Raw genomic sequence first — 56,020 nt, forward strand, 5'->3', positions numbered from 1 at the left:
GGCCTGCTCCCAGCCCAGCCAGCCGATCAGCACGCCTGCCACGATCCAGCCGATGCTGCCCGCCACCCGCACCAGCGGGAACTGTTTCTCCGGTGACTGCATGTGCCGCATCGCCACGCTGTTGGCCAGTGCCAGCGTGGGCATGAACAGCAGCATGTAACCCATCACGTAGGCCGAGAACATGCTGAAGCTGGAAGCAGTGGACGCCAGCCACATCAGCACCGCGCCGGCCAGGTGCAGCACCGCTAGGATGCGCTGCGCGGCGAAGTAGCGATCGGCGATCAGGCCGACCAGGAACGGCGCCACGATCGCGCCGATCGACTGGCTGAGGAAGGCGGTGGCCACCTGGCTGGCGCTGGCCTGCAGCGGGCCCTGTACCAGGTACGTCCCGAGGGTCACGAACCACGCTCCCCAGATGAAGAACTGCAGAAACATCATCGCGCCCAAGCGCGACATGGCGTGCGACATGGCTTGCCCTCCCGGGGCGGTAATGGCTCAGATTCCCAGCATGTGGTGCAGTGATGCGGCGTCCGTGCCACTGTCGGCAAAGTCATCGAAGGCGCGCTCGGTCACCCGGATGATGTGGTCGCGGATGAAGGCGGCACCTTCGCGTGCGCCGTCTTCCGGGTGCTTCAGGCAGCACTCCCATTCCAGTACCGCCCATCCGGGGAAGTCGTACTGGGCGAACTTGGAGAAGATCGCCTTGAAGTCGATCTGGCCGTCACCGAGCGAACGGAACCGGCCCGGACGATCGATCCAGTCCTGGTAGCCGCCATACACGCCGCTGCTCGCGCTGGCGCGATACTCGGCGTCCTTGACGTGGAAGATGCCGATGCGATCGTGATAGCGGTCAATGAAACCCAGGTAGTCCATCTGCTGCAGCAGCAGGTGGCTGGGGTCGTACAGGATCTTCGCGCGGGGGTGATGGTCCACCACATCGAGGAAGCGTTCAAAGGTCGCGCCGTCGTGCAGGTCCTCACCCGGGTGGATCTCGAAGCACAGGTCCACGCCGCAGGCGTCGAACGCATCCAGGATCGGGCGCCAGCGGCGGCCGAGTTCGGCGAAGGCCTCTTCCACCAGTCCCGGTGGACGCTGCGGCCAGGGATAGAAATAGGGCCAGGCCAATGCGCCGGAGAACGTGGCATGCGCGGTCAGCCCCAGGCGCTGGCTGGCTTTGGCGGCCAGCAGAAGCTGCTCGACTGCCCAAGCCTGGCGGGCAGCCGGATCGCCGCGCTTGTCCGCCGGCGCGAATCCGTCGAACAGGCTGTCGTAGGCCGGATGCACCGCGACCAGCTGCCCCTGCAGATGGGTGGACAGCTCGGTGATCTGCACGCCATGACCGGCCAGCATGCCGGCGACGTCGTCGCAGTACGCCTGGCTGCGCGCGGCCTCGGCCAGATCGAACAGGTGGGGCGCGCCGGTGGGGACTTGTACGCCAGAATAGCCCAGACCCGCGGCCCATCCGGCCAGCGTGTCCAGCCGATCAAAAGGAGCCGTGTCGCCGATGAACTGCGCCAGGAACAGCGCTGGACCCTTGAGCGTCTTCAACGTGATTCGCCCTCGATGCAATCGATTGCATTATCCTAGCAGGGGCTCACGCAGGAACTGTTGTGCACTGCACAGCAGACAGGAGAACTAACGCCATGGCCACCATCTACGACATCGCGAAGCACGTCGGCGTCTCCGCAGGCACGGTGTCGCGGGCGCTTTCCCGGCCGGACAAAGTGCTGCCGGCTACCCGCGCGCGCATCGAGCTGGCCGCCGCCGCACTGGGCTATGTGCCCAACACAGTGGCCCGCACGCTCAAGACCCAGCGCAGCGGCAAGATCCTGGTCACCGTCCCGGACATCGCAAATCCGTTCTTCGCGCAGATCCTGCAGGGGGCGGAGGACGCCGCACAGGCGGTCGGCTATGCGGTTCTGCTCGGCGATACCCAGCATCAACCCGACCGCGAGGAGCGCTATGCGCAGATGCTCCGGCGCAACGAGGCCGACGGCATGATCGTGCTGGGGCACCGCCTGCCTCCCACGGCGCGCGAGATCGTCCAGCAGCGCGGTGCCGCCGCGCCGGTGATCAACGGCTGCGAGTTCGACCCCGCACTGGGCATTCCCAGCGTCCATATCGATAACGCCGCGGCCGCGCGCGTGGTGATGGAGCATCTGTATGGGCTGGGACACGAGCGGATCGCCGTGGTCGGCGGACCGCCGGACAATCCGCTGCACCAGCAACGGCTGGAAGGGGTGCGGGCGGCCAGCAAGGCGCGTGGACGCCTGCGCCAGCTGAACATCGTGCCGGGTGACTTTTCGGTGGAATCCGGCCATGCGGCTGCCATGGCGCTGCTGGACGGCATGTCTGCGCCAACGGCGATCTTCTGTTTCAGCGATCAGATGGCGCTGGGCACCCTGGCGGCCTGCCGCGATCTGGGCATCCGCGTGCCGGAGGACCTGTCCATCGTCGGCTTCGATGATCTGGCATCTTCCCGCTACCTCACGCCGCCGTTGACCACCATCCGGCAACCGATGCGGGAGATCGGTGAGCGCGCGGTCAACCTGCTGCTTGCCATCATCGAGCACATGGATGTGCCGCTGCAGCAGACGCTGGATTTCAGCCTGATGCTGCGGGGTTCAACGGCGCCACCCAGGCGTGGGTGAGGCAGGGTAACCGCCGTGAATCCTTGATCCCGAATTGACGCAGAGCTGTCAGACTCACCAGAGGCCGCCCGGCAAGGGCGTGCGATCGCGCAAGGGGGTCGGCAATGCCGTTCTTGACGGACTCGACGGAAGTCGCGGTCGAAGGCATCGGCGCGGCACGTCGCATCGGCTGGATGCGCTTCGTGGGCAATGGGCTGGGCGCGATTCCCATCGCCTCGATCATTCTTGAACGTCAGGACGGCCCGTGGGCCTGGGTGTTGCTGCTGCTCAACGCGCTGGCCTGGCCGGCGCTCGCGCTGGTGCTGACCCAGCGCTCACGGCAGCCTGCGGTGGTCCAGTTCCGTTGCATGGTGGTTGATTCCTTCTTTGGCGGTGGCTGGATCGCCTTCATGGGGCTCAGCGTGGCACCCAGTGCGTTGTTCGCCGCGCTGCTGGTCGCCGACAAGATCGCCGCCGGTGGGGTGAAGCTGGCGGTACGGGCCACACTGGCACTGGTAGCGGGATTCGCGCTCACCTGGTGGGGGCTCGGGTTTCCTTACCAGCCGGTGTCATCGCAGCGCACGATCGTGCTCGGCGTGCCGTTCCTGTTCGTCTACGGCATCGGCCTCAGCATCCTCAGCTGGCAGCTGGCGCGGCGGGTGAAATCGCAGAACCGCCAGTTGAAGCGGCTGAGCCGCATGGACCCGCTGGTGGAGCTGGCCAACCGCGGCTTCCTGATCGTCCGTGCGCAGCAGGCACTGGACAAGGCGCAGGGGCAGGGTGGTTTTGCCTGCCTGCTGATGCTTGATGTGGATGACTTCAAGCGCATCAATGACTCGCACGGTCATCGCGCCGGGGACGAAGTGCTGCGCCATATCGCCTCCACCTTGCGCGCCTTCGCCCGGCCTGGCGATACCCCTGCGCGGCTGGGAGGCGACGAGTTCGTCGTGCTGCTGCAGGACTGTGCGCCCGTCGATGCGATGCATGTGGCAGAGCGGGTTCGGCTGCAACTTCTGGAGGCAGCACGGCAGGCAACCCCGGGCATCGAGTTCAGCGTCAGCATCGGAATCGCGGCGACGCCGCGCGGCGGCAGCGTCGAGGACTGGCTGGCACTGGCCGACCGCGCGCTGTACCACGCCAAGCGCCAGGGCAAGAACAACGCCAGCTATGGCGAATGAGGTGTTGCCAGGTCTCTGGCGCAGGCCAGCAGCTGGGCGGCCGTTGCCGGAGGCTTGCAGCGCACCGCCAACTGCAGCGTGGTGGTCGGCATGCCCAGTTCCAGCGCAACAAAAGCCAGGCCGCTGCGGTGCATGCTCTGCATCGAGGCCGGCACGATGGCGATGCCCAGGCCGGCAGCGGCAAGGTTGATCGCCGAAGCCACCTGCGGCGCTTCCTGCTGGATGGTGGGCGCAAAGCCCTGGCTGCGGCAGGCAGCGACGACGTCTGCACTCAGGCCCTGGCCCGATTTCCGCGAGAACAGGATGAAGCGCTCGTCGCGCAGCTCGATCAGCGCGATGCTCGTCCGGCACGCCAACGGGTGATCGGCCGGCAGTACTGCCACCAGGGGTTCGGCACTGAGTTGCTGTGTCATCCGTTCACCGGTATTGGAAAACGGCGGGCGCACGATTACTGCATCGAGCTCGCCATCATCGAGGCGCCGGACCAGCGATTCACTGCCATCTTCTACCAGCCGCACCTGCACCGCCGGATGCGCCCGCTGGAAGCTGCGCATCAGCGCGGTGACCGCCTCGTTGTAGGTCGCCGATTCGGTCAGCCCCAATGTCAACGTGCCGACCTCGCCGCGTGCGGCGCGCAGCGCCTCCTCCTTGGCCTGGTCGACGCGCGCGAGGATGTCCTCCGCGGCTTTCCAGAATACCTGGCCAGCATCGCTGAGCACGATGCCGCGTCCCTGCCGGTGGAACAGCGGTGTGCCGATCTCTTCCTCCAGGGCGCGGATCTGCTGCCCGAGCGGCGGCTGGGCGATATGCAGGGCCTCGGCGGCCTTGGTGAAGCTCTGCAGCTGGGCAGTCATGACGAAGTAGCGCAGGTGCCGCAGTTCCATTGGAACCTCAAACGTTCTGGTGCTGTACGAACACGGTATTGGACGGTCGCCGCTGGCGGCAACATCATCGGTATCCCACGGCAGATGTCCAACGACAAGGGAGACCCCATGAAAAAGACACGTCAGTTGCGCGATCTGCTCCGCCAGGGCAGCGTGATTGCGCCAGGTGCATTCGATGGATTGTCGGCACGCCTGGTGGAGCTGGCCGGCTTCGATGCGGTCTATGCCAGCGGCGGCGCCATCGCACGTTCGGCCGGCGTGCCGGACATCGGCCTGCTCGGCCTCAGCGAAGTGCTTGCGCAGGTTGAACGGATCGTCGATGCCTGCGATCTGCCGGTGATCGCCGACGCTGACACCGGCTTCGGCGGCACCGCGAATGTTGAACGCACGGTGCGCGCGTTCGAAAGGGCAGGCGTTGCCGCCCTGCATATCGAGGACCAGGCCTTCCCCAAGCGCTGCGGACACCTGGATGACAAGACGCTGGTCGACGCGGGCGAGATGTGCACGAAGATCCGTGTCGCCTGCCAGTCGCGGATCGACCCGAAGTTGATGATCATCGCGCGTACCGACGCCATCGCCTGCGAAGGCCTGGATGCGGCGATCGAACGGGCGCAGGCCTATGTGGACGCGGGCGCGGACATGATCTTCGTCGAGGCACCGGAAACGCTGGAGCAGATCGAGGTGATTTCGCAGCAGGTTCCCGGGCCGAAGCTGATCAACATGTTCCACAGCGGCAAGACGCCGCTGGTGCCGGTGGCGCGGCTGGCCGAACTCGATTACCGGCTGGTGATCATTCCCTCGGACCTGCAGCGCGCTGCGATCCGGGCCATGCAGCGCACCCTGCAGGAGATCGCAGCGACTGGCGACAGCGGGCGTGTTGCCGGCGAGCTGGCCAGCTTCGGCGAGCGTGAGACGATCGTGCGCACGGCGCGGTATCTGGCACTGGACCGGGTGTGATCCGGGCGTGATTGCGGACGTGCCGATGGACGGAGAAGGGGCGGCGGAATCCGCGTGTGTTGCCTGTTCATCCTGCACCCGGAATCATCGCCGCCAATCCTCTACCATGGGCCACCCTGCCCGGACGTGCCGCCCATGCAAGACGCCCTCGTTGCCCAGCCCAAGCCCCCCGTCCCGAGGATCGCGGCCTGGCTGATGATGCTGCTGGGCATGTGGCTGGCGCTGAAGCTGGGCCTGGTGGTGACCCTGCTGTCGGGCCTGCTGGTGTTCCAGCTGACCCACCTGCTGGCCTCCACCGTGGAGGGCAAGCTGCCGCCAGGCCGGGCGCGGGCGATCGCGGTGATCGTGCTGTCAGCGGTGATCATCAGTGCGCTTGTACTGGCCGGGATCGGCGTGGCGTCATTTTTCCGCAACGAGACCGGTGGACCGGACGCATTGCTGGCGCGGCTGATGGAGATCCTCAATTCGTCGCGGCACCAGGTGCCGGCGCTGCTGCAGCCGTACATCCCCGAGGACATGCCGGCGCTGCGCACGGCACTGAACGACTGGGCCGCCGAGCATCAGCGCCAGCTGGGCGTGGCCGGTACCTCGGTGGTGCAGGTGGGCGTACGCGTACTGATCGGTATGGTGCTGGGCGCGATGATCGCGCTGTATGACGAACTGCCGCTGCCGAAGATGGGCCCGCTGGCGCAGGAGCTGATCGGCCGCACCAGCCGCCTGGCCACTGCGTTCCGCCAGGTGGTGTTCGCGCAGGTGAAGATCTCGCTGCTCAACACCGTGTTCACCGCCATCTTCCTGCTGGGCGTGCTGCCGTTGTTCGGCGTGCACCTGCCACTGTCCAAGACCCTGGTACTGATCACCTTCATCGCCGGCCTGCTGCCGGTGGTGGGCAACATCATTTCCAACACCATCATCACCATCGTCGCGCTGTCGGTCTCGTTCTACGTGGCCGTGGCGGCGCTGCTGTACCTGATCGTGATCCACAAGCTGGAGTACTTCCTCAATGCGCGCATCGTTGGCGGCGAAATCCAGGCCCGCGCCTGGGAGCTGCTGTTGGCGATGCTGGTGATGGAAGCGGCGTTCGGCCTGCCCGGCCTGGTGGCGGCGCCGGTGTTCTACGCCTACGTGAAGCGCGAACTGGTCGACCAGCGCTGGATCTAGTACGGCAGGGTGTGACGCATTCGCCCCAGCCCGGCGCGGGGTGAGACCTTGCCGGCGCGTTCGCGGTGGCTGCGGTATACCCATGGTCACGGTTCGCGCGGCACTGGCTTGGCGCTGCCGGGACCGGCGGCTACAGTGATCCGCACTTCAGGGGAAATTTGCATGGCCGGCAAGGCATCGCCCATCGGACTGCGGACCTGGGTCTGGATCCTGGCGGGGTCGTTCGTGGTCTGTACGCTGCCGTTGATGGCCATCGCGCTGGTCCAGGGCACGCTGCGCTACAGCGCTGCCGAGGACAACCTGGTCAGCCTGCGCCAGCTGCGCCAGACCTTCGACCTGGCCAACCTGGTCTCGGCCGAACGCGGCCCGGCCAACAGCCTGCTCGGTGCCGACCCGGCCGATGCCAGCGAGCATGCGCGGCTTACGCTGCAGCTGGCGGTGGTGCGCAGGCGTGTGGACACCGCGCTGCAGCAGCTGGATGCCGTGTTCACGGCTGATCCGGGCGTGGTGGATGAGCATGGGATGCTGGCGGACGCGCAACGTCGCCTGCAGTCGGCACGCGCGGGCGTGGACCGGGTGGCAGCGCAGCCGCGCGACGCACGACGCGTCGAAGACGTGGAGCGCGCGATCAGCGGCATGTTTGCCGTGGTCGACCGCCTGCACCTGCTGACCTCGGCACAGATCAACGTACTGGTCCGGGCCGACCGCGAAGCGGCGATTCCAGCCATGCAGGGCCAGGTGCTGATCGACCTGCGCGAGCACGGCGGGCGTCTGGCCTCCAACGTGATGGCGCCGGTGGCGGTACCCGGTGCCTGGCGCAACGAACAGGTGCGCGCGGCGCTGCAGACCGAGGGCCGCCTGCTGGAACTGTGGCGGCTGGCCGGCAGCCACGAATCGGTGTTCCGCAGTGATCCGACGCTGTCCTGGCATTGGGATATGGCGCGCCGGCAGTTCTTCGGCGAGTCACTGCCGATGATCGAACAGCTGATCGACGACGGACGGCGTGGCCTGCCGCCGCCGTGGACCGCTGCCGAGTTCACCACGCGCTACGTGCCGACCCTGCAGTCGCTTGAGGCGCTGCGTGACGGTTACCTGAGTGTGTCCATCGCCAGGTTCGAGCACACCCGCAACCGGGAGGCCACGCGGCTGGCGGTACTTCTGGCCACCGCGCTGGGAACCCTGGTGGTACTGGGTGTGGCGCTGCGTATCGCGCATCTGCAGATCCTGCGGCCTCTGCTGCAGGCACAACGGCAGGTGATCCAGATTGCCTCCGAAGCGCCGGGGCCCGAGCAGCATGTCACCCATCCGCTGGCCGAGATGCAGCGCCTGTTCGATGCGATTGAAGTGCTGCGCGAGAAGTCGCGCGAACGCTCGGCGCTGACCAGCGAGCTGCGCCAGCTGGCCGGCACCGATGAATTGACCGGACTGCTGAACCGTCGCGCGCTGGAGGAACTGGTGCAGCAGCGCCACGACGAGGGGCGGATGAGCGCAGTGGTGATACTGCTGGACGTTGATCGCTTCAAATCGATCAATGATGGTCATGGCCACGATGCGGGTGATGAAGTGCTGGTACAGGTGGCGCAACTGCTGCAGCGCCATCTTCGCCGCAGCGACAGCATTTCCCGCTATGGTGGCGAGGAGTTCCTGGTGCTGCTGGCCGACGGTGACCTGGCCGCTGGCCGACAGCTGGCCGAATCGCTGCGGCTTGCGCTGCAGCAGCTGGACATCGTGGTGGCCGGCGGTACCGTGCTGCGGGTGACCGCCAGCTTCGGCGTGGCCCGCGGTGCTACCGACGCCTTGGGCTGGCGGACCCTGCTGCGTGCCGCCGATGCGGCCATGTACCAGGCCAAGGCGCAGGGCCGCGACCGCGTGCGGGTCGCCGGTGGTGGGCGCATTCCACGCTGAAACATCATGTTCATCGCTGGCGCACGCATGGCTGCCTAGACTGGACCTTCGACCATCTGGCAGGAGCGCATCATGACCGTTCGCCCCGTCGTTGCTGCAGCGCTGCTGGCCGGGATGCTGGCCGGCTGTACCTCCACTTCGTCGCAGACCGCTGCGGATGCGCCACGCCACCCCTCGGTTGCCGCCGACCTGAGCCCGGTGCCGGCTTTCACCGGCGGCGGTGCGGGTTGGAGCATTGAGATCGCCTCCACCGGCCAGGGCAACCACGATGCCAGCCTCAGCGCTGACGGCCGTACCCACAAGGGCACGCTGCGCTATCCGGGGCAGCCGGCCGATGCACCGAGCTCGCTGATCGTGCTCAACGGCGAGCTTGGCCAGCAGCCCGCCATCGTCGAGATCAAGCGTGAGTCGTGTCGCACTGCCGAAGGTGTGGACACCCTGGCCAGCGTGCAGGTGACGATGGAAGGGCAGCCGCAGCGCCGCGGTTGTGGCCACTTGGCCGTGTACTGATCCTGTGCGCCGTCGTGCTTGAGATTCCAACCCTGCACACCGTGCGCCTGCGGCTGCGTCCACAGCAGTTGGATGACTTCGGCGTCTATGCCGCGTTCCTGGCCTCGCCGCGTGCGCGGGGCATGGGCGGGCCGTTCGGTGAGGTGGCGGCGTGGGGGCAGTTCTGCCATGACCTCGCCAGCTGGCATCTGTTCGGCCATGGCGCGTTGATGATCGAGCGTGCCGATACGGGAGCCTGCATCGGCCAGGTCGGGATCAATCATGGCCCGCTGTTCCCGGAAAAGGAACTGGGCTGGCTGCTGTATGACGGCCATGAAGGGAAGGGCTTCGCTACCGAAGCGGCCGGCGCGCTGCGCGACTGGGCCTTCGTGGTGGCGCAGCTGCCGACCCTGGTCAGCTACATGGCATCGGACAACCTGGCGTCGCAGGCCGTTGCACAGCGGCTGGGCGGCGTGCTGGACGATCACGCCGTGCGCAGTGATGCCGATGATCTGGTGTATCGCTACCCGCGCTGACGCCTAGCTGCCCGTGGCCGGGGCCTGTACCGTGCGGCCGAGCGCCTTGGCGACGCTTTCGCGCTTCTCGATCAGGAATTCCATCAGGGCGCGCACGCGCGGTGGCATCTGCTCGCGCGAAGGCACGTACAGGTAGAAGCCGGGGAACGGTGCCGACCACGCCGGCATCAGGCGGACCAGGCGCCCATCGGCCAGCATCGGCTGCAGTGACAGATCGATATGCTGCATCACGCCCAATCCCTGCAGCGCGGCGCGGATCATGCCCTCATCGTCGTTGGTGACATAGCGTCCGCGCGGTTCCACTTCAAAGTCATGACCGGGCTGGTCCGGCGTGCTGAATTCCCAGGCATAGACCCCGCCGCTGCCGGTCTGCCGGTAGCCCAGGCACTCGTGGGCGGCCAGTTCGGCGGGCGTGGTGGGCGTGCCATGGCGGGCCAGGTAGGCCGGCGAGGCGACCACCACCATTTCCAGCATCGGCGTGACCGGCACGGCGATCATGCCTTCGGCCAACCGCTCGCCAAGGCGGATGCCGGCGTCACAGCCGTCGGCAACGATGCTGGACAGGCCGTCGTCCATCACCAGCTCTATGCGCAGCTCGGGGTAGCGCGCGAAGAACTCCGGTAGATGCGGTTCGATCAGCGTCTTGGCAGTCAGGCGCGCGGTGTTGATGCGCAGCAGGCCGGACGGAGCGTCATGGCTGGCGCGCAGGTCGCGTACTGCGGTTTCGATGGTGCTCAGCGATGGCCGCAGTGCGTCGAACAGGCGCTGGCCTTCCTCGGTGAGCGACATGTCACGGGTGGTCCGGTGCAGCAGGCGTACCCCCAGCTGTTTCTCCAGGGTCTTCAGGCTCTGCGACAACGCCGGGCGCGAGACCCCCATCTCAACGGCCGCTTTGGTGAAGCTGCGGTGGTGGGCGATGTGGGCAAACCAGGCCAGCTGGGGCAGCAGGGCCGGGTTGATCGGGCTGGGGGCGCTCATGGGGCTCGGTAGGCAGGACGGCGGGAGAAGATGGCGGCACAGGTTGTCGCTATTTGGTAATTGCAGCTTACTACTTTGGTTGTGATTGGCCGCTTTTTCGGCCCCAATCCCGGGTCTATCGTGCTTGCAACGGCGACACCCGTCGCCTCCCGCCGCTATCGAGGAGCCGCAGCATGGAAACCATCAACATCCAGAATCCGGACATGGCCTGGCCGATCGCCGCCGACCTGCATTTCCCGCCGGACTTCGACCGCAACCGGGTCTATCCCGCGATCATCAGCATGCATCCGATCGGCAGCTGCAAGGAGCAGACCGCCGGCAACATCTACGGTGAGGCCCTGGCTCGCGAGGGCTACGTGGTGATCGCCTATGACGCCAGCTTCCAGGGCGCCAGCGGTGGCGAGCCGCGTCGGGTCGAAGACCCGACCCAGCGCGTGGAGGATGTACGCCGCGTGGTCGACCATCTGGTCACCCTGCCGTACGTGGATGCCGAACGCATCGGCGTACTGGGCATCTGTGGCGGTGGTGGCTACGCGATCAACGCCACCATGACCGAGCGCCGCATCAAGGCGGTCACCAGCATCACTGGTGTCAACTTTGGCCGGCTCAGTCGTGAGGGCTTTGGCGGATTCGATCCGATCGGCACGCTGGAGGCCATCGCTGCCCAGCGCACCGCCGAGATGCGCGGCGGCGAGGCCCGTGTGGACCTGTTCCTGCCGCCTTCGGTGGAACAGGGGCGCGCCGCCGGCATCACGGATATCGATGTGCTGGAGGCCACGGACTATTACCGCACGCGCGAGCCGCAGCCCAACGGCGTGGTCAGTGCGCTGTTCTCGCATCGCGGTGCAGCGGTGGGCTGGGATGCCTTCCACCTGGCCGAAGTCCTGCTGACCCAACCGTTGCTGGTGGTGATCGGTGACAAGCCGGGTGGCTTTGGTGCCTACCGCGATGGCCTGGAGATCCATGGCCGTGCGGCGTCGAAGCACAAGCAGTTGAAGGTGGTGGAAGGCTGGTCGCATTACGACCTGTATGACAAGCCGGAGCCGGTGCGCGAGGCCCTGTCAGCGGTCGTTCCCTTCTTCAAGCAGCACCTGTGAGCTGATGTGGCAGGTGGTGCCGGCCACGGGCCGGCATCATCTGTACGCGGAGTACTCCGCCCAGTCATCGAGATCGGCCAGTTCCGGCGCCAGCGCATGTTCGACCGCGCGGCGCAGCAGTGCCGGCGCGACGTAGTGCCGGTGCGCGGCATCGATCAGCGCCATGTACAGGCGGCCGAACGCATTGCGGGTCTGCACGCGCGAGCCGAGGCTGATCTCGACGTGGCCATCGGCACAGCGCTGCACCCGCACGCTGCTGCGGAAGCGCAGGTGGCGATCATCGGCACCGAGCAGCACTTCGGCGCAGGTGTCCCCGTCATCGATGTGCGCGTCCAGCACCGGGTAGCGACCGGCGAACAACCGGCTGCGGTCGGTCGACAGCAGTGACGATACAGGGCAGCCGAGCGGCGACGTACGCAGCCGCAACGGCGCCACGAGGCGGTTACGCAGTGCCATCAGGTGGCCCACGCCGGTGGGCGGATTGCGCAGGAAGCCTTCCAGTACATCGGCCAGCAGTACCGACGCGGAGTGATGCGCGACCTGCGCGCTGTCCAGGCACAGCGTGGTCTGGTCCTGGTAGTGGCTGTGCGGCAGCGCAGTGGCCAGCAGCCCGTCGCTGTGTGGTGCCTGCGACTGGACCGGGTAGGCCGGTGTGGCGCGTTCGACGAACCCGCGCAGCGGCCGCAGTGGAATCCGGCGCAGCGGACCGAGCAGGGCACGGGTACGCGCGCACAGCTGAGCACTCAGGCTGGGGGGTGCGGCCTGCAGCGACAGCTGCAGCAGTGGCGCTGCCGAGAGTGCAGTGGCCGATGGCCAGTGGGCATCGGGCAGTACCTCGGTCAGGCTGGGGATATCGGCCGCATTGCGTTGAACCTGTGCACGGGCCTGCTCATCCATCGCCCCGGCCAGCTCATTGCTGTGGCAGGACAACGCGAACAGCGCCGGATGTGTGCGATGGTTCGATGCGAACTGGTGCCACGTGCCGCCGCCGAAGCGCACGGTGAACAGGCAGTCCGGTGGAATGCGGATGCGCCGCAGCGTGCGTGCGAAGGCAGCGGGATCGCGCGCCAGCTGCGCGTCGGAGGCGGTGGCGAAGCGCAGCTCGGCGCCCGCGCTTCCGGCGATGGCGGTGAACGTGCGCGGGCCTGCATGGCGATGAAACGGGTGACCACCGGCACCGACGGTGAAGCTGTACAGCGAGGAGGCGTCGCCCTGCTGCAGATGCATGCCGCCCAGTCGCGCCGAAGGCTCGTCCAGCGCATCGATGAAGGCCGGGTGGTGGCGCTGGCGCTGGCTGGCGTCGGTCACCAGCGCATCACCGGCACCGATGCCGAGCTGCGCGATCAAGGTGACTTCGGTCGGGCTTCCGCCCTCCTGCCCCGGAAGCTGCACCCCTGGAAACGAACGGCGGTCGCGGGTCGAACCAGGCATGGTCATGCTCCTTGGCGGGGCGGTTCAGCGGGCTGGGGACTTGCGGCGCGCGCGTGCTTCGCGCTTCAGCGGGCCGCCGACCGGACACACTTCGGCTGCCCAGGAAAACAGCGTGTTGGCCAAGCGGTCGGGCACCTGCCGGAAGTAGACGAACTGGCCGCGCTTCTCGCGTTCGATCAGGCCGGCTTCCTCGAGGATGCGCAGGTGGCTGGACAGCGCCGGCTTGCTGAAGTCGAAGCGTTCGGCCAGCTCGCCCGCGCTCAGCTCACCGGCGCTGAGATAGGCCAGGATCTGGCGGCGGGCGGTGGAGGCGAGGGCTTCGAAGATACGGTCCATGGCGAGCTAATTAACTAATTCGTTAACTGATACTCCTCCCGCCAGCGGCGGCTGTCAAGCCATGACCCGTTGCGCGTGGCGCCCGGGCTTTGCCATCCTCCCTGCTGTTTTCCGTAGCGTGGAATCCCGATGCGTCCTGTGTTCTGGCTGGCTTTGGCCCTGCTGCCCACCCTGGCGGTGGCGCAACCTGCGCGTACTGCAAAGGCCAAGGCCCCTGCGCAGGATCCCTTCAGCGAGCTGTTCGATACTGCCTGCATGCAGCACATCGGTGCCCCGGCGCGGTTGCAGTCGCTGATGGAATCCAATGGGCTGTCGCCGTTGCAGCCCGCCGAAGCCGCGACGCTGTTGCAGGGGCAATCGGGCGTGGCCTGGATGGTGCCTCTGGCCAGTGGCCGCTATGCGGTGAGCTGGGCTGACGATGGCACGTGTACGGTCTACGCCGAAAAGGCCGACGCGGCGGTCGTGCAGAAGGGATTCGCCCGGTTGGTGCAGGCCGCACCGAAGCCGTTGCAGGTGCGGTCGCTGCCAGGGCGTGGGCCGCTGTCGGCCGATCAGGTGGCCATCCAGTACGGCTGGGCCACGCCGGGGCAGGGCAAGCTGCAGGTGCGATTCCGCCTGGTCACACGGCAGGCGGCCGAAGCCGGCGTGCAGGCGATGGCCTCGGCGGCCCCGGGCGAAGCGATGCTGGCGCAGGGCGCGCCTGGGCCCTGAAGGGCCCACGCTCGCGATTCAGCCTTTCACGCGGCAAGTGGTATATCGTTTATCGATAAATCCACCCGGGGCGGCGAGGCCACCCCAATGCCGGAGGCCGCTTGACCGCTCGTCCCGCCCGCGCCAGACCCGCGCGAGGCTTGTTCACCCTGGCCCAGGCCGCCGTACAGGCGGTGCGGGCGATGTGCTGGCTGGGCATCCTGGCCGCACTGCTGGCCGTGCCGCTGGTCGCCCACGACCGCAGCTGGCTGCTCGACAGCATCCACGACGCTGATGCCGCTGCCGTGCATGGCAGCGACCTGTTCCTGCATTTCTGCCTGGGCCTGGGCGCGATCGTCGCGCTGCTGGTGCTGTGCCTGATGTTCCTGCGCCACCTGCTGCGGCTGTTGAAGTCGGCGGCGCGCGAGCGGCCGTTCACCCACGCCAATGCACAGCGCCTGCAGCGCATGGCCTGGCTGATGCTGTCGATGGAGGTGCTGTCGATCCTGATCGGCGCCTACGCCGCCTGGATGGGCCCGGACTTCACCTGGATGGAGGTGGGCGGCGGCATGTCGATCACCGGTCTGGTCGCGGTGCTGATGCTGTTCGTGCTGGCACGCGTATTTGCCGTGGGTGCGGCAATGCGCGATGACCTCGACGGTGTCATCTGATGGCGATCGTCATCACCCTGGACCGCATGCTGCAGGAACGGGGCATGACCCTGTCCGAGCTGGCCGGGCGCATCGACATCACCCTGGCCAACCTGTCGATCCTGAAAACCGGCAAGGCGCGCGCCATCCGCTTTTCCACACTTGATGCGATCTGCCGTGAGCTGCAATGCACGCCCGGTGACCTGCTGGGGCATGACCCGACGCAGGCGCAGGACGCTGACTGAGTGTTTCCCCTTCTCCCTTACCTACTGACGAAACGGACCTGAAATGGAATGGTTGGCTGACCCCTCGATATGGATGGGCCTTGCAACCCTGGTCGTGCTGGAGATCGTTCTCGGCATCGACAACCTGGTGTTCATCGCGATCCTGGCCGACAAACTGCCGCCGCACCAGCGTGACCGCGCGCGGGTGATCGGCCTGGCGCTGGCCCTGCTGATGCGGCTGGTGCTGCTGGCCGCGCTGGCATGGATCATGAAGTTGACCGAACCGCTGCTCACGCTGTTCGACCACAGCTTCTCCGGGCGTGACCTGATCCTGCTGGGCGGTGGTCTGTTCCTGCTGTTCAAGGGCACGATGGAACTGCACGAGCGGCTGGAGGGCCGCGAGCATCACGAGGATGGCAAGAAGGTCTACGCCAGCTTCGCGATGGTGGTGGCTCAGATCGTGGTGCTCGACGCGGTGTTCTCGCTGGACTCGGTGATCACTGCGGTCGGCATGGTCGACAACCTGGGCGTGATGTATGCCGCGGTGACCATCGCGATGGTGCTGATGCTGGTGGCCAGCAAGCCGCTGACCCGTTTCGTCAACAAGCATCCTACGGTGGTCGTGCTGTGCCTGGGCTTCCTGTTGATGATCGGTTTCAGCCTGGTGGCCGAAGGCCTGGGCTACAAGATTCCGAAGGGTTATCTGTACGCGGCGATCGCCTTCTCGATCCTGGTTGAAGCCTTCAACCAGTGGGTGCGCTTCAATCGTGAGCGCAACGAGCGCCGCCAGCCCTTCCGCCAGCGTACCGCCGACGCCGTGCTGCGCATGCTGGGCGCGCGCCCGGCCAATGGCCACGACGACGAAAACGCTGACGAACACGTCGATGCCGAAGAGCGGTTGCAGCCGGCCGAGCACGAGATGATCCGCAGCGTGCTGGGCCTGGCTGATCGCCCGGTGTCGAGCGTGATGACCGTGCGTGCCGACGTGCAGTGGATCGACCTGGCACGTGGGCAGGAGGATGTGGTGGCACGCCTGGTGGCATCGCCGCACACCCGCCTGCTGGTGGGTGATGGCGACCTGGACAGCCTGCGCGGCGTGGTTCAGAGCCGCGACCTTCTGGCCGACCTGCTGCAGGGCAGGCCGCTGCAGCTGGAGGGCAACCTGCGCGAGCCGCAGTACGTGCTGTCCAGCGCCAGCGCACTGCAGGCGCTGGAACTGATCCGCCAGCACCCGGTGCCGTTGGCGGTAGCGGTGGACGAGTACGGCAGTGTGGAAGGCCTGGTGACCGCCAACGACCTGCTGGCGGCCATTGCCGGTGACCTGGTCGACACCCAGGACGAGCGCTATGGCGTGGAGGCGCAGGGCGAGAACCAGTGGGAGGCCGACGGTGCGCTGACCCTGGACGACCTGCAGCGCCTGGCCGGCGTCTCGCTGCCACGCAGTGCCGACTACATGACCATCTCCGGTCTGGTGCTGGAGCGTCTGGGGCGCCTGCCGGACATCGGTGACACGGTGGAGATTGCGGATGTACGCATCACCGTACTGGCAATGGAGAAGCGTCGCATCGCCCGCCTGCGGGTGGAACGCATCGGGCTTTCGTAGAGTCGAGCCTGCTCGACTGGCCCTCTGTAGAGTCGAGCCATGCCCGACTGGCCCTCTGTAGAGTCGAGCCATGCTCGACTGCTTCCTGAGCAGCCGGGTATGGGCTCGGCTCTACACAACACTGCCGGCAACCGTCACCATGGCGGGCCCGCTTTCTTTCCCGGATGGTTGCAGTGCTGAGTACGATCGGTTTGTTGATGGGCCTGTACGTGGCCTGGCGCCTGTTCTGGCCACTGCGCATGCCCATCTGGATGAAGGTCGTGCTGTCGCTGCTGCTGGTGGGCGTTGCCGTGCAGCTGCGCATCGTAGCCACCTTCTGGGGCACGATGGCCTCGCCGGAGATACCGAAGCTGGCCATCGCCACGCTGGCCACCGGCTCCACCGCCGTGTTGCTGCTGGCGCTGGTGATGCTGGTGCTGGACGCCGGCCTGCTGCTGTCGCACCTGCTGCGCTGGCCGCGTACTGTATCGGTCCTGCGCGCGCCGAAGCTGCGGCCGACGGCAGGTCTGCTGGCCCTGCTCGTGAGCGGTTATGGCGTCAGCCAGGGCATGGCGGTACCCAAGCCCCGGCAGATCGAGGTGAGCATTGCCGGCTTGCCTGCCGCGTTCGATGGCTATCGCGTGCTGCAGCTGACCGACATCCATGCCAGCCGCCTGCTGACTGGCGACTGGGTGCGCAAGGTGGTGGACGAGAGCAACGCACTGACGCCGGACCTGATCGTGATCACCGGCGATCTGATCGACGGCAGCGTCGAGGCGCGTCGCGAGGATGCCCGCCCGTTGGCTGATCTGCATGCACCGGACGGCGTCATCGCCATCACCGGCAACCACGAGTACTACGCGCAGTACCAGGCGTGGATGCAGGCGTTCCGCGCACTGCACATGCAGGTGCTGGAGAACAGCCACCTGCAGGTGCGGCGCGGCGATGCGGCGCTGACCATTGCCGGCGTCACCGACCCCGTGGCCGCACGCTACGGTCTGCCGCTACCGGACCTGGAGGCCGCGCTGGCTGGCGCCGATCCGGGCGCGCCGGTGATCCTGCTCGACCATCGCCCGCGCAACGCACGCGAGGCGGCCGCGCGTGGGGTGAAGCTGCAGCTGTCCGGGCATACACATGGCGGCCAGATCATCGGCATGGACCAGCTGGTGAAGCGCGCCAATGGCGATTATGTGTCCGGTCGCTACGAGGTGGATGGCATGACACTGTACGTGAGCAATGGTGCTGGCCTGTGGGCCGGTTTCCCGGCACGCATCGGCGTTCCTTCGGAGATCACCCTGATCACCCTGCGCCGCGCCCCGTGACCCCTGACAAACCACATGGAAGGAACCATTGCCCATCCCCGCGCACCCATGGAACGTCTGATCCGCGCCAATGCGGACGAGATCAATCGGCTGCGCCAAGCCATCCGCGAAGCCGCTGGCGCGCGCTGGCGTGGCCCGGAACAAATGCAGCAGCACGCGGCAGCCTGCGCGGAATACCGCCAGCGGTATGAACAGCTTGCGTTCCCGGGTGGCTACGCCAATGCGCTGAAGCAACTTGCCGAACGCGATCCAGATACGGTGGATGTCGTGCTGACCTTCCTTGAGGTGCGCCCGTACTTCTTCCGTTCCGGATACATGTGGAAGACGCTGCTGAAGCGCGTGCAGCGGGTGCCGATGGGCGCGAAGCAGCAGGCCCGGATGCAGAAGATCCTCGATGCCTACGCTGCCTACCGGGCGGGAAGCCAGCACACCGGGTAGCTCCACGCCATGCGTGGAGGTCGCGCAGCACCCAGCGTCCCAGCCGGCCCCGGATCGGCGATCATCTGCACTGGGTTCTGAAACCAGGAAACACGCAATGCAGGGAGCGCATCATTCAATCCGGCGTCCGCGCCACGTCGCGCTGCTGGTTGGTCTGCTCGCGCTGGCGGCATGCCAGCGCACAACGGATGCGCCGACCGGGGCACCCGCAGCGGGCACACCGCTTGCCGCCCCGGCCATGGCAGAAGACCTCTCTCCGCTGCTCGATGCCCTGCCGAGCTGTGCGCTGGACGGCTGGTACATCGACGTTCAGACCGATCGCCCGGCACATCCCTGGCTGGCCGCGAATGCGCCGAAACCCTGCAAGGTGGACGAAGAGAGCGAGATCGCCACGTTCTGCGTGCAGGGGCAGTGGAAGGGGCTGCCGGTGGAGGAGGTGATCCTGCCGACGATGACCTTCGTCTCGTTCCGTGGCGTGAAGATCGGCCTGCCGCTGGAGAAGGCACGTCCCATCGTCCGCCAGCGTTTCGGCCAGGACTTCCCGGGTGGTGCGGCTTACGAGGAGGGCCGAGAGCCGAAGCTGCTGGCCGACCCCGAGGATGCGCAGCGTTCGTGGCTGCTGTGCAGCACGCCGGAACCGGGAGACGACGTGGGCAGCCAGGCAGGCGTCAGCTACTCGGGCATGAACCTGCCCTACGACCACGACGGTTGCAGCTACCGCTACAGCCCGGTCGACTTCTGCGATGCGCGGCACCGCGCAGCCATCGACGATGCGCTCCAGCACCAGGAGCCCAATTTCAACCAGCACTACCTGCTGGTACAGGTCGATGATCGTCCAGAGTACTTCCAGCGCACGCTGATGCTGGTCGATACCCGCACGGGCAGGGCGACGCCACTGCCGTTCGATGCCTTCACCGGGCCGGCGGGGAAGGGCGGTGATGCAACCGGATACGGGACACTGGAAACGGGCGTGGACCAGCAGCAGTTCTGCCTCGATGGCACGTTGCTGGTGTACCGCGTGTTCGAGGAAGGGCGCTTCTGTTTCGGCTTTGACGGTGAGCGTTTCACCGGCCATGAAACCCAGTACATGCAGGCAGTGGATAGCTGATGACCGGCATTTCACCCCGTCCATGCCACGCTGCGCGGAACCTGTACATCCGGGATCGAGGCTGTTGAAGGCGAATACGCAATGACCGTGGCGCGGCAGCGCTCGATGTGGGTGGCGGGCCTGTCCACGGTGGTGGAGTGGTACGACTTCACCCTGTACCTGTACTTCGCGACGGTGTTGTCGCGGGTGTTCTTCGGCGGCGGCGAACAGGCGCTGCTGGTCACCCTGGCCGGCTTCGCGGTGTCCTACCTGATGCGTCCGCTGGGCGCACTGTGCTTCGGCCACCTGGGGGACCGGCTGGGCCGGCGTTGGATGCTGCTGGCATCGATGGCCTTGATGGCAGCGGCGATGCTGGCCACCGCGCTGCTGCCGACAGCGGCCACGGCGGGCACTACGGCGGGCGTGCTGCTGCTGGTACTGCGCTGCGTGATGGCATTTTCGGTGGGCGGTGAGTACACCGGCGTGGTGGCGTACCTGCTGGAAAGCGCACCAGCACGGCGACGCGGCCTGGTGACCTCGCTGGCATCGGCGGCCAGCGAGGTGGGCGCGCTGCTGGCGGTGGCGATCTCGGCGCTTACGGTTGCGCTGCTGCCCACGGCGCAGCTGGACAGCTGGGGCTGGCGCATTCCGTTCTTCTTCGGTGCCGCGCTGGCACTGGTGATCCTGGTTGCGCGCTCGGGCATGCACGAATCGCCGGAGTTCGAACGCCAGCGTCGCGAGGGCAGTATTCCGGCTACGCCGCTTCGCCACGTATTGCGTAACCACCCGCTGGCAGTAGCGCGCACGTTTGCGATCTCGGCGCTGGGATCGATCACTTATTACGTCGGCATCACCTATGTGCCGGCATTCCTGCATGCGCAGGGTCATGACGAAGGTGATGCACTGTGGCTGTCGACGATTGCGGCAGTGGCGGTCATTGCGATCACGCCGCTGTGCGGCGCATTGTCCGACCGCGTCGGGCGACGCCCGATGCTGCTGGGTCTGACTCTGCTGGCGGCGCTGCTGCCGTTGTCCCTGTTCGCGTGGATGGCGGAGGCGACGGCGCTGGGCATCGCGCTGGCGGCGGTGCTGCTGGCCTGCGTGGCCGGTGGCGTGAGCGCGGTCGCGGCCCCGGCTACGGCCGAGCAGTTCCCGGGCGAGGGCCGGGTCAGCGGGTTGGCACTGGGGGTGACCATGGCCACCGCCTTCTTCGGCGGGGCAACGCCATGGCTGGCGCAATGGTGGGTGGAGCGCAGCGGCTGGGCAGCGGCGCCGGGCGCGATGATCGCGCTGGTGGCGGTGCTGGTGCTGCCGGTGCTGTGGACCCTGCCCGAGACGGTCCCGGGCAGGGCCAGGCGCTAGCGGGTCAGACCTTCAGGGTCTGCTCGATGTCGGCCAGTACCGCGGCCGCATCCACGCCGATGGCAATCGACTGCACCACGTGGCCATCCCACGCGCTGGGACCGAACGCCAGGCCTTCCGGCTTGGGAATGGTCATGCCGCGGGCGACACCGTCGGTGGCCACGCGCACGCTGGCGCGCTCGAACTGGAACAGCTCCGGGCGGGTCAGCGCGATGCACGCGCAGCAGTCGTGCACGACCATGCCCTTGTGGCCGGCCTGCAGGTAGAAGTCCACATAATCCTGCGACAGCGCACGCACCAGCTCGGCGTCGGCACCGCCGATGGCAGCCAGCTTGTCCAGGCCGTCACGGTCCATTTCCACGCGGGTGGTCACGTCCAGACCGATCGCAGTAACCGGCCAGCTGGCGGTGAACACCACGTCGGCGGCTTCGGCATCGCCCCAGATGTTGGCCTCGGCGGCAGGGGTGATGTTGCCGTTGACGTGGAAAGCGCCACCCATGATCACCACGCCGCGCACCAGGCCGGCGATGTCCGGGGCCTGCTGCAGGGCCAGGGCCAGGTTGGTCATGCGGCCGACCGCGACCAGGGTCACCTCGCCCGGATGGGCGCGGACCAGGTCGATGATCAGCTGATGGGCCGGGCGCGCATCGGCGGCCACGTCCAGGCTGGCCGGCACCGGGTGGTTGCCCAGGCCGTTGTGGCCATGGATGTGCACCGGCCAGGCTTCCGGGGTGGCTTCCGGCTGCAGCGGGCCGCCGGCACCGCGCGCGACCGGAGCGGCAAAGCCCCAGGCCTGCTTCAGGTACAGCGCGTTGTGGGTGGTCGACTCCACCGAGGCGTTGCCGAAGGTGGTGGTGACGCCGATCAGGTCGATCTGGGCGTGCTTGTGCAGGTACAGCAGGGCCAGGGCGTCGTCGACGCCCGGGTCGGTATCGAAAATGACTTTCAGCATGTTGTTGTTCTTCTTCTTCCGTGTGGTGCGGGGGGCGCCGGCGGCCCGGAGGCAGGCCGGCGCGCCCTACATTGTCCCATCTTCATGACAGGCAGGGCCAACATCGGGGTGGAAGGCCATAATGCCTCCAGTCCAGGCACGGAGTCGCCGAATGCTGATCGTTGCCCTTCTGCTGGTCCTGCTGGTGCTGGGCCTGAACGTGGTGGCTACCGTGGTGATCGTCAGGCGTGATGGCCTGTCGGCGGGCGGCCGGACGGTGCAGCTGCTGCTGGTCTGGCTGCTGCCGCTGGTCGGTGCGATCCTGTGCATGGCAGTGGCCACGGCCGATGGCTCGGGAAGCCGGGGGGATGGCGGCGCAAGCTACGACAGCTCAGGTGGTTATTCCGGTGACAACCACAGCCATCACAGCCACAGCAGCTCCGACTGCAGCAGTGATGGTGGTGGGGGTGACGGCGGCAGCTGCGGTGGCGGCGATTGATGAGACGTCCCAGGGTGCCGGCCAAGGTCACGTCCTGGTAGTGCCGGCCGCTGGCCGGCAACCCCAACAGCTCAGCCGCCGCCTTCGGTCGGCAACGGCGCCGGCACGTTCAACAGCCCGCCCGCCGCCACATAGGCGGCCAGCGCCTGGCCCTGGCTCAGCAGGTGGCGTTCCATGGTGCGTTCGGCAGCCTGCGCGTCGCGGCGGCGGAAGCACTCCATCAACTCGCGGTGTTCGGCCAACGACTGCGCGGTGCGGCCCGGCGTCAACAGCTGGCGGCCACGGTGCATTTTCAGGATGCGGTGCAGGTCGTGGGTGATGCGGATCAGCCACGGGTTGCCCGCGTAGTGCTGCACGGTTTCGTGGATCAGGTAGTTGTTGCGGTAGTACTCGGCGATGTTGCCCTCGGCCGCCGCTGCTTCCATCGCTGCATGCAGGTCTTCCAGCTGCTGCACGCCGGCGTCGTCGATGTGCTTCACCGCCTCATGCGCGCAACGGCCTTCCAGCATCGCCATCACCGGGAACAGCTGGTTGAGGTCTTCCAGCGTCAACCGGGTGACCCGACTGCCACGACCCGCATCGATCTGCACCAGGCCTTCGGCGGCCAGCAGCTTCAGCGCCTCGCGCAGCGGCGTGCGGCTGATGCCCAGTTCCTCGCACAGCGCGGGCTCGTCGATCCATTCTCCCGGCGGCAGCCGGTAATCGTAGATGCGCTCGCGCACGTGTTCGGCCACCTCTTCGTACAGAGGTGCGCGCTTCTTCGGTGACCGCGGGGCAGGGGCAATGGCCATGGTGGAAGTGTACCGCCAGGTAGTGCCGGCCGCTGGCCGGCAACCCATGATCGCTGGATGGCTTCATGAGAGTGCCGGCCAGCGGTCGGCACTACCGCTGGGCGGTTACATCCAGCCCGGCACCACGAACACCAGCCAGGCCAGCAGCGGTCCGAGCGCAACCACCAGGCCGCTGTACACCAGGAAGCGGCGGAACAGAGTCTCGCGCTCTTCCTTCGCGGCCGAGGCCACCACCAGTGCGCCATTGGTCGAGAACGGGCTGACATCGACGATGGTGGATGACACCGCCAGCGCGCAGATCACGCCGGCGGCGCTGAGGTGGCCCTGCATCAGGAACGGCACCGCCAATGGGATCGTCGCGCCGAGTACCGCTGCCGACGAAGCGAATGCGGAGACGATGCCGCCGACATAGCAGACCAGCAGCGCTCCGAGCAGCGGGATGCCGATGTCGGACACACCGTTGCCGATGAAGTCCACCGCGCCGGCATGTTCCAGCACGCCGATGTAGGTCACCACGCCGCAGATCAGCAGCACGGTGGACCAGCTGATGCCATCGACCGCACCCTTCTGGCTCTGCGGGGACAACAGCGCCAGCGCCACCGCCACGGTGATCGAGACCAGGCCGACGTTGAGGTTGTAGATCAGCGCGGCCACGCCCAGGCCGAGCAGGCCGATCAGGGTGAACAACCGCTCGCGGGTCAGGTTCACCGCATCCAGTGCCACCGGATCATTGCTGAGCGTGCCGCCGCCTGCCGCGACCAGCGCGCCATGACCTTCGATCGCGAACTGGCGCGACGACGCCTGCGGGCCACCGGCCATCGCCAGCTCGGCATTGCCGAGTGTTCCTGCTGCGGTGATCGAGCCACGGCGCAGCAGGGCGATGCCACCAAAGGCGAAGAAGCAGATCGTCGCCATCATGAAGTTGAAGCCCAGACTGGTCAGGAACACCGCCATCTCGGTCACTTCCAGCCCGGCTTTCTGCACCACGCCGTTGGTGATGCTGCCGTATACGCTGATCGGCGAGAAGCCGCCCGCCTGTGCGCCATGGATCACCAGCAGGCCCATCATCAACGGGTTGATGTTGTACTGCTTGGCAAAGCGCAGCGCGACCGGACCGATGATCGCGACCGCCGCCGGGCCCAGTGCACCGAACGCAGTGAGGACCGCGGTGATCACGAACATCACCCACGGAATGGCCACGATATGGCCGCGCACGGCTTTCACTGCCCAGTGCACCAGCAGGTCGATGGTGCCGTTCTTCTGCGCGATGGCGAACAGATAGGTGATGCCGACCAGGGTCAGGAACAGATCGCCGGGGAAGCCGGCCAGCACCTCTTTGCCCCCCATGTCGACCCACAGTCCGCCGATGATGAAGGCCAGCGCGAAGGCGACGGCACCCATGTTGATCGGCATCGCGGTGGCGACGATGAACATGATCACCAGACCGATGATCGTTGCGATTTGTGGACTCATGCGCCCTCCCAGACACGTGACTCACGTACAGCGCGGATGGAGACCCGCCATCCCGGGGTAAGGCGACGTACTGCGTGTTGCGTGATACGTACTGCTCGAACCCGTTACTGCAGCCTCTCCAGCGCGCTGCGGACCCACGCCGCGGCGCCTTCAAGGCTCTGGAACTCTTCCACCGCGCGCACCTCGCAGCACGGATAGGCCGGCGCGACCATGCGCGCCAATGCGTTGCCCGGGCCCAGCTGCAGGAACACCCGCGCGCCACGCTCGAAGGCCTGGCGCATCACCTGCGCCCATTCGATGGTCTGCGCGAGCTGCGCCGACAGCGTGTGGACTGCCGTTGCGCGATCCCGCGCCGGTCGCGCATCGATGCCGGCCAGCAGCGGCAGGCGTGGGGCCTGCAGTGGCGAGGCGTCGAGTGCGGCAGCGAACGGTGCGACCGCCGCTGTCAGCAACGGTGTGTGTGCAGGCACGTGCACCGGCAGTGGACGGATGTCCGCACCCTGCGGCCGCGCGGCATCGGCCAGCCGCTGCAATGAGGCGTGCGTGCCGCCCACGATGAAATGGTCCTGCCCGTTGGCGATGGCCACGTGCGCTCCGTGCAGATCGCACAGCGGCTGCAGTACATGGCGTTCCAGGCCAAGCACTGCCTGCAGGCCTGCATCGGCGGGGCTGGCGCTGTCCATCAACAGCGCGCGCTGCGCAGCCAGGGCAAGGCAGGTGGCCGCATCGACGCCGCCGGCGATGGCATGTGCGGCCAGCTCGCCGATGCTGTAACCCGCGATCACCGTCGGCGTTGGCAATACCTCGCGCAGGCCCTGCCAATGCGCCAGGCTTGCTGCGCACAGCAGTGGTTGCGCCCGCACATTGTCGAAGCGGTCGTCGGCCGCCGCAGCGGCGAATACATCGCGGCCAAGCAGTTCGCTCGTGGCATCGAGCACCGGCCGCGCGGCAGCCAGATCGCGCACGCGATCGAACATCGCCGCGTGCTGCGCGCCTTGGCCGGGGCAGAGCAGGGCCAGGCTCATGCCTGCTCCTGCTGCAGCAGGAACACGCTGCAGGCCAACAGGTCTGCGCTGCCGCCCGGGCTCAGCCGGCGCATGACGAAGCCGTCACCGATGCGACGCAGATGTACCTGCCAGTCCGGCGCGAACGTGCCACCGGCGTCCAGGAAGGTGCGTGCCTGCCGCTGGGCCCAGCGCAGGCCGTCGGCGCCGCCGCGGTGCAGCAGGTTGAGGTCATCCACGCACGCGATCAGCTGCATCAGGGTCTGGCACATCGCGGCCTCGCGTGGCAGGCCGCTGGCCAGTGCGTGGCGCAGGGCAGGCAGTGCCACTTCGCGCAGCAGCGGGTAGCCGGCGGCCGCTTGTTCGCGCACACCTTGCACGCCGTGTCGTGCACGCGCGCGCTGGCCAGGGCTGTTCGCATCCAGAGGCGCGTCGGCGAGCTCGGGCGCCCAACGGCGCACTTCCTGGCAGACCTGCTCGGCTGCGGCGACACGGCCCGCGCGGCCCCAGCAGGCAGCGGACGCGGCCACCAGCAGGCCAAGGCTGAAGATCGCACCGCGATGGGTGTTGATGCCCGCAGTGGCGTTCAGCATCGATATCTCGGCGGCGATGCCATGCCGGCGCAGCGTCTGGAACGGCGCCGCGCCGGCACCGGCGTCGGCCACGGCGATGAAATAGTGGCGCAACGCGAACAGGCTGCGCAGGAAGGTGCCGGCATCCATGTCGTGGTGGCTGCCGCGATCGAACGGTGTAACCAGTCCCGGTTTGGGGGCAAGGGTCAGTTCGGCGTGCAGGCTGGCGATGGCAAGGCGCCCCAGGCGCGCGCTGTCCACCGCCGGAGTGGACCGGGCGACGCGCTTCACGACAGCGTTCATGCGACAACTCCAGTGGCGTTGAACAAGGCCTCGCGCAGTTCCAGAGCGGCACCATCAATGCGTTTGACCAGTACTTCGCGGCTGCGACCGGCGTATTCGCGCCAGTTCACCGCGCCACCATCCACCAGGCACAGTTCGCCATCCACGCGATGCCCGTAGGCGCTTTCCCAGTGCTGCAGGCGTTCGACCAGCAGGTCGGCCTGGCGCGCGTCATCCACCTGCCACAGCAGGTCGATGTCCGAGCGCGGGTGCACATAGGGTAGGCCGCTGAGGTGCCGCCAGGCGAAGGCGCCGAACACGCGGGCCGGTGCAAGCCGCAGCATTGCCTGCAGTGCCGCCTGCCAATCAGCCGGAACGCCGCCGGCGAGAATCTCATCCAGGGCAGGGGGAGGCTGCAGGTGCTGGATGTCCTGCAGGGCCACGCGCAGCGCCAGCCGTTGCTTGCCTTCGCTTGGCGGCAGCGGCACCCCCAGGCGCAGCCGCGGGTCGGGATCATCCGCCGCACTGCGTGCCACCATGCCTGGCAGGCCCTGTGCGAACCATGCTGCCAGGCGCGGTTCGTGTGCAGTTACGTCAGCCCGCCAGTCGGCATCGGCCGACAGCCAGGCCAGCGTGTGGCGGGCGGGCCGCTCAGGCATCGCCGTGGGCCACCGCAGTCGAAACCCCTGCCGCCAGGGCACGACCGCCGCGCTGTGCGCCGCGTGCGGCACGCAGGTCGCCTTCGGCGGGCGTGCGCAGCGCCTGCAGCAAGTGCTGGGCAAGATCCCCCTCCCACAGCGATTCCACCGCACCCATCGCCACGTAGTTCTCCACGCCCGGCGCGAACACCGGCGAGCTCTGGCTGAGTGCCTGCAGTTTCTCCAGCGGTTGCTTGGTCACCCGTGCCATCGCGCGCAGGTCCATCACCCGCACCTGTGCATCGGGCAGGGCGTGGATGTGGTCGGCCATCAGGCCGAATGATAGGAAGCCGCCACTGACGGATTCACCATAGACCAGCGTGACAAGCCGCGCGCCACGTCGACGCGCGAGATCCAGCGTCTGTGCCAGATGCGCGAAACAGCCGTTGATGCCAAGCAGTTCGTCGCGCCGCGCCAGGCGCTGGCCAGCGGTGTCCACCAGCATCACGATCGGTCGCTGTGGAAGCGCGGCGGTGCTGGCAAGCACGGTTTCGGCCAGTGCCAATGCGTGGTCCACGCCGACTTCGAGTTTGTCGGCGGTACCGATCACGGTCACCTCGCCATCCTCGGTGGTGGCGCTGCCGGTCAGCACCGAATCGTTCACGGCAATGGCATGCCCATGCGGGAACAGGGCATCGAGCAGGGTCTGCAGCGGCATGCTCATGGCAGGCTCCGGTCGGCGGTGGCGATGAGGAACGCATCGGTGTCGAGCAGCGGCAGTCGCTCGGGGGCAGTGATACCCAGCCGCGCCCAGATCTCCAGGCCATCGCGGCAATCGCCCCAGGCCTGCACGCGCGCCTTCAGTGCCGCATGGCGTTCCTGCAGCGCGGCCAGTGCAGTATCTGGATCGGTGCTGCTGGTATCAGGCTGCAGCGCGTTGCTGGCCGCCTGCGCGAAGGCCTCGATGGCATCGGGCACCAGCACCTGTGCCTGGTCGATCAGGTAGCGGTGCTTGCCTCCCGTTACGCGCCAGACCAGTGCGCGATCGCGGGAATCGAATTCCTCCACGCCGCGAACGGTTTCGATCACTTCCGGTCCGGACAGCGACAGCCTGCCTTCCTCGGACATGACCACGGTGCTGCAGCAGCGGGCGACGATGCCCATGCCACCGAACGCGCCGTTGCCGCTGCCGATCAGCGCCACCACCGGCACGCCTGCAGCGCGCGCATCCAGCGTGGCGCGCATGATCTCGGAAATGGCGATGAGCCCTGCATTGGCTTCGTGCAGGCGCACGCCACCGGTATCGAGCAGCAGCAGCACACCGTCAGGTCGGGTTTCCGCTGCACGGTGCAGCAGCCCGGTCAACTTGGCGCCGTGCACCTCGCCCACACCGCCGCCCATGAATTCACCCTGCTGTGCAGCCAGCAGCACGCGTCGGCCGCGCAGTGTGGCTTCGCCGACAACGATGCCGTCGTCGAACGCCGCGGGCTGGTCGAGCTGTGCCAGGTGCGGGCTCATCATCCGCCGCGCCGGGCCGAGGAATTCACGGAACGAGCCGGCGTCGGCCAGGCCGGCGATGCGCTCGCGTGCATCGGCTTCGTAGTAACTGTGGCGCTGCGTCCGGCTCATCGTGGATCTCCAGCAAGCAGGGTTTCCACTGCCTGGTCCAGGCGCAGGCTGACCACCGCCGGGGTCGCACCGGCATCGTTGATCGAGACGCGTACATCGCGCAGTGGATGGCGCTGTGCGAAATCACCGATCACCGCCTCCCAGACGCGGCCAAAGCCCTGCGCGGCGGTGATGATGCGCACCGTCATCGCGCCGTCCAGTGCGGCCGGTTCCAGCAGGATTTCCAGGTTGCCCGAGGCCAGTACGCCGACCAGCACTGCATCGCGCGGAAACTGCACCGCCGTGTGTCCTTCGAATCGATAGTCGAGGGTTTCCATGCTCAGCCCCTTACCAGTTGCGGAAGCGCTTGGGCGGGTCGTACAGTCCGCCGGACCAGCGCACCAGGTCCTTCACCGAACGCGCCGCAAGCAGGTCACGGCTGGCATCGCGCACGGAGATGCCGAGGTCATCGGGACGGCGGATCACGCCGCGGTCGCGCAGGTTCTCCACCATCGCGCGGTCGCGCCCCATGCCCACGGCGGTATAGCCGGACACGCCGCGGATCGCCTGTTCGCGCTCTTCAGGGGTGCGGCACAGCAGCAGGTTGGCGATGCCTTCTTCGGTCAGTACATGGCTGACGTCGTCGCCATAGATCATCACCGGTGGCAGCGGCATGTCCGCGCGCTCGGCCAGCTCCCAGGCGTCCAGCCGATCGACGAAGGCCGGTGCCATGTGTTCGCGGAAGGTTTCCACCATCTGCACCACCAGCTTGCGGCCACGCGGCATCTCACCGGGGCGTGCGGCCTGCTGGCCGGCCTTGATCCAGGCCTCGCTGGCATGGCGGCGGCCACGTGCATCGGAGCCCATGTTCGGTGCGCCACCGAAGCCGGCGATGCGGTCGCGGGTGGCAGTGGAGCTGTTGCCCTGCAGGTCGATCTGCAGGGTGGAACCGATGAACATGTCACACGCATACAGGCCCGCGGTCTGCGAGAACGCGCGGTTGGAGCGCATCGAGCCGTCGGCACCGGTGAAGAACACATCGCTGCGTGCGGCGATGTACTTCTCCATGCCCAGTTCGGAACCGAACGAATGCACCGATTTGACGAAGCCCGATTCGATCGCCGGAATCAGTGCGGGGTGTGGATTGAGCGCCCAGTGCTGGCAGATCTTTCCCTTCAGCCCGAGCGATTCGGCGTAGGTCGGCAGCAGCAGCTCGATGGCCGCGGTGTCGAAGCCGATGCCATGGTTGAGGCGGTTCACGCCGTACTCGGCGTAGATGCCCTTGATCGCCATCATCGCCATCAGCACCTGGATCTCGGAGATCTGCGCCGGGTCGCGGGTGAACAGCGGCTCGATGTGGTTCGGCTTCGGGGCCTGCACTACGAAGTTGACCCAGTCAGCAGGGATATCGACGCGGGGCAGGGTGTCGACGATCTCGTTGACCTGGGCGATGACGATGCCGCCACCGAACGCGGTGGCCTCGACGATGACCGGGGTGTCTTCGGTGTTCGGGCCGGTGTAGAGATTGCCGTGGCGATCGGCGGCCTGCGCGGCGACCAGCGCTACGCGGGGCGTGAGGTCGATGAAGTAGCGGCCGAACAGTTCCAGGTAGGTGTGGATGGCACCGATCTGGATGCGCCCTTCGGCCACCAGGTTGGCCAGCCGCACCGATTGCGGGCCGGAGAACGAGAAGTCCAGTTTCGACGCGATGCCACGCTCGAATACATCCAGGTGCGACGGCAGAGACAGCACCGACTGCACCATGTGCAGGTCGTGCACCCGGGCCGGGTCAAGGTCGGCCAGGGCCTGGGCGAGGAAATCGGCCTGTTTCTGGTTGTTGCCCTCCAGGCAGACCTTGTCGCCTGGCTCCAGCAGTGCGTGCAGCAGCTCGCCCACGTCGGTGGCGGCGACCTCACGTCCCCGGGCCCACGGCGCGGCACGTTCCAGGCGGGCCTGGCGGCTGCGTTCCAACGTATCCCAGCTCGGGTTCATCGACCGGCTTCCGATTGGTGTCGATGTAATTACGGCATAATTACAGTCGGGCATGCAACCCGCACTGCAGCAAAAAGAAGGGCCCGCGCGAAGGCGGGCCCATTCAGATTGAAATGGAGGATGACCCGCATCGATCGGGGTAGTGCCGGCCGCTGGCCGGCTCCGCGTCATCGATGCATCGCTTGGAGCCGGCCAGCGGCCGGCACTACCGTTTCTGGTGGCTCAGAACTTCCAGCGCAGGCTGGCCGACACGAAGCGCGGTTCGCCGTAGTTGTTGTAGTCCAGATTCGCCCAGTAGGTCTTGTCCAGCGCGTTGCGCACGCTCAGCGTTGCCGTCCAGTTGTCGCTGATGCGGTAGTTGGCGTTGAACTGGACCAGCATGTAGGCCGGCTGGTTCACCGTCACCGTGCCGCCCAGCGGGTAGGCGATGTTGTAGCCCTGCACCTTGCTCTGCCACTGCACGCCACCGCCGATGCTCAGGCGCTCCAGCGCGCCGCGCAGCTGCAGCTGGGTGTTGAGCTGCAGCAGGTCCTTCGGCGGGTTGGCGTACAGCAGATCGGTGGCGGCGCGGGTGACCTTGACGTGGGTATAGCCGGCGTTGACCGTCCAGCCCGGCAGGATCTCGCCGTTGACGTCCATCTCCCAACCGCGCGCCTTGGTGCCGTTGACGCCGACGTAGGCGGAGGTGCCATCGCTCAGCGAACCCTCCGGCACGCCCATGTCACGCACCGCGTAGTTGTCCTGCTTGGCTTCGAACACGGCGGCATTGGCGGTCAGGCGGCCATCGAACCACTGCGTCTTGATGCCCGCTTCCAGGTTCGAGCCCTGTACTGGCGCCAGCAGGTTCTCGTTGCGGTCCTTGAAGTTCTGCGGGTTGAAGATCTCGGTGTAGCTGGCGTACGCCGAGACGTTCGGGGTGATGTCGTAGACCAGGCCCACGTAGGGAGTGACTTCATCGCTCACCTTGTACGCGCCGCTGGTGCCGGTGTAGGCGCCTGCGGCGTTGTAGGAGCGGCTGAGGGTTTCCCAGCGGCTCAGGCGTGCGCCGGCAATCAGCGACAGCGGATCGGCCAGGCGCAGGCGGGTGGCCAGATAGACGCCACTCTGCGTGGTCTTGGCCACGCGGCGCGCGCCGGTACGGCGGTAGGTGACCTCGGAGATGTCGCCGTTCCAGCTGTACACGTTGGGAATGTAGTAGCAGCGTTCGCCGCCGCAGCGTGCCCAATCGTTCGGGAAGTTCAGCGCCAGGGTGTTGGTGGTGCCTTCCAGGTCCGACCACTGTGCGCCGAGGGTCACATCGTGGTCGCGGCCGAACAGATCGAAGCTTCCGGTCAGGTAAGCATCGACGTTGCGCCGGGTGTCCCTCGAATCACCGGCGGCCGCGCGCAGGAAGATGCCCGAGCCGGTCACCGGGTCCGGGTTGCCGGTGCCGTACAGGCGCACGTTCTGCACATTGCCACGGGTGTAGGCGGTGTTGATCTTCAGCAGCCAGTTGTCGCCGAAGCGCTGTTCCAGGTTGGCGAAGGCAGTGTTGCTCTCGCGCTTCCAGTAGCTCCACTTCGGCGACAGGTTGGTCGAGCGCGGCAGGTGCGCGAAATTGCCCTGGTTGTCGAAGAACGGCACGGTGCCCCAGGTCGAGCCGGTCGGATTGTTGTCCTGGCTCTGGTAACCGAGGGTGATCGTGGTGCTGTCGGTGACGTCGCCTTCCAGCACCGCCATGCCGGCCATCTTGTTCTCGTCGTAGCGGTCGTAATACAGGCCACGATCGGTATAGGCGGCGACCACGCGGCTGCGGAAACGGCCGTCATCGGTCAGCGGCGCGGTCACGTCCGCCTCCATGCGTCGATAGTCCCAGCTGCCGGCGCTGATCGCGAACGAGGCATCGAACTCCTTGCCCGGCCGCTTGCGCAGCAGGTTGACGGTGGCCGACGGCACGCCGGCGCCGCTGAGCAGGCCGTTGGCACCGCGGATCACTTCGATGCGGTCGTAGAAAGCGGTGTCGTATTCCTGGTTGGTGGAACCGCTGTAGGTGGGAATGCCATCGACCTGGAAGTCGGTGATGGCGAAGCCGCGTGCGTAGTACAGCGGGCGCTGGGTGTCATAGAAGGACACGCTGACGCCGGTGACGTTGCGCATCACGTCGTTGATGCTGAACAGCGACTCGTCCTGCAGGCGCTTCAGGCTGATCGCAGTGGCCGACTGCGGGGTTTCCTGCAGTGTGATCGGCAGGCGGGTGGTGCTGGATGGCGGAGCGGACTGCTCGGCACGGACGCTGACCCGGTCCAGGGTCTTGGCATCGGATGCATCGGCGGCGGCCTCGGCGAACGCCGGAGACGCGACCAGCGCGAGCGAAGAGAGCAGGGCAGCCGGCAGCAGCGCACGGCGGGGCAGGCGGTTACGGAACGTCAGGGACATGGTGGGTTCGAAGCTCGGAGACGGGAAGGGGGCGGCAACAGTCGTCCAGCACCCGGGGCGGCGGCTTCGGGCACATCAGGTCCATCTGGGAGGGGCGCGGTCACTGCGTAGGACGCAAATGTAAATAATTCTTAACAACATTACAATTCGCGTCATTGTGCATAGGATTCCCGGCGCCGGGCATCGCTTTCTGCAGCAGGGAGCGGCCCAAACGCGAACGGCCACCCGAAGGTGGCCGTCCGTGTCTGCTACAGGGAATCTGCCAGGCTTACAGCGCCTGCAGTTCCTCATTGGCGTTGCGCTTTTCCTTGGCCGGTGCCGGAGCCGCTGCAGGAACCGCTGCCGGCACCGGCGCCGCCGCGTTCGCATCCACCGGCACCTCCAGATACGGCAGATGCAGGGTCTGGCTGGTCAGCGTACGGATCTCGTTGACCAGCGCGGCGCTGTCGTTGAGCTTGCGCCCGTACGACGGCACGATCTCGCGCAGGCGGGCTTCCCAGCCGGCCTTCATCTGGTCCGGGAAGGCCTTGGCCATCAGGTCCAGCATGATCGGCGGCGAGGTCGACGCACCCGGCGAAGCGCCGAGCAGGGCGGCGAGGGTGTGGTCCTTGTCGGTCACGATCTCGGTACCGAACTGCAGCACCGGGCCCTTCAGCGGATCACGCTTGATGATCTGCACGCGCTGGCCGGCGGTGACCAGCTTCCAGTCACCCGGCTTGGCAGTGGGGAAGTACTTGACCAGCTCGGCCTGGCGGTCGGCATCGTTCAGGCGCGCCTGGCCCATCAGGTACTGCACCAGGTCCAGGTTGTCCTTGCCCACTTCCAGCATCGGGCCGACGTTGTTGTGGTTCACCGACGAGTACAGGTCCCACCACGAGCCGTGCTTGAGGAACTTGGTGCTGTACAGCGCGAACGGCCCGAACAGGACCACCGGCTTGCCGTCCAGCTTGCGCGCATCCAGGTGCGGCACCGACATCGGCGGCGAACCGGTCTCGGCCATGCCGTAGGCCTTCACGCCGTGGCGCGAGGTCACGTCCTGGCCCTGGAAGGCGAGGAACTGGCCACCGACCGGGAAGCCGGCGTAGTCCTTCGATTCCGGAATGCCGGACATCTGCAGCAGCTTCAGTGCAGCGCCACCGGCACCGATGAACACGAAGCGGGCGTGGGTGGTGGACTCGGTGCCGGCCTTGAGGTCCTTCACCGTCACGTTCCAGCTCTTGTCGGCGTTCTGCCGCAGCGCGCTCACTTCGTGGTTGAGGTGCAGGCTGAAGTTCGGGCTGCGCTGCAGGCCGGCGGTCAGCTGGCGGGTGATCACGCCGAAGTTGACGTCGGTGCCCAGCGGCATCCAGGTTGCGGCAACCTTCTGCTTCGGGTCACGGCCTTCCATCAGCAGCGGGGCCCACTGCTTGATCTGGGCCGGATCCTCGGAGTACTGCATGCCGTAGAACAGCGGATTCTTCACCAGGGCCTGCTGGCGCTTGTGCAGGTAGGCGATGTTGTCATCGCCCCAGACGAAGCTCATGTGCGGGGTCGGGTTGATGAAGTCGCTGGGCTGGCTCAGCCGGCCTTCCTTCACCTGGTGCGACCAGAACTGGCGCGAGACCTCGAACGATTCGGCGATGCCGACCGCGCGCTTGGTCTCGATGCTGCCGTCGGGCAGTTCGGGGGTGTAGTTCAGTTCGGCGAAGGCCGAGTGGCCCGTGCCGGCGTTGTTCCAGCCGTCGGAGCTTTCACCGGCGACGCCGTCGAGGCGTTCGTAGACCTGGATGTTCCAGTCCGGCTGCAGTTCCTGCAGGTAGGTGGCCAGGGTGATGCTCATGATGCCGGCGCCGACCAGCACAACGTCGACGGGCTTGTCGTTGCTGGCGGCGGGCACCGAGCGCTGGGTCAGCGGCCAGTACAGGAACAGCGCGGCGGCCAGCAACAGCAGCACGAGCAGGGCGAGCAGGGCCTTGCCAAATTTCTTCATGGGGGCGGGATCGTTGGCGGAGGGGAAGGGGTCAGGATGCGCGTGGGGCAGGGAAAGGGCGTGAAGAAACAACGCCTTGCGCCATCCATCCGCGATTCTAACCGGATCCGGTCCGTTTTTGATGCAACGCAGCATCCGACGTTTCGCGGCCCCGTCACGTGAGCGGCGGGCCCAAGCCTGGCGATCGTAGCCCCAGTAGCGCCAGGCCATGCCTGGCGACGCCTTCAATCAGACCAGCTCCAGAATCTCGTCACCGGCCTCATCGATCTCCCCGGTCGGGCGCCAGCCCAGGCGCCGGTAGAAGCCATGCGAGCGCGAACGCGGGTCGGCCGAGCACGCCAGGAACAGCCGGGTATGGCCCGCATCGCGGGTCAGGCTGACCACTTCCTGCAGCAGCTGCCGACCGACGCCACGGCCTTCGTAGTCCGGCAGCAGGGCCAGCACCAGCACTTCGCCGGTGTCGCGGTCGGCGAAGCAGTAACCGGCCATGCGCTCGCCCTCCCAGGCGACGCGGCCGATCGAATCGCCCTGGGCGATGCCGGCCGCCCAGCTGTCCTCGGTGATGCCCAGCTCTGCCAACTGCGCGGCGCTGAAGGCGTTCTCGCGGGTGCGCCCGCGCAGGTCGATGCAGGCGGCGGCATCTTCGGGGCGCGCATCGCGGACGAATACAGGCATGCAGGGCATCCTTGCGGTGATCGGCCGACCAGTATCCGCATCGCGCATGGACCTGGTGTGGAGACTTCGTGGAGATTGGATGGAGCAAAAAGGGGACGGAGGGGATTAAGTCGTCTTTGCCCAGAATGTCGTATGGGCCTTAAACGACTTAATCCCCTCCGTCCCCTTTTTTGCAGGGCTGCCTCAGCGCTTGCGCCGCACCAGCGCTGATGAGGCGTCCAGCACGGCGCGGGTCAGCAGGGCCATGGTCTGGACGTCACCCTTCCAGTGCTGCCAGTACAGCGGCACGTCTTCCCACGCGCGCTGGCGTACGTAGACCAGGCGGCCGGCGTCCAGGTGCCGCTTGACCAGCGGCAGCGGGTTCATGGTCCAGCCCATGCCGCCCAGGTTGGCCTGCACAAAGGCGCGGGTGGAGGGAATCCACCAGGTCGGTGCGGTGCTGGGCAGGTCGTCGCCGGCCATGCGCCGGGCAAAGCGCGACTGCATTTCGTCCTTGCGGTTGAACACCAGCACCGGCGCCTGCGCCAGCGCCTGCGCGGTCACGCCCTTGGCAAAATGGCGTTCGCGGAATTCGGGGGTACAGGTGGCGGCGTAACGGATGCTGCCCAGCGCGTGGATCTGGCAGCCCTGCACCGGCTCGTCCAGCGTGGTCACCGCACCCAGCACTGTGCCCTGGCGCAGCAGTTCGACGGTGTGGTCCTGGTCCTCCACGCGCAGGTCCAGGGTGGTGCCGGTGCTCTGTGCGAACTGCGAGGCGGCCTGCGGGAACCAGGTTTCCAGGCTGTCGTGGTTCACCGCCACCGGGATGCTGGCCTGCGGCAGGTCTTCGTCAGCCAGGCCCATCCGGTGCAGGGCGTCGTGCTCGAGCAGGGCGGTCTGCTCGGCCAGCTGCACCAGCACCTGGCCCTCGGCGGTGGCGGTGGCCGGGGTGCCGCGCTTGACCAGCAGGCGACCGACCCGATCCTCCAGTGCCTTGACCCGCTGCGAGATGGCCGAGGGCGTGACATTCAGCGACTGCGCGGCGCGGTCGAAGCTGCCTTCGCGGATCACTGCGGCCAGGGCGCGCAGCTGGGCATGGTCGATACGCATCGAATTAAGTTCCGCTAATGTTGGTTTAGGAAGTTTAGCTCGTCTTTTTCATGTTGCGGCGCGACAATGGCGCCCGTTCCGGTGCTGTCCGCCTTCGCGAGGCACCGTCCCCCCCAAGCAAGTAAAGGCAGTGAATCCCATGTTCTCGGTCATCTCCGCCAGCACCGGCCTCGGTGCCTGGTTCTCTGGTGCAGCTACCGGCATCGGCCTGTTCGCCGTGGTCGGGGCCCAGAGCGCCTTCATTCTGCGCCAGGGCATCCTGCGCAAGCACATCGTGCCGGTGGTTGCCACCTGTGCGGCCATCGATGCGATCTTCATCTTTGCCAGCGTGGCTGGCCTGCGTACGCTCACTTCGGCGCTGCCGTGGCTGACCACCGCCGTGCTGTGGACGGGCGTGGCGTTCCTGGCCTGGTACGCCATGAAGTCGGCACGCCGTGCGATTGCCGGTGGCGGCGGCATGGGCGAGGCTGACAGCGACGACGGCAGCCGCCGCGCGGTGCTGATGGCTGCGGTCGGCTTCTCGCTGATCAACCCGCACTTCTGGCTGGACATGATGGTGATCGGCTCGATCGCCGAGAACTTCGGCAACGCCCGCATGGCCTTCGCCGCCGGTGTGGTGACTGCCAGCTGCCTGTGGCTGACCGCGCAGGGCCTGGGCGCACGCCTGCTGGCGCCGCTGTTCACCAAGCCCAGTACCTGGCGCGTGCTCGACGGCACCATCGCCGTGATCCTCAGCATCCTGGCCCTTACGTTGGCGGTGCGCGGGGTCCACTGACCCGGCGCACGCCCCCCGAACCCACGTCCTGACTCTCTCTCCAAGGTAGTGGTAACGACGGCACCGGCAACGGTGCCGTCGTTTTTTCTGCCGATGTGGCGCGGCAAACGGTCACGTGCCTAGAATCGTACATCCGGACAGGGTGTCCGGTTTTCCATGGGGGAAGGATGCGCAGGATTGTGCTGGCTGTACTGTTGAGCGCGGTTGTGGGTGGGGCATCGGCCGCAACGCTGGACCTGGATCGCTATCTGCGGCAGGAGTCGTTTACCGACATCAAGATTTCACCAGGGGGCGAGTACATCGCCGCGACGGTTCCGCTGGAGGCGGGAACCGCATTGGCGATCTACCGCATTGCCGACATGAAAATGGTCGGCAGCTTCCGCCCGCCCCGCAACGATCACGCCCACACCTTCGACTGGGTCAGCAACGAGCGGCTGCTGGTGGGCATGGCACAGAAGTTCGGCGTGCTGGACCGGCCGACGCCGACCGGCGAACTGTTCGGTATCAATGCCAACGGCAAGGGTGGCGAGCTGCTGGTGGGGTACCGGGTTGCCGACCAGAGCCTGGGCACCAACATCAAGGTCAAGCCGGCAGGCCTGGTGGCCGCCTACCTCAGTGATGAGCTCAAGGACGATGACCGCAACGCGCTGGTGACGGTGATCCCGCTGGTCGGCAGTTCGCATGCGCAGGTCGAGCGCATGGACGTGATCACCGGTCGCCGCAACGCCGTGGCGCGCGCTCCCATTCCCGATGCGGACTTCACGACCGATGAGCAGGGCGAGGTGCGTTTCGCACGCGCTGTCGTTACCGATGGCACGCAGAAGCTCTACTACCGCACGGGCAGCAACAGCGACTGGGTCCTGCTCAATGATGAATCCCTGAGCAAGCGCATCGAGGCGCCGCTCGGCTTCTCGGCCGATGGTCGCCTGGCGTACCTGCAGGTCGAGCAGGCAGATGGACCTGATGCCATTGTCAGCTGGGACCCCCAGAGCAATGAACGACGCACCGTGCTGCGCGATGGGAGTGCCGACCCGGCGCGCATCATCCGGCGCCCCGGCAGCCGCGTGCCGGTCGGGGCCCTGTTCCTTGGCAGTGCGCCGCGAACGGCATTCTTCGATGACGCCTCGGACGACGCTCGCCTGTACCGCAGCCTCGAAGCCGGCCTTGGCGGAGCGGTCTACATCACCTCCAGCACGCGCGATGGCAAGACGGTGCTGGTGGAAACCTGGTCAGGCAGCAATCCGGGCGATTTCTATCTCTATGACACGGTTGGCAAGAGTGCACGGCACCTGATCAGCCGCAGCGACTGGATCGACCCCGCGCTGGCGGCGGAGGTGCGTCCGATCAGCCTGACGGCGCGTGATGGGCGTTCGCTGCATGGCTTCCTTACCGTCCCGCATGGCCGCGAGGCCCGTGCGCTGCCGATGGTGGTGGTGCCGCACGGAGGTCCGATCGGTGTTGCCGACCAGGGCGCCTATGACACCGAGACACAGATGCTGGCGGCGGCAGGTTACGCGGTACTGCAGGTGAATTTCCGCGGCTCTTCCGGCTATGGCCGGGCCCACATGCAGGCCGCGCGAAAGCAATGGGGGCTGTCGATGCAGGATGACGTCACCGATGCCACGCGTTGGGCGATCGAACAGGGCGTGGCCGACAAGAACCGCATCTGCATCTATGGGGCCAGTTACGGTGCCTATGCGGCGATGATGGGGGCGGTGCGCGAACCGGGCCTGTACCAGTGCGCGGCCGGCTACGTCGGCATCTACGACCTGCCGTTGATGTACGCCCGCGGAGACATCCAGAGCGACGAGTCAGGCCTGGCCTACCTGCGGAACTGGCTGGGATCGCCCAAGGATCTTGCAGAGCGTTCCCCGGTGAATCTGGCCGCGCAGGTGCGGGTGCCGGTATTCCTGGCCGCGGGTGGTCAGGATCAACGTGCGCCGATCGTGCACAGCGAACGCATGGAAGCTGCGTTGAAGAAGGCCGGCACGCCGGTGGAAACCCTGTACGTCAAGAATGAAGGGCATGGTTTCTATTCCCCTGCCAACCAACGTGCGTACTACAGCAGGTTGCTGGCCTTCCTCTCGCGCAGCCTGGGGGGCCAGGTGGCCGGGCAGGCCGCACCTGCGGAGAAGAGCAGCGCGCCCTGAACAAGCCGGGGGCGGCGGATGATCGATCCGCCGCCGCCCCGGAGTTCGCCTGCATCGGGCTTACTTGACCCCGTGCATCATCTTCTTCAGCAGCGGCGCGGCGATGAAGGCGGCCAGCGCACAGCCCAGGCCGATCCACATCAGCAGCCAGAACAGGTGCGCATAGGCACCGGCCGCGGCCACCATGTCCAGCGATTCGCCTTCCGGTACCTCGATCGCGGCCAGCTTGCCGAACAGCGCGGCCAGCGTTTCCGAGAACGCGGTTGCCAGGAACCAGGTGCCCATCATCAGGCTCATCACCCGCGGCACGGCCAGCTGGGTCACCGCCGACAGGCCGACCGGCGACAGGCACATCTCACCGCTGGCCAGCAGGAAGTAGGCCAGCACCAGCCACCACACGCTGGCCATCTCGCCGGTGGCGCCGACCTGCTGTGCGGCCAATGCCAGCGGCACGAACGACAGCGCGCCGATCACCAGACCCCAGGCCGATTTGACCGGCTTGCCCGGTTCCCAGCCGCGGCGGTCCATCCACGTCCACAGTGCGGCGAAGGCCGGCGCCAGCAGCACCAGGAACAGGCCGCCGAGGTAGGTCAGCGAGCCGGCGGTCTGCGGAATCACCAGGCAGTCGCGCACCAGCAGCACCAGCATCAGCACGACGATGGCGGCGAAGAACGTTCGCGGCGCAGATGAGCCCGGACGGCGCTCGGACAGCCGCGCGCTGACCACGAAGCCCAGCGGCGCCAGCAGCAGCGAGATGATCGACCAGGGCAGCGGGGTACCGCCGGTGATCACCAGCGAGGGCACGATGTCCTTGGTCAGCAGCCGGTCGGTGAAGGTCACCCACGAGCCGTAGGACTGCTCGTACATGGTGAAGAACGCCAGCGCCATGAAGATCAGCACCATCAGCGCGATCATCTGCTGGCGCTGTACCGGCGTGCACTTGCTGCCGGTGAACCAGGCGAACCAGACCAGCACGCCGCCCAGCACCGCCACCATCAACATCAGTGCCAGGCTGATTTCACCGCCCAGCGCGAACGCGCCGTTGCCGGCCGCCCACATCAGCCACGCCACCGGCAACACACCGAGCACCGCGCACAGATAGATGAGCCATTCGCGCGGCAGGCCCAGCACCTTCTGCTTCAACGCCGCCGGTTGCGGCGGCTCGGCGTGGCCCTGCAGGTACTTCTGGCCCCACAGGAACATGGCCAGGCCGGCCAGCATGCCGATGCCGGCCGCACCGAAACCGTACTTCCAGCCGTAGGCCTCGCCGAGGAAGCCGCACACCAGCGATGAGAACAGCGCGCCCAGGTTGATGCCGGCGTAGAACAGCGAGAAACCCGAATCGCGGCGCGGATCGTCCTTGGCGTACAGCTTGCCGACAATGGTGGAGATGTTCGGTTTCAGGAAACCGACGCCCATGATGATCAGCGCCAGCGACAGGTAGGTCACCGCCAGTGCCGAGGTGTCGCGCACCACGTCGCCGTTCACCCGGTACGCAGCGTGGCCTTCGAAGGCCATGCCGAGGTGGCCGAGTACCAGCAGGATGCCGCCGAACAGCACGGCCCGGCGCATGCCCAGCCAGCGGTCGGCCAGCATGCCGCCGAATACAGGGATGCAGTACACCAGGCCACCGTAGGCGCCGAGCAGGTCCAGGCCGGCTTTGTCGCCGAACAGGTGGTACTTGGTGAGGTACAGCAGCAACAGCGCCTTCATGCCGTAGAAGGAGAAGCGCTCCCACATTTCGGTGAAGAAGCAGACGTAGACGCCTTTGGGGTGGCCCAGGAAGTCGTCGGAAGCGATAGCGGTGGAATTCATCGCGGAATTATAGGCCTGTGGCCCGATCCGCTTTCAGTAGATCCACGCCATGCGTGGATTGCCGGACTGGCCTGGGCGATCACAGGTACCGCAACCACGCCAGGTCACGCCTTCGCGCCTTGAACCGCGCGAATGCCCGGGTCGGCGGGTACAGCACCACCGCCAGCGCGCAGGCCACCAGCAGCAGGCCGCTGACCGAGTCCAGGGCATACAACTCGCCATGGGTCGGCCCCCAGGCCGCCAGCGCGCCCAGGTACAGCGCCTTCAGCACATACAGGTGCAGCAGGTAGAAGAACATCGGCGCGGCGCCGATATCGGCCAGCGGGCGCAGCGCACGCGCCAGTGGCGGCCATTCGTACAGGCGCAGCAGCAACAGCCCTACGCCCAGAGTCAACAGCAGGAACTGCAGCGACGGCGGGTACTTGGTGATGTTGAGCACGCTCATCCAGGTGCGCAGCGCGCTGGTCTGGTACTGCCACGGTGCATCTCCATATTGGTTGGCGAACCGCAGCAGCGCGAACATGGCCAGCGCACCGACGCCTGCCCACAGCAGCCAGTGCTGGCGCTGCGTCGGGTCGCGCTCGCGGGCGAACCACGGTCCCAACAGATAACCCAGAGCGATCACCCCGATCCACGGCAGCACCGGATAGGAGGTGCGCAGGCGCAGCGCGCCGGCCTCGATCCAGTCGCGCTGGTGCAGCACTTTCCACAGCACCGCCAGCAGGCCATTGCCTTGCACCCGTAAGCCGTCGAACAGGTTGTGCCCGGCCACCACCGCGATTGCCAGCACCAGCAGGGCCGGGCGTGGCAGCCACAGCAGCCCGGCCAGCGCGATCATGCTCAGCCCGATGGCCCAGATCACCTGCAGGTACAGGGTTTCCGGCGGCAGCTGGAAGGTCCAGGCGAAATTCACCAGGGTCAGTTCCAGCACGACCAGGAACAGCCCGCGCTTGAGCAGGAACGCGGCCGTGGCCCGGCGCGGATCCGCCTGGCGCTGGCCGTACAGCCAGGCCGACAGGCCGGTCAACAGGACGAACACGGGTGCGCACAGATGCGCCAGCAGACGGCAGGCGAACAGCGCAGGGGAGACCGTCGCTGCGTCCATCGGGTCGCTTACCTGATGCTGCAGGAAGAAGGTCTCGCGCACGTGGTCGAGCAACATCAACAGCATCACGGTGCCGCGCAGCTGGTCGATGGAGGCCAGGCGGGTAGTGGGGGAAGGGGCCACGTACGAGGTTCGGTCGGCGTGACAGGATATAACATTACAATTACGTCTTTCCAGCGTGTGCTGGGCGGTTCCGACGAGCGCGCGCGTCGGCTCAGGGCAGGCAAACCGAGGGGCTCCAGCCCAGTGCCTCGTCGTAGTGGACCTGGATCGCTCGCAGGCTCCCGTCGGGGTTGGCCTTCAAGCAGAATCGGGCGCTGTGGTGTTGCGTGGCGCCGGTCCTGGTGGCCGACAGCGAAACGTCGTACAGGCGTCCGGGCTGCAGCGGCATCGCCGTCTGCCTTGAAATGGCGTTGGCTGGCACTTCTCCGTAGACCACGCAGGCTCCGGGTGGAAGTGCGATTGATGCGGGATGGGCAAAGTAGAACGACCATTGCCGCCGCAGCGGTGGAGTAATTGCGTCATGCACCTCCACACCAAACACCTCCGGAGTTTTACCGATACGCTTGCGCTCCTTCCTGGGTAGTCCGAAACAAGGTTTGCCGGCGTGGTCGGTGATCTCGACTGCGCCAATGCGGCTCCAGGCAGATGCGTAATCGCAAAGCGGCATCAGGCAGGTCAGGGTCACGACAGCCACGACCGGTAATTTGATCAGGCGGATCTGCAGTGGGTTGTTCATCGGGCGGCTCAGCGTCATCGGTTCAGATCATGAACACGATGCACGGGGCGTTGAGGCACTTCAAACGATGATGGCTGGAATGCTGCAGTACTGGTTGGCCTGGCCCCTGCAGGACATGAGACCGCGAGGCGCGGCAGCCCTCCGGCATGTGCCCCATGCGCTTGATGCGTTGGCCGAGTTTGGCCAGAAGCGACTATCTCACTGCCGACCTGGCCGCAACCCTCCCGAACCGCACTGGACTTGCTGCCTCCTGAACGCTAGCGTGCAAGGGATTTTTTGCCAGCAGGGGCTTCCATGAACCACGACGCTGCGCCCAAGCAGCTCACCTTCCGCGCTGTGGCCCTGGCCATCGTGCTGGCGGTGGTGCTGTCGGCCGCAAACGCCTACCTCGGTCTGTTCGCAGGCCTGACCATCGCCACCGCCATTCCCGCCGCGGTGATTTCCATGGGCGTGCTGCGCCTGCTGGGCGGTGGCTCCATCCTTGAAAACAACATCGTGCAGACCGGCGCTTCGGCCGGTTCGTCGATCGCCGCCGGTGTGATCTTCACCATCCCGGCGCTGGTGATCATGGGCTACTGGCCGGACTTCAAGTACTGGTGGGTGCTGGGCATCGCCGGCCTCGGCGGCCTGCTGGGCGTGTTGTTCTCGGTGCCGCTGCGTCGTTCGATGATCGTCGAAGACCCGCTTCCGTTCCCGGAAGGCAAGGCTGCGGCCGAAGTGCTCAAGGCCGGTGAGAACCCGGGCCCGGGCCTGAAGATCCTCGGCCTGTCGGCGGTGATCGGTGCGTTCGTGAAGCTGGCCGCGGAAAGCGGCATGCGCCTGATCCCGGATGCCTGGGCCACCTCGGCCTACGTCGGCAGCTCCAAGGTCACCGCCTTCATCGGTACCAACCTGTCGCCGGCACTGCTGGGCGTGGGCTACATCGTCGGCCTCAACGTCGGCATCGTGGTGGTGTCCGGTTCGATCCTGACCTGGCACATCGCCATTCCGATCTACCAGGCGTTCTTCATGAACACCGATCCGGGCCTGGCCGCCTCGGTGGCTACCGCATCCTCCACCGAGGCGGCGTTCGCCATCTGGGGCGCGAAGATGCGCTACCTGGGTGTGGGCGCGATGCTGATTGGCGGCATCTGGACCCTGATCTCGCTGCGCAAGTCGCTGCTCAACGGCGTCAAGAGCGGCTTTGCCGCTGCCCGCAAGAGCGGTGGCCCGGTGCTGGCGCACACCGAGCGCGACCTGCCGATGAAGTGGATGCTGGTGGCCCTGGTGGTCTTCGTGCTGCCGCTGCTGGCCCTGTACCAGGCCATCGTCGGCCAGTGGCACGTGTCGATCCCGATGACCCTCATCATGATCGTCGCCGGTTTCCTGTTCGTGTCGGTGTCGGCCTACCTGGCCGGCTTGATCGGTTCGTCCAACAACCCGGTGTCGGGCATCACCATCTCCACCATCCTGTTCGCCTCGGCCGTGCTGGTGGTGCTGCTGGGCGCCGATGGCCTCAAGCCGGTCGGTGCCGGCGGTGCGCCGCTGGGCGCGGTGGCGGCGATCATGATCGGCGCGGTGGTGTGCTGCGCCGCAGCGGTCGGCGGTGACAACCTGCAGGACCTCAAGGCCGGCTACATCGTCGGCGCCACCCCGTGGAAGCAGCAGCTGATGCTGGGCATCGGTGCCTTCTCGTGTGCGCTGATCATGGCCCCGGTGCTGAACCTGCTGGCCACCGCCTACGGCATCGGCGTGAAGTCCGAGCTGCACCCGAACGCGCTGGCTGCGCCGCAGGCCAACCTGATGGCCTCGGTGGCCAAGGGCCTGTTCGGTGGCGAACTGCCGTGGACCTTCATCGGCATCGGTGCCGTGGTCGGTGCCGCCATCATTGCCTTCGACAGCTGGCTGAAGTCGCGCAACGCACGCTTCCGCGTGCCGGTGCTGGCCGCCGCCATCGGCATCTACCTGCCGCTGGAGCTGATGGTGCCGATCTTCCTCGGCGGCCTGATCGCCCACCTGGTCGAGCGCTTCCACAAGGTGCGTGCCGATGACGAAGAAGGCCGCGACCGCGTGCACAAGCCGGGCGTGCTGTTCGCCGCGGGCCTGATCACCGGCGAAGCGCTGATGGGCATCGCCATCGCGATTCCGATCGTGGTCAGCAGCCGCGCCGATGTGCTGGCCGTGCCGTTCCACCTGCCGGGCGCGCAGTGGATCGGCCTGGCCGTGCTGTTCCTGGTGGGCTGGCTGATCTACCGCACCGGCAAGTACACCAAGGCGTAAGGGACGGGTAGTGCCGGCCGCTGGCCGGCAATCCCGGAATCCCGTGATACCCCTGGTTGCCGGCCAGCGGCCGGCACTACCGCAAACCGCGCTACGGCGCGGTTTGCTTTTTCTGGCGGCGGGGCCAACCCCGCGCGCAGCCATGACCGATGGCCTTGGCAGCCCCGGCCGCACGGGCCTACCATCGGTTTTTTGCCGTCCTGCGGAGACCCCGATGAAACTGCGTCATGCCCTGCTGCCACTGAGCCTGCTGGCTGCCCTGCCCAGCGTTGCCGCTGCCCGTGGCCTGGAAGTCCGCGACATGGTGGCCATGGACCGCGTCTCCGCGCCGGTACTGACCACGGACGGTGGCACTGTGGTGTTCGCCAAGCGCAGCGTGGACGCCAACCTGAAGGCCTCCACCGCGCTGTTCGCGCGCAACCTGCGCACGCGTGACGCGGCCCCGCCGAAGCAGATCACCCCGGCCGGCTGGAGCGTCAATTCCGCGTCGCTGTCGGCCGATGGCCAGACCGTGTATTTCCTCAGTGCCAAGAACGGCAGCCAGCAGCTGTACGCGCAGCCGATCAACGGCGGCACCCCGCGCCAGCTGACCGACTTCCCGGTGGACGTGGACAGCTACCACGTGTCACCGCAGGACGACCGCGTGCTGTTCAGCGCCGGCGTGTTCCAGGCCTGTGCCTCGGACCTGGCATGCACCGAGAAGAAGCTGAAGGAAAAGAAGGACGCCAAGGCCAGCGGCCAGGTGTGGGATTCGCTGTTCGTGCGCCACTGGGATACCTGGAACGACGGCCGCCGCAACACCCTGTTCGTGGCACCGCTGCCGGCAGCCAAGGCCGGCGCGGTCAAGGGCGCCTCGGCGCTGAGCGCGACCATCGACGGCGATGCACCGTCCAAGCCGTTCGGTGGCAATGACGATTTCGCGTGGTCGCCGGATGGCGCCAGCGTGGTGGCCAGCATCCGCGTGGCCGGCAAGCAGGAGCCGTGGTCGACCAACTTCGACCTGTACCGCTTCGACGCTGCGGGCAAGCAGGCGCCAGTCAACCTGACCGCCTCCAATCCGGCCTGGGATGCCGGCCCGGTGTTCAGTGCCGACGGCAAGACCCTGTTCTACCGCGCGATGAAGCGCCCGGGCTTCGAGGCCGACCGCTTCGGCCTGATGGCGATGGACCTGGCCAGCGGCAAGACCCGCGAGATCGCGCCGCAGTGGGATCGCTCGGCCGGCGGCATCACCCTGTCCGCCGACGGCGCCAGCATCTACACCACTGCCGATGATCTCGGCGAGCACCCGCTGTTCCAGATCGACGTGGCCAGTGGCAAGGCCACCAAGCTGATCGGCGACGGCAGCGTGACCTCGGTCGACGTGGCCGGCAACAGCGTGGCGATCACCCGCAACAGCCTGAAGAGCAACGACCAGGTGCTGGTCGGCCTGCTGCCGGCCGCAGGCGAAGCCATCGGCGAGCTGCGCGCACTGACCCCGGCCGCAGGCGACGTGCTCAAGGACGTCAGCTTCGGTGAGTACGAACAGTTCGAGTTCAAGGGCTGGAACAACGACACCGTGCACGGCTATGTGGTCAAGCCGCACAACTACCAGGAAGGCAAGTCGTACCCGGTCGCGTTCCTGATCCACGGCGGCCCGCAGGGCAGCTTCGGCAATGGCTGGAGCTACCGCTGGAATCCGCAGACCTATGCGGGCCAGGGCTACGCCGTGGTGATGATCGACTTCCACGGCTCCACCGGCTATGGCCAGGCCTTCACCGATGCGATCAGCCAGCACTGGGGCGACCGCCCGCTGGAAGACCTGCAGAAGGGCTGGGATGCGGCGCTGAAGAAGTATTCCTTCCTCAACGGTGACAAGGCCTGTGCGCTGGGCGCCAGCTACGGCGGCTTCATGGTCAACTGGATCGCCGGCAACTGGAACGGCCCGTTCAAGTGCCTGGTCAACCATGACGGCGTGTTCGACCAGCGCATGATGGGCTACGCCACCGAAGAACTGTGGTTCACCGAGTGGGAGCAGGGCGGTACCCCGTACCAGAAGGCCGCGAACTACGAGAAGTTCAACCCGGTCAACCACGTGGCGGACTGGAAGAAGCCGATCCTGGTCATCCATGGCCAGCAGGACTTCCGCATCCCGGTCGAGCAGGGCCTGGCCGCGTTTACCGCCGCCCAGCGCCAGGGCATCGAATCGAAGTTCCTGTACTTCCCGGATGAAAACCACTGGGTGCTGAAGCCGAACAACAGCATCCTGTGGCATGACACCGTCAATGCCTGGCTGAAGCAGCACATCGGCAACTGATGACTGCAGCGCCGCCCTTCGGGGCGGCGCTTTTGTTTCGCCATCTGCTGTACCGGTGGGTGCCGACCGTTGGTCGGCACACCTTCCTGATCTGCCGCCAACAGCAGCCGGCCAGCGGCCGGCTCTACCCAGAGCGCCTGCATGCCCTCGACTGCCCTGATCCAGAACGACATCGTCGTCTTCGGTTTGATCGCCGCCACCCTGGGCGCCGTGTTCTGGACCGCCTCGCGCGAGCAGGGCCTGTGGAAACGCTTCTACACCTTCGTGCCGGCACTGTTGCTGTGCTACCTGATTCCCGGCATCTACAACACCGTCGGCCTGATCGACGGCCAGAACACCAAGCTCTACAACCCGATCGCACGCGACATCCTGCTGCCGGCAGCGCTGATCCTGCTGACCCTGGCGGTGGACATCAAGGGCATCCTGCGGCTCGGCCCGAAGCTGGTGCTGATGTACCTGGGTGCGTCCGCCAGCATCATGCTGGGTGCGGTGGTGGCTTTCCTGGTGATGCGCGCGCTGCATCCGGAAACGGTGGCCGGTGACACCTGGGCCGGCATGGCCGCACTGGCCGGCAGCTGGATCGGTGGCGGGGCCAACATGCTGGCGATGCGCGAAGTGTTCGACGTCAACGCCACCACGTTCGGCCAGTTCGCGGTGGTCGATGTCGGTGTCGGTTACGTGTGGATGGCCGCGCTGATCTTCCTGGCCGGGCGCGCAGCGAAGATCGACGCGCGCAGCGGTGCCGACACGTCGGCCATCGATGAGCTGAAGGAGCGCATCGCGCGCTTCCAGGCCGAGCATGAGCGCGTTCCCAGCCTCACCGACCTGATGCTGATCGTGGCAGTGGCCTTCGGCGGCGTGGGTCTGTCACACGCGATCGGTGCGCCGCTGGCAGCATGGTTCAAGGCCAATGTCAGCTGGGCCTCGCAGTTCAGCCTGGATGCGCCGTTCGTGTGGGTGGTGGTGCTGTCGACCACGCTGGGCCTGAGCCTGAGCTTCACCCGTGCACGCACGCTGGAAGGTGCGGGCGCCTCGCGGCTGGGTTCGCTGCTGCTGTACTTCCTGATTGCCTGCATCGGCATGCAGATGGATCTGCTGGCGCTGCTGGACCGCCCGTGGCTGTTCCTGCTCGGCCTGATCTGGATTGCCGTGCACATCGCGCTGCTGTGGTGCCTGGGCAAGCTGCTGAAGGTGCCGTTCTTCTATTTCGCGATCGGTTCGCAGTCGAACATCGGTGGCCCGGCTTCGGCGCCGGTGGTGGCTGCAGCGTTCCATCCGGCCCTGGCGCCGGTGGGCGTGTTGCTGGGCACGATGGGCTACGCCACCGGCACCTACCTGGCCTACATCGTCGGCATTACCCTGCGCGCGCTGGCAGGGCAGGGCTGATGGGGTAGCGCCGGCCGCTGGCCGGCAACCAGGTAATGCTGCACGGGTTCATGAGGTTGCCGGCCAACGGCCGGCACTACCGATGCGTTACGCCACCGGCAATCCGCGTTCGATCAACCACGCCTTCGCGTCTTCGGCGTCCTGCTCGAACCACGCCTGTGTCGACCCCAGCCGATACGTATACCCCCAGGCATCCATGTCGGCCATCAACCGCGCACTGCCAACGCCAGGCAGCTGCCCGGCCAGCACGATCTGCAGGTAGCAGGTGGCATCTTCCTCGGCCACCGAGTCGGTGGCGTCGGTATGCACCTGCGCACGCCGCTCCGGCGGCAGCACGATCAGGTGGCAGGCTTCGTGCAGCATCGAGTGCACGGGCGTGTCATCGCGCACGTACACGTTGCTGGCGATGATGCCGGCCTCGGGCTCGCCCCAGTAGCTGCCGGGAATCGGTTCACCGGCCGCGACGTGGTGCAGCTGCAGGCCATGCGCGGCGAGCAGGCACTGCGCATCAGCGAAGGCGATGTCGCCCACGCAGGTGATGTCCACGGCGGTTGTTGTATCGGTCATGCGGGTCAGGCAGCCCCGCCCGTGCAGGCACGGGCGGGGCAGAGCTTCAGGGTTTGTCCGGGCCTTCAGGCAGCGCCACGGAGATGTCCAGCACATCGTGCTGGCCATCCTTCACCAGGTCGACCTTCACTGCATCGACGTCGATGTTCACGTACTTCTTGATCACTTCCAGCAGCTCGCGCTGCAGCAGCGGCAGGTAATCGGGGCCGCCGCGGTTGCTGCGCTCCTGCGCGATGATGATCTGCAGGCGGTTCTTGGCGGTTTCGGCGGTGGTCTTCTTCGCTTTGAGGAAATCAAACAGGCCCATGCTTACCCTCCGAACAGCTTGCTGAAGAAGCCCTTCTTCTCGACGTTGGTGAAGCGCATCGGGCGTTCTTCGCCGAGGATGCGCGCGACGGCGTCGTCGTAGGCCTGGCCGGCTGCGGACTCGACATCCAGGATGACCGGCTCGCCCTTGTTGGAGGCGTTGAGCACGTCACCCGACTCGGGGATCACGCCGATCGCCTTCAGGCCGAGCACTTCCTCGACGTCGGCGATGCTGAGCATCTCGCCGCTTTCCACGCGCAGCGGGGTGTAGCGGGTCAGCAGCAGGAAGGCCGGCACGTCCTGGCCGGACTCGGCCTTGTGGGTCTTCGAGTCGAGCAGGCCGATGATGCGGTCCGAGTCGCGCACCGACGACACTTCCGGGTTCACCACCACCACCGCACGGTCGGCGAAGTACATCGCCAGGAAGGCGCCCTTCTCGATGCCGGCCGGGGAGTCGCAGATGATGTAGTCGAAGCCGTCGGCGGCCAGGTCCTTCAGGACCTTGCCCACGCCTTCCTGGGTCAGTGCGTCCTTGTCGCGGGTCTGCGAGGCGGCCAGCACGTACAGGTTCTCGAAGCGCTTGTCCTTGATCAGGGCCTGCTTGAGGGTCGCTTCGCCGTGCACGACGTTGACGAAGTCGTACACCACGCGGCGTTCGCAGCCCATGATCAGGTCGAGGTTGCGCAGGCCGACGTCGAAGTCGATCACCGCCACCTTCTTGCCGCGCCGTGCCAGGCCGCAGGCCAGGCTCGCGCTGGAAGTGGTCTTGCCGACGCCGCCCTTGCCGGAGGTGACTACGATGATTTCAGCCAAAGGACTTCTCCTGATGATTCTGTTTGGGTGCTGCGTCAGTCCAGCGCAGCGATCTTGATCTGGTCCTGTTCCAGCCACACCTGCACGGCCTTGCCGCGCAGGGAGTCCGGGACATCGTCCAGTACCTTGTAGTGGCCTGCAATGGCGACCAGTTCCGCATGGAAATCACGGCAGAAGATGCGTGCCGCGGTGTTGCCCTGTGCCCCCGCCAGCGCGCGGCCGCGCAGGGTGCCGTAGATGTGGATGCTGCCATCGGCGATGACCTCGGCGCCGGCGCCGACGGTGGCCATCACGGTCAGGTCGCAGTTTTCTGCGTACAGCTGCTGGCCCGAACGCACGTTGCCCAGCTGCATGCGGCCCGGCTGCGGTGCGGCGGCGTCGGCAACCTTGGCCACCGGCGTGGCCGGTGCCGGCTTCGGTTCGGCACGGGCTGCGCGACGCGGTTCCGGCGCGGGCGGCGGCGGCGGGGCCGGCTCGGCCTCGGCACGCTCGTACTGGGCGCGGAACTTGGCCAGCAGTGGCAGCCCGAGCTGCTGCGAGAGCAGGTCGACCGCGCTGGTGCCATAGGCCAGCGCCACCGGCAGCACGCCGGCACTGCGCAGGCCATCGACCAGCGCCTGCGCGGTGGCCACGTCCGGCACCTGGCTCAGGCCGCCGAAGTCGAGGATCACCGCGGCGCGGCCGAACAGTTTCGGCGCACGGGTGACGCGTTCGCGCATTTCCTGCACGAGGCGTTCGACATCAAGGGTACGGATGCGCAGGTTGGCGATGCCCACCTGGCCGATCTTCAGTTCACCGGCCTGTTCGTAATCGAAATTCACCGCCACGCTCAGGTCCCCGTCGGCCGCTGTGCCTGCGCCGGCAGATGCCGGGCACGTGTCCATGCCACATCCGGCAGCTTGCCGCCGTAGGTCTCCTGGACCCACGGGTAGCTGCACAGTTCCTTGGCCAGCATGCTGGCGCGCACGTCGACCTGCGGCATGGTGTTCTGGCCCAGCTCGCGGAAGCCGAAGCTGCCGTGGAAGAGCAGGGCGGCATCGGCGCCATGGTCGAGGAAGACTTCGCAGGTCATCTGCGGGTAGCGCAGCTCGGCAAAGCTCTGCGCGTCGGCATAGAACGCACGGCCGACGCCACCGCCACGACGGCGGCTGGCGACCACGATGCGGTCGATATAGAAGAACGGGGTGTCCAGCTGCTGCTTGAACCAGGCGAAGTTGCTGCTGTCGTGCTGGCTGTCGCTGCCGAAGCCGATCAGGAAGCCGGCCAGGTTGCCGTCGCGCTCGGCGACGCGGAAATACTCAGCGGTTTCGTAGAACAGGCGCAGGCGGGCCGCATCCAGGGGAAGGATGGCCAGGCCAGCGTTGTTGTTCAAAGCCAGGACGGAATCGAGCTCGTGCTCGCGCACGTCGCGGATGACAATCGACATTGTGACTCCGTGGGGTAACGCGGTTGGTCCGTCAAATTGGACCCTGCGCACGATTATTGCATGCCCGGGGTGGGCTGCGGCATGAACAGGGGACCTCGGATGCATGACTTCCGTGGGAGTGCGCGACGCGGGCCGGGCCCGTAGAGTGCTGGCATGTTGGGAGTCCTCAGCCATACCCGCGTCCTCCGTCTGGCCGGCCTGTTTACCTGGGTCATGGTCGGCCTGCCACTGGCGTACTCGCAATTCGAGAACCTGCACAGCCGCAGCGATATGGGCAGCTGGGCGATCCTGTTGTTCGTCGCCTACCTGTCCTTCGGCGCCGCGTACTACTGGCTGACCCGCCTCCTGCGCAGTGACAGCGACAGTCACACCACCTGGCTGGACCGCGGCCTGCTGCTGCTGCTGACGGTTTCGGCGCTGGGCGTCAGTTTCCTCAGTGGTTCGGGCCTGGGCAGCATCCTGATGATGGTGGCTGCCGGCGTCATTCCGTGGATGCTGTCGGCGCGTCTGTGCGTGCTGTGGCTGCTGGTCAGCCAGCTGGCGGTGGCCCCGGTCTATTACATACTGCTGAACTTCCCGCTGTTCGAAGCCGTGATGCAATCGCTGCTGTATGGCGGCTTTTCCATGTTCATCTTCGTGACCAGCCTTGTCGCGAGACAGCAGACCCAGGCCCGCGACGAGCAGCGCAGGCTCAATTCGGAGCTGCGTGCCACTCGTGCCCTGCTGGCCGAAAGCGCCCGCGTCAACGAGCGAACCCGCATTTCGCGTGAGCTGCACGATCTTCTGGGGCATCAGCTGACCGCACTGACCCTGAACCTCGAAGTGGCCGGTCACCTGGCCGAGGGCCAGGCGCTGGACCATGTGAAGCGCTCGCATGCCTTGGCCAAGCTGCTGCTGGGCAACGTGCGTGAGGTGGTCAGCCAGCTGCGCGAGACCGGCGCCATCGATCTGGCGGCGGCGCTGCGCCCGCTGACCGAGAACGTGCCCTCGCTGGACATCCAGCTGGAGATCGAGGATCCGCTGAACGTGGAGGACCCGCAGCGGGCCCACGTGCTGCTGCGCTGTACCCAGGAGATCATCACCAACGCGGTGCGCCATGCCGGCGCCCGCCACCTGTGGATCAAGGTGTACCGTGAAGCCCCCGACCGGGTGGTGGTGGAGGCCCGCGACGACGGCGTCGGCGCGGATATGGTCAATGTGGGCAATGGCTTGCGCGGCATGCGCGAGCGCCTGCAACAATGTGGTGGCCAGCTGCAGGTCGAAACCCGTCCCGGTGAAGGCTTCCGGCTGCGGGCGACGGTGCCGGCAACGGTGCTGGTGGCCGCCCTTACCAAGGTTCCTGAAGGAGTGCGTTGATGATTCGCGTCTGCCTGGTCGACGACCAAACCCTGGTGCGGCAGGGAATCCGCTCCCTGCTGGCGCTCGACGACGGTATCGAGGTGGTGGCCGAGGCCGGCGATGGCCGGCAGGCGGTCGAACTGATACCGCAGGTGCGCCCCGACGTGGTGCTGATGGACATGCGCATGCCGGTGATGTCCGGGCTGGAGGCGCTGCAGGTGCTGTCGCGCCAGGAGCAGCTGCCACCGACCATCATCCTCACCACCTTCGATGACGACCAGCTGGTGCTGGCCGGGCTCAAGGCCGGAGCCAAGGGCTACCTGCTCAAGGACGTGACCCTGGCGCAGCTGGTCGGTGCCATCCGCACCGTGGCCGACGGCGGTTCGCTGGTGCAGCCGGCCGTGACCCAGCGCCTGCTGTCCGGCCTGGAGCACATGCGCAACGAGTTCGTCAGCCTGGACCGCCCGGACCCGTTGACCGACCGCGAGACCGAGATCCTGCGCCTGATGGCCAGTGGCTTCTCCAACAAGGAGATCGCCAACTCGCTGGGTGTGGCCGAAGGCACCATCAAGAACCACGTGTCCAACATCCTGTCCAAGCTGGGCGTGCGCGACCGTACGCGCGCCGTACTGAAGGCGTTCGAACTCCAGCTGGTCTGAGGAAAACCTTTTCAGGACAATGACTTGAGTTCCAGTCATGGCCCTCGGGTGGGGTTGCCCCCTACTTCACGGGTATCGGTATGCGGTACCCTTCGAATTCTTTGTCCATACAAATACGCAGCCGGCAGGGAAACCGGTGCGCCAATCCCGATAAACAATGCCCGCGAAGCCTGCTAGGATTGGCGCTTCGCTTCAATCAACCCGGCCGTGGGATCGGCCCCGGAGACTCTCTGAATGACCCGTATTATCGAGTTCCTGATCGCCTTGGGGATCGTGGCTGGCCTGTTCGTCATCATTGGCGTATGTCTGCCGGGCGAGCGTCACATCACCGAAAGCATCGAGACCAACCGCAAGATGACGATCGTGTACGACACGGTCAGCAGCCTGCGCCGCTTCAAGGACTGGAACCCGCTGGTACTGCGCGATCCCGCCGTTGAACTGAAGCTGTCCGGCCCGGCCTCCGGCGTCGGTGCCACCCTCGACTTCACCTCCAAGGACCTGGGCACCGGTTCCTGGAAGATCACCGAAGCCGAAGAGAACAAGCGTGTTGCGATCGCCATCGATGACGCCACCAAGGGTCACGACAAGATCACCACCTTCACGCTGGAGCCGACCGGCAAGGGTGGCCGCAACGTCAAGATCACCCAGGACTACTCGGTGAAGTACGGCTTCGACCTGTTCGGTCGTTATGCAGGCCTGTATGTCAGCCGCCAGATCGGCGACGACATCAAGATGGGTCTGTCGCGTATGGCCAACATGCTGGCCAGCGTTCCGAACGTGGACTACCGCACCCCGGAAGCCCCGCTGACCGATCTGGCCATCGTCAATGTGCCGGCTGAAGACCTGCTGGTCGTCAACGCCGGTAACGTGGACCGCGGTCAGGACACGATCACCAAGTCCATCAAGGACAACCAGGAGTGGATCAAGCGCGTGATGGAGGCCAACGGCCTTGAAGCCGCCGGTCCGTTCCGCATCATCACCACCGATTTCGGTCAGGAGAAGTACGCCTTCGACATCGCCCAGCCGGTGAAGAAGAAGGGGGCTGAAGGTGCCACCGCTGAAGAGCTGACCGTCAAGATCGACGGCGGCGCTCCGGTCAAGTACGTGCACGTGGCCCCGCACCGTTCGGCGCATGCCGCCTACACCGGCCACATGGCGGGTCTGGACGTGGCCCGCAACGGCCTGCGTGCCTGGGCTGTGACCAACGGTTCGGAAGTGGTCGATCGCCCGTACGAAACCTGGAAGGACGGTCTGGACAAGTCGTTCACCCCGGAAGCGACCTACGACATCTACTGGGCCGTCAAGTAAGCCTCGGCTGACCCATGTAGTGTTGGACACGAAAACGCGCCGCTCATTGCGGCGCGTTTTTTTTCATCTGGCGCCCGGCAAGGGCGCTGCGCAAGGAGCCCACATGTTCAATCTCGAACGTCGCGCACGTAAGCCATCACTGCTGGCCTGCCTGGGGGCGCTGCTGGCCGCCGCCTCTATCGGCCTGTCGGCCTATGCCTCGCACG

54 protein-coding genes (2 of these 54 cut by a window edge) are annotated in these 56,020 nt (G+C 66.6%); 26 read left to right on the forward strand and 28 right to left on the reverse strand.

Translation table 11 applies throughout. From position 1 onward, the window contains the following. Positions 1-468, reverse strand: the 5' end (the start) of a protein-coding gene (locus ACZK13_RS05360; RefSeq protein ID WP_478482334.1) for a nucleoside permease. It extends 750 nt beyond the left edge of the window; only the first 468 of its 1,218 coding nucleotides appear in the window; its start codon is at positions 466-468; its stop codon lies off the left edge, out of view. Positions 469-495: 27 nt separating this feature from the next. Beyond that, complete coding sequence (locus ACZK13_RS05365) at positions 496-1,548, reverse strand: sugar phosphate isomerase/epimerase family protein (protein WP_478482335.1); 1,053 nt, start codon at positions 1,546-1,548, stop codon at positions 496-498. Positions 1,549-1,643: 95 nt separating this feature from the next. Here ACZK13_RS05365 and ACZK13_RS05370 point away from each other — a divergent pair, with 95 nt between their 5' ends. Both ACZK13_RS05370 and ACZK13_RS05375 read left to right on the forward strand, forming a co-directional pair. After that, entirely contained in the window at positions 1,644-2,651 is a 1,008-nt protein-coding gene (locus ACZK13_RS05370; protein WP_478482510.1) for a LacI family DNA-binding transcriptional regulator, read from the forward strand. Positions 2,652-2,755: 104 nt separating this feature from the next. Further along, positions 2,756-3,808 carry a sensor domain-containing diguanylate cyclase gene (locus ACZK13_RS05375; RefSeq protein ID WP_478482336.1) on the forward strand — a complete coding sequence of 351 codons (1,053 nt, stop codon included), beginning with the start codon at positions 2,756-2,758 and terminating at the stop codon, positions 3,806-3,808. Here ACZK13_RS05375 and ACZK13_RS05380 read toward each other — a convergent pair. Continuing rightward, complete coding sequence (locus ACZK13_RS05380; protein WP_100437516.1) at positions 3,796-4,692, reverse strand: LysR family transcriptional regulator; 897 nt, start codon at positions 4,690-4,692, stop codon at positions 3,796-3,798. The two genes, ACZK13_RS05375 and ACZK13_RS05380, sit on opposite strands and share 13 nt — an antisense overlap. 108 nt (positions 4,693-4,800) lie before the next feature. On the opposite strand from ACZK13_RS05380, the gene ACZK13_RS05385 reads away from it, so the two are divergent. From ACZK13_RS05385 to ACZK13_RS05405, 5 genes are all read left to right on the forward strand, one after another. Next, a complete protein-coding gene (locus ACZK13_RS05385) occupies positions 4,801-5,649 on the forward strand; it encodes an isocitrate lyase/PEP mutase family protein (RefSeq protein ID WP_478482337.1) in 849 nt (282 codons plus the stop codon). A 135-nt stretch (positions 5,650-5,784) separates the two neighbouring features. Beyond that, complete coding sequence (locus tag ACZK13_RS05390; RefSeq protein WP_012510371.1) at positions 5,785-6,810, forward strand: AI-2E family transporter; 1,026 nt, start codon at positions 5,785-5,787, stop codon at positions 6,808-6,810. A gap of 162 nt (positions 6,811-6,972) precedes the next feature. Next, positions 6,973-8,715, forward strand: a complete 1,743-nt coding sequence (locus ACZK13_RS05395; protein WP_032127635.1) for a GGDEF domain-containing protein — start codon at positions 6,973-6,975, stop codon at positions 8,713-8,715. Positions 8,716-8,787: 72 nt separating this feature from the next. After that, positions 8,788-9,225: a hypothetical protein gene (locus tag ACZK13_RS05400; protein WP_032127634.1), complete on the forward strand. Its 438-nt coding sequence runs from the start codon at positions 8,788-8,790 to the stop codon at positions 9,223-9,225. 14 nt (positions 9,226-9,239) lie between these two features. Then, positions 9,240-9,740: a GNAT family N-acetyltransferase gene (locus ACZK13_RS05405; protein ID WP_032127656.1), complete on the forward strand. Its 501-nt coding sequence runs from the start codon at positions 9,240-9,242 to the stop codon at positions 9,738-9,740. 3 nt (positions 9,741-9,743) lie between these two features. On the opposite strand, the gene ACZK13_RS05410 is transcribed toward ACZK13_RS05405, so the two are convergent. Next, complete coding sequence (locus ACZK13_RS05410; RefSeq protein WP_478482338.1) at positions 9,744-10,718, reverse strand: LysR family transcriptional regulator; 975 nt, start codon at positions 10,716-10,718, stop codon at positions 9,744-9,746. 173 nt (positions 10,719-10,891) lie between these two features. Between ACZK13_RS05410 and ACZK13_RS05415 the strand changes: the two genes are divergently transcribed. After that, positions 10,892-11,815 carry an alpha/beta hydrolase gene (locus tag ACZK13_RS05415; protein ID WP_032127632.1) on the forward strand — a complete coding sequence of 308 codons (924 nt, stop codon included), beginning with the start codon at positions 10,892-10,894 and terminating at the stop codon, positions 11,813-11,815. 36 nt (positions 11,816-11,851) lie between these two features. Here ACZK13_RS05415 and ACZK13_RS05420 read toward each other — a convergent pair whose 3' ends face one another. Then, on the reverse strand, positions 11,852-13,246 hold the full coding sequence (locus ACZK13_RS05420) for a DUF2867 domain-containing protein (RefSeq protein ID WP_329810834.1): 1,395 nt from the start codon (positions 13,244-13,246) through the stop codon (positions 11,852-11,854). 24 nt (positions 13,247-13,270) lie between these two features. Continuing rightward, complete coding sequence (locus ACZK13_RS05425; protein WP_004147836.1) at positions 13,271-13,582, reverse strand: metalloregulator ArsR/SmtB family transcription factor; 312 nt, start codon at positions 13,580-13,582, stop codon at positions 13,271-13,273. A gap of 129 nt (positions 13,583-13,711) precedes the next feature. Between ACZK13_RS05425 and ACZK13_RS05430 the strand changes: the two genes are divergently transcribed. The 8 genes from ACZK13_RS05430 to ACZK13_RS05465 all read left to right on the forward strand — a co-directional run bounded on the left by ACZK13_RS05430 (position 13,712) and on the right by ACZK13_RS05465 (position 20,937). Next, positions 13,712-14,293 carry an NMCC_0638 family (lipo)protein gene (locus tag ACZK13_RS05430; protein ID WP_049398870.1) on the forward strand — a complete coding sequence of 194 codons (582 nt, stop codon included), beginning with the start codon at positions 13,712-13,714 and terminating at the stop codon, positions 14,291-14,293. A gap of 182 nt (positions 14,294-14,475) precedes the next feature. Then, positions 14,476-14,943 carry a DUF2975 domain-containing protein gene (locus ACZK13_RS05435; RefSeq protein ID WP_032127655.1) on the forward strand — a complete coding sequence of 156 codons (468 nt, stop codon included), beginning with the start codon at positions 14,476-14,478 and terminating at the stop codon, positions 14,941-14,943. After that, a complete protein-coding gene (locus tag ACZK13_RS05440; RefSeq protein ID WP_010483459.1) occupies positions 14,943-15,167 on the forward strand; it encodes a helix-turn-helix domain-containing protein in 225 nt (74 codons plus the stop codon). Before ACZK13_RS05435 ends, ACZK13_RS05440 begins: the two co-directional genes overlap by 1 nt. 43 nt (positions 15,168-15,210) lie before the next feature. Further along, positions 15,211-16,749 carry a TerC family protein gene (locus tag ACZK13_RS05445; protein WP_180837924.1) on the forward strand — a complete coding sequence of 513 codons (1,539 nt, stop codon included), beginning with the start codon at positions 15,211-15,213 and terminating at the stop codon, positions 16,747-16,749. Positions 16,750-16,913: 164 nt separating this feature from the next. Continuing rightward, positions 16,914-18,050, forward strand: coding sequence for a metallophosphoesterase (locus ACZK13_RS05450; RefSeq protein WP_253145477.1), 1,137 nt, complete (start codon positions 16,914-16,916; stop codon positions 18,048-18,050). 48 nt (positions 18,051-18,098) lie between these two features. Further along, positions 18,099-18,488: a hypothetical protein gene (locus ACZK13_RS05455; protein WP_478482339.1), complete on the forward strand. Its 390-nt coding sequence runs from the start codon at positions 18,099-18,101 to the stop codon at positions 18,486-18,488. A 97-nt stretch (positions 18,489-18,585) separates the two neighbouring features. Next, positions 18,586-19,596, forward strand: a complete 1,011-nt coding sequence (locus tag ACZK13_RS05460) for a hypothetical protein (RefSeq protein ID WP_125893741.1) — start codon at positions 18,586-18,588, stop codon at positions 19,594-19,596. Between the two features lie 81 nt (positions 19,597-19,677). Next, the gene (locus ACZK13_RS05465) at positions 19,678-20,937 is read left to right on the forward strand and encodes an MFS transporter (RefSeq protein WP_125893743.1); all 1,260 of its coding nucleotides are present in this window, start codon (positions 19,678-19,680) and stop codon (positions 20,935-20,937) included. A 4-nt stretch (positions 20,938-20,941) separates the two neighbouring features. Here ACZK13_RS05465 and ACZK13_RS05470 read toward each other — a convergent pair whose 3' ends face one another. Continuing rightward, positions 20,942-21,889 carry a nucleoside hydrolase gene (locus ACZK13_RS05470; RefSeq protein WP_253145481.1) on the reverse strand — a complete coding sequence of 316 codons (948 nt, stop codon included), beginning with the start codon at positions 21,887-21,889 and terminating at the stop codon, positions 20,942-20,944. A 151-nt stretch (positions 21,890-22,040) separates the two neighbouring features. On the opposite strand from ACZK13_RS05470, the gene ACZK13_RS05475 reads away from it, so the two are divergent. Next, positions 22,041-22,367 (forward strand): hypothetical protein, encoded by a 327-nt coding sequence (locus tag ACZK13_RS05475; protein ID WP_253145483.1) that lies wholly within the window; start codon positions 22,041-22,043, stop codon positions 22,365-22,367. 71 nt (positions 22,368-22,438) lie between these two features. Here ACZK13_RS05475 and ACZK13_RS05480 read toward each other — a convergent pair whose 3' ends face one another. From ACZK13_RS05480 to ACZK13_RS05540, 13 genes are all read right to left on the reverse strand, one after another. Beyond that, on the reverse strand, positions 22,439-23,158 hold the full coding sequence (locus ACZK13_RS05480; protein WP_012510388.1) for a GntR family transcriptional regulator: 720 nt from the start codon (positions 23,156-23,158) through the stop codon (positions 22,439-22,441). Positions 23,159-23,263: 105 nt separating this feature from the next. After that, positions 23,264-24,631 carry an SLC13 family permease gene (locus tag ACZK13_RS05485; protein ID WP_032127621.1) on the reverse strand — a complete coding sequence of 456 codons (1,368 nt, stop codon included), beginning with the start codon at positions 24,629-24,631 and terminating at the stop codon, positions 23,264-23,266. A gap of 104 nt (positions 24,632-24,735) precedes the next feature. Then, on the reverse strand, positions 24,736-25,656 hold the full coding sequence (gene mdcH, locus ACZK13_RS05490; protein WP_253145485.1) for a malonate decarboxylase subunit epsilon: 921 nt from the start codon (positions 25,654-25,656) through the stop codon (positions 24,736-24,738). Continuing rightward, entirely contained in the window at positions 25,653-26,510 is an 858-nt protein-coding gene (gene mdcB, locus ACZK13_RS05495) for a triphosphoribosyl-dephospho-CoA synthase MdcB (protein ID WP_185749950.1), read from the reverse strand. Before mdcB ends, mdcH begins: the two co-directional genes overlap by 4 nt. Further along, on the reverse strand, positions 26,507-27,148 hold the full coding sequence (gene mdcG / locus ACZK13_RS05500; protein WP_125893751.1) for a malonate decarboxylase holo-[acyl-carrier-protein] synthase: 642 nt from the start codon (positions 27,146-27,148) through the stop codon (positions 26,507-26,509). Before mdcG ends, mdcB begins: the two co-directional genes overlap by 4 nt. Next, a complete protein-coding gene (gene mdcE / locus ACZK13_RS05505) occupies positions 27,141-27,845 on the reverse strand; it encodes a biotin-independent malonate decarboxylase subunit gamma (RefSeq protein ID WP_125893798.1) in 705 nt (234 codons plus the stop codon). Before mdcE ends, mdcG begins: the two co-directional genes overlap by 8 nt. A 2-nt stretch (positions 27,846-27,847) precedes the next feature. After that, the gene (locus ACZK13_RS05510) at positions 27,848-28,756 is read right to left on the reverse strand and encodes a biotin-independent malonate decarboxylase subunit beta (protein ID WP_049422772.1); all 909 of its coding nucleotides are present in this window, start codon (positions 28,754-28,756) and stop codon (positions 27,848-27,850) included. After that, a complete protein-coding gene (gene mdcC, locus ACZK13_RS05515; RefSeq protein ID WP_049398883.1) occupies positions 28,753-29,073 on the reverse strand; it encodes a malonate decarboxylase acyl carrier protein in 321 nt (106 codons plus the stop codon). The genes ACZK13_RS05510 and mdcC overlap by 4 nt, the downstream gene beginning before the upstream one ends. 10 nt (positions 29,074-29,083) lie before the next feature. Then, a complete protein-coding gene (mdcA, locus tag ACZK13_RS05520) occupies positions 29,084-30,727 on the reverse strand; it encodes a malonate decarboxylase subunit alpha (RefSeq protein WP_125893753.1) in 1,644 nt (547 codons plus the stop codon). 222 nt (positions 30,728-30,949) lie between these two features. Continuing rightward, positions 30,950-33,142 carry a TonB-dependent siderophore receptor gene (locus ACZK13_RS05525; protein ID WP_125893756.1) on the reverse strand — a complete coding sequence of 731 codons (2,193 nt, stop codon included), beginning with the start codon at positions 33,140-33,142 and terminating at the stop codon, positions 30,950-30,952. Between the two features lie 268 nt (positions 33,143-33,410). After that, on the reverse strand, positions 33,411-35,111 hold the full coding sequence (gene mqo / locus ACZK13_RS05530; protein ID WP_478450573.1) for a malate dehydrogenase (quinone): 1,701 nt from the start codon (positions 35,109-35,111) through the stop codon (positions 33,411-33,413). 228 nt (positions 35,112-35,339) lie between these two features. Continuing rightward, positions 35,340-35,786 carry a GNAT family N-acetyltransferase gene (locus tag ACZK13_RS05535; protein WP_125893760.1) on the reverse strand — a complete coding sequence of 149 codons (447 nt, stop codon included), beginning with the start codon at positions 35,784-35,786 and terminating at the stop codon, positions 35,340-35,342. A gap of 183 nt (positions 35,787-35,969) precedes the next feature. After that, complete coding sequence (locus ACZK13_RS05540; protein WP_010483397.1) at positions 35,970-36,875, reverse strand: LysR family transcriptional regulator ArgP; 906 nt, start codon at positions 36,873-36,875, stop codon at positions 35,970-35,972. Positions 36,876-37,014: 139 nt separating this feature from the next. On the opposite strand from ACZK13_RS05540, the gene ACZK13_RS05545 reads away from it, so the two are divergent. Then, complete coding sequence (locus ACZK13_RS05545) at positions 37,015-37,650, forward strand: LysE/ArgO family amino acid transporter (RefSeq protein WP_005408523.1); 636 nt, start codon at positions 37,015-37,017, stop codon at positions 37,648-37,650. Positions 37,651-37,817: 167 nt separating this feature from the next. After that, complete coding sequence (locus ACZK13_RS05550) at positions 37,818-39,800, forward strand: alpha/beta hydrolase family protein (RefSeq protein WP_253145491.1); 1,983 nt, start codon at positions 37,818-37,820, stop codon at positions 39,798-39,800. Between the two features lie 60 nt (positions 39,801-39,860). Here ACZK13_RS05550 and ACZK13_RS05555 read toward each other — a convergent pair whose 3' ends face one another. The 3 genes from ACZK13_RS05555 to ACZK13_RS05565 all read right to left on the reverse strand — a co-directional run bounded on the left by ACZK13_RS05555 (position 39,861) and on the right by ACZK13_RS05565 (position 43,477). Continuing rightward, positions 39,861-41,615: a peptide MFS transporter gene (locus ACZK13_RS05555; RefSeq protein WP_478482340.1), complete on the reverse strand. Its 1,755-nt coding sequence runs from the start codon at positions 41,613-41,615 to the stop codon at positions 39,861-39,863. 79 nt (positions 41,616-41,694) lie between these two features. Next, positions 41,695-42,843, reverse strand: a complete 1,149-nt coding sequence (locus ACZK13_RS05560) for an acetyltransferase domain-containing protein (protein ID WP_478482341.1) — start codon at positions 42,841-42,843, stop codon at positions 41,695-41,697. A gap of 91 nt (positions 42,844-42,934) precedes the next feature. Continuing rightward, entirely contained in the window at positions 42,935-43,477 is a 543-nt protein-coding gene (locus ACZK13_RS05565; RefSeq protein WP_253145495.1) for a hypothetical protein, read from the reverse strand. 276 nt (positions 43,478-43,753) lie between these two features. Here ACZK13_RS05565 and ACZK13_RS05570 point away from each other — a divergent pair, with 276 nt between their 5' ends. The 3 genes from ACZK13_RS05570 (at position 43,754) to ACZK13_RS05580 (ending at position 49,397) form a co-directional block, all read left to right on the forward strand. Next, complete coding sequence (locus ACZK13_RS05570) at positions 43,754-45,718, forward strand: OPT family oligopeptide transporter (protein WP_478482342.1); 1,965 nt, start codon at positions 43,754-43,756, stop codon at positions 45,716-45,718. A gap of 214 nt (positions 45,719-45,932) precedes the next feature. Beyond that, entirely contained in the window at positions 45,933-48,011 is a 2,079-nt protein-coding gene (locus ACZK13_RS05575; protein ID WP_253145497.1) for an alpha/beta hydrolase family protein, read from the forward strand. A gap of 141 nt (positions 48,012-48,152) precedes the next feature. Beyond that, complete coding sequence (locus ACZK13_RS05580; RefSeq protein WP_032127606.1) at positions 48,153-49,397, forward strand: DUF819 family protein; 1,245 nt, start codon at positions 48,153-48,155, stop codon at positions 49,395-49,397. Between the two features lie 87 nt (positions 49,398-49,484). On the opposite strand, the gene ACZK13_RS05585 is transcribed toward ACZK13_RS05580, so the two are convergent. Genes ACZK13_RS05585 through ACZK13_RS05605 form a run of 5 tightly spaced genes read right to left on the reverse strand, consistent with a single transcriptional unit; the run spans position 49,485 to position 52,509 of the window. Next, a complete protein-coding gene (locus ACZK13_RS05585; RefSeq protein ID WP_049422782.1) occupies positions 49,485-49,964 on the reverse strand; it encodes a hypothetical protein in 480 nt (159 codons plus the stop codon). A 46-nt stretch (positions 49,965-50,010) separates the two neighbouring features. Next, the gene (minE, locus tag ACZK13_RS05590; RefSeq protein ID WP_004148073.1) at positions 50,011-50,271 is read right to left on the reverse strand and encodes a cell division topological specificity factor MinE; all 261 of its coding nucleotides are present in this window, start codon (positions 50,269-50,271) and stop codon (positions 50,011-50,013) included. Positions 50,272-50,273: 2 nt separating this feature from the next. Continuing rightward, on the reverse strand, positions 50,274-51,083 hold the full coding sequence (gene minD / locus ACZK13_RS05595) for a septum site-determining protein MinD (protein ID WP_010483375.1): 810 nt from the start codon (positions 51,081-51,083) through the stop codon (positions 50,274-50,276). A 35-nt stretch (positions 51,084-51,118) separates the two neighbouring features. Continuing rightward, positions 51,119-51,967 carry a septum site-determining protein MinC gene (minC, locus tag ACZK13_RS05600; RefSeq protein ID WP_050509775.1) on the reverse strand — a complete coding sequence of 283 codons (849 nt, stop codon included), beginning with the start codon at positions 51,965-51,967 and terminating at the stop codon, positions 51,119-51,121. Next, positions 51,913-52,509 (reverse strand): GNAT family N-acetyltransferase, encoded by a 597-nt coding sequence (locus ACZK13_RS05605; protein ID WP_032127604.1) that lies wholly within the window; start codon positions 52,507-52,509, stop codon positions 51,913-51,915. Before ACZK13_RS05605 ends, minC begins: the two co-directional genes overlap by 55 nt. A 153-nt stretch (positions 52,510-52,662) precedes the next feature. Between ACZK13_RS05605 and ACZK13_RS05610 the strand changes: the two genes are divergently transcribed. From ACZK13_RS05610 to ACZK13_RS05625, 4 genes are all read left to right on the forward strand, one after another. Further along, positions 52,663-53,865 carry a sensor histidine kinase gene (locus ACZK13_RS05610; protein ID WP_049461775.1) on the forward strand — a complete coding sequence of 401 codons (1,203 nt, stop codon included), beginning with the start codon at positions 52,663-52,665 and terminating at the stop codon, positions 53,863-53,865. After that, positions 53,865-54,506: a response regulator gene (locus ACZK13_RS05615; protein ID WP_006424175.1), complete on the forward strand. Its 642-nt coding sequence runs from the start codon at positions 53,865-53,867 to the stop codon at positions 54,504-54,506. The genes ACZK13_RS05610 and ACZK13_RS05615 overlap by 1 nt, the downstream gene beginning before the upstream one ends. Positions 54,507-54,740: 234 nt before the next feature. After that, positions 54,741-55,814, forward strand: coding sequence for a polyketide cyclase (locus ACZK13_RS05620; protein WP_032127602.1), 1,074 nt, complete (start codon positions 54,741-54,743; stop codon positions 55,812-55,814). 103 nt (positions 55,815-55,917) lie between these two features. Next, positions 55,918-56,020, forward strand: partial view of a DUF423 domain-containing protein gene (locus ACZK13_RS05625; RefSeq protein ID WP_019659313.1) — the start only. The gene runs 269 nt beyond the window's last position; only the first 103 of its 372 coding nucleotides appear in the window; the start codon lies at positions 55,918-55,920; the stop codon falls past the right edge of the window.

This window comes from Stenotrophomonas sp. 99219_Sma, assembly GCF_056480785.1.

Coding starts and splice junctions, on each gene's coding strand:
- ACZK13_RS05610 (WP_049461775.1), top strand. CDS start 52,663: ATGTTGGGAGTCCTCAGCCATACCCGCGTCCTCCGTCTGGCCGGCCTG.
- mdcH (WP_253145485.1), bottom strand. CDS start 25,656: ATGAGCCTGGCCCTGCTCTGCCCCGGCCAAGGCGCGCAGCACGCGGCG.
- ACZK13_RS05415 (WP_032127632.1), top strand. CDS start 10,892: ATGGAAACCATCAACATCCAGAATCCGGACATGGCCTGGCCGATCGCC.
- mdcE (WP_125893798.1), bottom strand. CDS start 27,845: ATGCCGCTGCAGACCCTGCTCGATGCCCTGTTCCCGCATGGGCATGCC.
- mdcG (WP_125893751.1), bottom strand. CDS start 27,148: ATGCCTGAGCGGCCCGCCCGCCACACGCTGGCCTGGCTGTCGGCCGAT.
- ACZK13_RS05380 (WP_100437516.1), bottom strand. CDS start 4,692: ATGGAACTGCGGCACCTGCGCTACTTCGTCATGACTGCCCAGCTGCAG.
- ACZK13_RS05400 (WP_032127634.1), top strand. CDS start 8,788: ATGACCGTTCGCCCCGTCGTTGCTGCAGCGCTGCTGGCCGGGATGCTG.
- ACZK13_RS05545 (WP_005408523.1), top strand. CDS start 37,015: ATGTTCTCGGTCATCTCCGCCAGCACCGGCCTCGGTGCCTGGTTCTCT.
- ACZK13_RS05460 (WP_125893741.1), top strand. CDS start 18,586: ATGCAGGGAGCGCATCATTCAATCCGGCGTCCGCGCCACGTCGCGCTG.
- ACZK13_RS05555 (WP_478482340.1), bottom strand. CDS start 41,615: ATGAATTCCACCGCTATCGCTTCCGACGACTTCCTGGGCCACCCCAAA.
- mdcC (WP_049398883.1), bottom strand. CDS start 29,073: ATGGAAACCCTCGACTATCGATTCGAAGGACACACGGCGGTGCAGTTT.
- ACZK13_RS05450 (WP_253145477.1), top strand. CDS start 16,914: ATGGTTGCAGTGCTGAGTACGATCGGTTTGTTGATGGGCCTGTACGTG.
- ACZK13_RS05445 (WP_180837924.1), top strand. CDS start 15,211: ATGGAATGGTTGGCTGACCCCTCGATATGGATGGGCCTTGCAACCCTG.
- ACZK13_RS05550 (WP_253145491.1), top strand. CDS start 37,818: ATGCGCAGGATTGTGCTGGCTGTACTGTTGAGCGCGGTTGTGGGTGGG.
- ACZK13_RS05390 (WP_012510371.1), top strand. CDS start 5,785: ATGCAAGACGCCCTCGTTGCCCAGCCCAAGCCCCCCGTCCCGAGGATC.
- ACZK13_RS05370 (WP_478482510.1), top strand. CDS start 1,644: ATGGCCACCATCTACGACATCGCGAAGCACGTCGGCGTCTCCGCAGGC.
- ACZK13_RS05425 (WP_004147836.1), bottom strand. CDS start 13,582: ATGGACCGTATCTTCGAAGCCCTCGCCTCCACCGCCCGCCGCCAGATC.
- ACZK13_RS05440 (WP_010483459.1), top strand. CDS start 14,943: ATGGCGATCGTCATCACCCTGGACCGCATGCTGCAGGAACGGGGCATG.
- ACZK13_RS05485 (WP_032127621.1), bottom strand. CDS start 24,631: ATGAGTCCACAAATCGCAACGATCATCGGTCTGGTGATCATGTTCATC.
- ACZK13_RS05540 (WP_010483397.1), bottom strand. CDS start 36,875: ATGCGTATCGACCATGCCCAGCTGCGCGCCCTGGCCGCAGTGATCCGC.
- ACZK13_RS05475 (WP_253145483.1), top strand. CDS start 22,041: ATGCTGATCGTTGCCCTTCTGCTGGTCCTGCTGGTGCTGGGCCTGAAC.
- ACZK13_RS05510 (WP_049422772.1), bottom strand. CDS start 28,756: ATGAGCCGGACGCAGCGCCACAGTTACTACGAAGCCGATGCACGCGAG.
- ACZK13_RS05375 (WP_478482336.1), top strand. CDS start 2,756: ATGCCGTTCTTGACGGACTCGACGGAAGTCGCGGTCGAAGGCATCGGC.
- mdcA (WP_125893753.1), bottom strand. CDS start 30,727: ATGAACCCGAGCTGGGATACGTTGGAACGCAGCCGCCAGGCCCGCCTG.
- ACZK13_RS05435 (WP_032127655.1), top strand. CDS start 14,476: ATGTGCTGGCTGGGCATCCTGGCCGCACTGCTGGCCGTGCCGCTGGTC.
- ACZK13_RS05575 (WP_253145497.1), top strand. CDS start 45,933: ATGAAACTGCGTCATGCCCTGCTGCCACTGAGCCTGCTGGCTGCCCTG.
- ACZK13_RS05470 (WP_253145481.1), bottom strand. CDS start 21,889: ATGCTGAAAGTCATTTTCGATACCGACCCGGGCGTCGACGACGCCCTG.
- ACZK13_RS05410 (WP_478482338.1), bottom strand. CDS start 10,718: ATGAGCGCCCCCAGCCCGATCAACCCGGCCCTGCTGCCCCAGCTGGCC.
- ACZK13_RS05605 (WP_032127604.1), bottom strand. CDS start 52,509: ATGTCGATTGTCATCCGCGACGTGCGCGAGCACGAGCTCGATTCCGTC.
- ACZK13_RS05385 (WP_478482337.1), top strand. CDS start 4,801: ATGAAAAAGACACGTCAGTTGCGCGATCTGCTCCGCCAGGGCAGCGTG.
- mdcB (WP_185749950.1), bottom strand. CDS start 26,510: ATGAACGCTGTCGTGAAGCGCGTCGCCCGGTCCACTCCGGCGGTGGAC.
- ACZK13_RS05620 (WP_032127602.1), top strand. CDS start 54,741: ATGACCCGTATTATCGAGTTCCTGATCGCCTTGGGGATCGTGGCTGGC.
- ACZK13_RS05585 (WP_049422782.1), bottom strand. CDS start 49,964: ATGACCGATACAACAACCGCCGTGGACATCACCTGCGTGGGCGACATC.
- ACZK13_RS05480 (WP_012510388.1), bottom strand. CDS start 23,158: ATGGCCATTGCCCCTGCCCCGCGGTCACCGAAGAAGCGCGCACCTCTG.
- ACZK13_RS05525 (WP_125893756.1), bottom strand. CDS start 33,142: ATGTCCCTGACGTTCCGTAACCGCCTGCCCCGCCGTGCGCTGCTGCCG.
- ACZK13_RS05565 (WP_253145495.1), bottom strand. CDS start 43,477: ATGACGCTGAGCCGCCCGATGAACAACCCACTGCAGATCCGCCTGATC.
- minC (WP_050509775.1), bottom strand. CDS start 51,967: ATGGACACGTGCCCGGCATCTGCCGGCGCAGGCACAGCGGCCGACGGG.
- ACZK13_RS05535 (WP_125893760.1), bottom strand. CDS start 35,786: ATGCCTGTATTCGTCCGCGATGCGCGCCCCGAAGATGCCGCCGCCTGC.
- ACZK13_RS05570 (WP_478482342.1), top strand. CDS start 43,754: ATGAACCACGACGCTGCGCCCAAGCAGCTCACCTTCCGCGCTGTGGCC.
- ACZK13_RS05455 (WP_478482339.1), top strand. CDS start 18,099: ATGGAACGTCTGATCCGCGCCAATGCGGACGAGATCAATCGGCTGCGC.
- ACZK13_RS05430 (WP_049398870.1), top strand. CDS start 13,712: ATGCGTCCTGTGTTCTGGCTGGCTTTGGCCCTGCTGCCCACCCTGGCG.
- ACZK13_RS05395 (WP_032127635.1), top strand. CDS start 6,973: ATGGCCGGCAAGGCATCGCCCATCGGACTGCGGACCTGGGTCTGGATC.
- mqo (WP_478450573.1), bottom strand. CDS start 35,111: ATGAAGAAATTTGGCAAGGCCCTGCTCGCCCTGCTCGTGCTGCTGTTG.
- minE (WP_004148073.1), bottom strand. CDS start 50,271: ATGGGCCTGTTTGATTTCCTCAAAGCGAAGAAGACCACCGCCGAAACC.
- ACZK13_RS05465 (WP_125893743.1), top strand. CDS start 19,678: ATGACCGTGGCGCGGCAGCGCTCGATGTGGGTGGCGGGCCTGTCCACG.
- ACZK13_RS05580 (WP_032127606.1), top strand. CDS start 48,153: ATGCCCTCGACTGCCCTGATCCAGAACGACATCGTCGTCTTCGGTTTG.
- ACZK13_RS05615 (WP_006424175.1), top strand. CDS start 53,865: ATGATTCGCGTCTGCCTGGTCGACGACCAAACCCTGGTGCGGCAGGGA.
- ACZK13_RS05420 (WP_329810834.1), bottom strand. CDS start 13,246: ATGCCTGGTTCGACCCGCGACCGCCGTTCGTTTCCAGGGGTGCAGCTT.